Here is a 57,671-nt window from a genome sequence, read left to right as displayed (position 1 = left end):
TGTCCGCGGGCGACATGGCCGCGCACCAGGGGCTGATGAACATCGCGCTGGCCATGTCGGCGCAGCAGGTCAACTACAACCTGCCCGGTGTCCATCAGCACCTCAAGCTCAACGGCAAGGTGCTGGCCGGCATGTACCAGGGCACGATCAAAACCTGGAACGACCCGCAGATCGCCGGCATCAACCCCGGCCTGCAACTGCCCGACACCCCGGTGGTTCCGCTGCACCGCTCCGACGGGTCCGGCAGCACGTTTCAGTTCACCCAGTACCTGTCCAAGCAGGACCCCGACGGCTGGGGCAAATCGTCCGGCTTCGGCACCACCGTCGCCTTCCCGGCCGTGCCCGCCGCGCTGGGCGAAAACGGCGACGGCGCCATGGTGACCGGCTGCGCCGCCAACCCCGGTTGCGTGGCCTACACCAGCATCGGCTCGCTCGACGAGGCCGACCAGCACGGGCTCGGCGAGGCCAAGCTGGGCAACGCCTCCGGCAAATACCTGCTGCCCAACGCCAAGAGCATTCAAGCCGCGGCCGCCGCCTTCGCCACGAAAACCCCGGCGAACCAGGCGATCTCGCTGATCAACGGCCCGGCCCCCGACGGGTATCCGATCGTCAACTACGAGTACGCGATCGTCAGCGAAAACCAGCGCGACGGTGCCACCGCCCAGACGCTGCAGGCGTTCCTGCACTGGGCGATCACCGAGGGCAACGGCCCGTCGTTTCTGGACAAGGTTCACTTCCAGCCGCTACCGGACGAGGTGGTGACGTTGTCGGACGCCCAGATCGCCAAGATCAGCGGATGAGCACAGGAAACGCAAAGGGACGCAAGGGCCTAAAGGAAAGAGAAAGGAACAGACCGTGAAAGTTCGTATGAGTAGGTTGCTGGCGGCGGCCGCGACCGCGCCATTGGTTTTGGCGGCGGCCGCGTGTGGTTCGACCTCGCAGAACGGTGCGCCGAGCCAGGGTGGCGGCGGGCCGGTCGCGACGACGCCGGCTTCATCGCCGGTGACGTTGTCGGAAACGGGCAGCACGCTGCTGTACCCGCTGTTCAACCTGTGGGGCCCCGCCTATCACGACAAGTACTCGAACGTCACGATCACCACCCAGGGCACCGGCTCCGGGACCGGGATCTCCCAGGCCGCGGCGGGGGCGGTCGCCATCGGTGCCTCCGACGCCTACCTGTCCGAGGGCGACATGGCCGCGCACAAGGGGTTGATGAACATCGCGCTGGCCATTTCGGCGCAGCAGGTCAACTACAACCTGCCCGGCGTCACCGAACACATCAAGCTGAACGGCAAGGTGCTGGCCGGCATGTACAACGGCACCGTCAAAACCTGGAACGACCCGCAGATCGCCGGGCTGAACCCCGGCGTGAATCTGCCTGCCACGCCGGTGGTTCCGCTGCACCGCTCCGACGGGTCCGGTGACACCTTCCTGTTTACCCAGTACCTGTCCAAGCAGGACCCCGACGGCTGGGGCAAATCGCCCGGCTTCGGCACCACCGTCGCGTTCCCGACGGTGCCCGGCGCGCTCGGCGAGAACGGCAACGGCGGCATGGTGACCGGCTGCGCGGACACCCCGGGCTGCGTGGCCTACATCGGCATCAGCTTCCTCGACCAGGCCCAGGGCAAGGGGCTCGGCGAGGCGCAACTGGCCAACGCCTCCGACAAGTACCTGCTGCCCGACGCCAAGAGCATCCAGGCCGCGGCCGCCGGCTTCGCCTCGAAAACCCCAGCGAACCAGGCGGTCTCGCTGATCAACGGCCCGGCCCCCGACGGGTACCCGATCGTCAACTACGAGTACGCCATCGTCAACAGCGGTCAGAAGGACGGCGCCACCGCCCAGACCCTGCAGGCCTTCCTGCACTGGGCGATCACCGACGGCAACAACGCCTCGTTCCTGGACAAGGTTCACTTCCAGCCGCTGCCGACCGAGGTGGCGAAGTTGTCGGACGCTCAGATCGCCAAGATCAGCGGCCAGTAGGAGCTTGGTGACCGACTTCACGATGGGCGGCGCGCGGGCGCGGATCCGCGGCGCGCGCCGCCCGGGCCTGACCATCCGTTCCCTGGGTGCGGTGGGCGCGGTGGTTCCGCTGCTCGCGCTGGTGTTCGTGCTTGCGACCCTGCTCCTCGAGGCGCTGCCCGCGATCAGGGTCAACGGGCTGCACTTTTTCACCGCCACCGACTGGAACCCCGGCAACACCTACGGCGACGCCGTCGTCACCCGCGGCGTCCGGCATCCGGTCGGCGCCTACTACGGGGCGTTGCCGCTGATCGTGGGGACCCTGGCGACCTCGGCGATCGCCCTGGTCATCGGGGTGCCGGTGTCGATCGGGGCGGCGCTGGTGATCGTGGAGCGGTTGCCGAAGCGTCTCGCGTCGGCCATCGGGATGGTGCTCGAATTGCTCGCCGGCATCCCCAGCGTCATCGTCGGCCTGTGGGGCGCAATGACGTTCGGGCCGTTCATCGCCCACTACGTGGCTCCGGTGATCGCCCGCAACGCCCCCGACGTGCCGGTGCTGAGCTACTTGCGTGGCAATACCGGTAACGGCGAGGGCTTGTTGGTGTCCGGCCTGGTGCTGGCGGTGATGGTCATTCCCATCATCGCCAGCACCACCCGTGACCTGATCCGGCAAGTGCCGGTGCTGCCCCGCGAGGGCGCCGTCGCGCTGGGGATGACCGACTGGGAGTGCGCGCGGCGGGTCACCCTGCCGTGGGTGTCGAGCGGCATCGTCGGCGCGGTGGTGCTCGGGCTGGGCCGCGCGCTGGGAGAGACGATGGCCGTCGCCATGGTGTCGGGCGCGGTGTTGGGCGCGATACCCACCAACATCTACGCGACGATGACCACCATCGCGGCAACCGTTGTGTCGCAGCTGGATTCGGCGATGACCGACTTCACCGACTTCGCGGTGAAAACCCTCGCCGAGGTGTCGCTGGTGTTGATGGTGATCACGTTGCTGACAAACGTCGCGGCCCGCGCGATGGTGCGCCGGGTGTCGGGCACGGCGCTGCCGGTGGGACGGGGTGTCTGACGTGGTCGGTACCCGACGCAAGATCGTCAACGCGCTGTTCTGGATCGCCTGCGTGTGCTGCCTGGCGGTGGTGGTCGTGCCGACGCTGTGGATGCTGATCGAAGTCGTCGCGCGCGCCCTGCCGGTCTTCAAATGGAGCGTCCTGACCGAGAACACCCGCGGCAACGGCGGCGGCCTGCGCAACGCCATCATCGGCACCGTGGTCGTCGGCGTCGGCGTCATGCTGGTCGGGGGCACCGTCAGCGTGTTGACCGGGATCTATCTCTCCGAATTCGCCGGCGGCAGAACACGTTCCATCCTGCGCGGCGCCTACGAGATCTTGTCCGGCATCCCGTCGATCGTGCTCGGCTACGTCGGCTACCTGGCGCTGGTGGTGAAGTTTCACTGGGGGTTCTCCCTGGCGGCCGGGGTGCTGACGCTCTCGGCGATGAGCATCCCGTACATCGCCAAGGCCACCGAGTCCGCGCTTTCCCAGGTGCCCACGTCCTACCGGGAGGGGGCCGAAGCGCTCGGGTTGCCGCTCGGTTGGACCCTGCGCAAGATCGTGCTCAAGTCGGCGATCCCCGGCATCGTCACCGGGCTGCTGGTGGCGCTCGCGCTGGCGGTCGGCGAGACGGCGCCGATGCTGTACACGGCGGGCTGGTCGAACTCGGCCCCGACCGGGAAGCTCACCGACTCACCGGTCGGTTACCTGACCTATCCGATCTGGACGTTCTACAACCTGCCGTCGAAGACGGCCCGCGACCTGTCCTACGACGCCGCGTTCCTGCTGATCGTGTTCGTGTTCCTGCTGATCATCCTCGGGCGGTTGATCACCTGGTTCGCGCGGCGGCACTCCGAATCCGGGTAGCCCGCCGTTCAGGCGGTCGGCAGCCGCACCACCTGAACGAAGAACTCGTCGATCTGGCGGACCGCCTTCATGAACTGGTCCAGGTCAACGGGTTTGGTGACGTAGGCGTTGGCGTGCAGCTTGTAGCTCTTGAGGATGTCCTCCTCGGCCGAGGAGGTGGTGAGCACGACGACCGGGATCTGGGCCAGGTCGGGGTCGGACTTGATCTTCTCCAGCAGCTGGCGGCCGTCGTATTTGGGCAGGTTCAGGTCGAGCAGGATCAGGTCGGGCCGGGGCTCGTCGGCGAACTCGCCGCGCCGGTAGAGGTAGTTGAGGCCCTCCTCCCCGTCGTGCGCGACGTGCAGCCTGTTCTTGAGTTTGTTGTGCTCGAACGCTTCTCGCGTGATGAGCTCGTCGCCCGGGTCGTCTTCGACCAGCAGGATGTCGATCGCTCTGCCTTCGACTGTCACTGATGCGCTCCTTCCAAAGCGACTGAGTCTTCTTCCTCGACGGGCCCGGGGGTGGGCAACGTGAATTCGAATCGCGTCCCCTCCGTGTAGGACGTGTCGATCCGCACGGTCCCGCCGTGATGCTCGACGATCTTCTTGACCAACGCGAGCCCCACGCCGGTTCCTGCGTACACCTCCCGGCCGTGCAGCCGCTGGAAGATGACGAAGACCTTGTCGGAGAATTCCTCCGGGATGCCGATGCCGTTGTCCGACACGCTGAGCAACCATTCGCCGTCGTGGGTGCCCTCGCCGGGTGAGCATTCGATGACTACGCGGGGCGGGCGATCCTTGTGCCGGAACTTGATCGCGTTGCCAAGGAGGTTCTGCCACAGCATCGTCAGCAGCGTCGGGTCCCCCAGGATCTCCGGAAGCGGCTCCGCGGGCCGCACGATCTGGGCGTCGGTTTCTTCGATCGCGATGGCCAGGTTGGCCAGAGCGGAGTCGAGCGTCGCGTCGAGTTGCACCTCGGTCTCGGTGGTGCCCAGCCGGCCGACCCGCGAGAAGGTGAGCAGGTCGTTGATCAGCGCCTGCATGCGCTTGGCGCCGTCGACCGCGAAGCCGATGTATTCGACGCCACGCTCGTCGAGCTTGTCGCCGTACCGCTTCTCCAGCAGCTGGCAGAAGGAGGCCACCTTGCGCAGCGGTTCCTGCAGATCGTGGGACGCGACGTAGGCGAACTGCTCGAGTTCGGTGTTGGAACGGCGCAATTCGGCGGCCTGCTCGTCGAGCAGGGTTTGCGCCGAACGGGACACGTCGAGCTCCTCGACCATGCGTTTGCGCATGTTCTCGACGTCGATGGCCATGTTGCGAATGTCCTTGGGCCGCTTGGGCGCCGAGATGACTTCGTCGAAGTTGCCCTGGGTGATCCGGCGGCAGGCCGCGGCCAGATTCGCGATCGGCCGGGTGATCGCGGCGCGACTCAGCAACCCGATCAGCAGGGCCGTCCCCAACACGATCAGCACCATCGCGCCCAGCACCCAGTCGCGCCAGCCGTTGATGTCGTTGAGCTCACCGACGGCGCTTGTCGCCGCGTCCGCCAGGTGCGTGTTCTGCGTATCGAAAAGCACTCGTAGCCGGTCGAATTTGGCTTTGCCGAGGTCGGCCATCGAGGTGCTGACGACGGTGGGAACCTTGGGGGTGACCGCCGCGATGACGGGTTCGGCATAGCTGCTCCGCCAGTCCGCGGCGGCCGATTCGATGGCCTCCAGATCGGCCATCAGCTCCGCGCGCCCGCCCACCAGCCGCCGAATCTCCTCGGCGGCCGCCCGTTCGGCGCGTTGCCCGTCGTAATACGGCGCGAGGAACTGCCGGTCGGCGGAGATCAGGTAACCGCGCACGCCCGTTTCCTGGTCCCGCAGGGCCGCCTGCAGGTGCGTCGCCGCGACGCGCGCCGGCTGGATGTCCTCACCCACCTGGCGCGACACCTGGTCGGTGCGATCCAGCAACACCCCGCCGACCACCGCGCCGAGGAGCACCGTCGCGCCCATGATCCACAGGACGAGGGCCAGCCACCCCCGCACGGTGAGCTGCGCGAGCCGAAGCGGACGCGGTGCCGTCACGTCGTGGTCCTCTCGATTCGGAGCACGGCGATGTCGTCGGTGAGACCCCCGCGCGGCTCGGCGAGTTCCTGGGCGCCGTCGATGAGGGCGTCGACGAACGCCGGGCCGGGTTGGTTGACGTGCGAGCGGGCCAGCTCGAGCAGGCCATCCTCGCCGAGCCGCTCGGTGCCCTGCCCCGAATAGCCTTCGTAGAGACCGTCGGTCAGCAACAGCAGGCCGTGACCCGAGGGCAGCGCAAGCTCGTGGCGCGGCCAGTCGCCGGCATGCAGGCCCAGCGCCGGGCCGCCCGGCGGCTCCACCCACTCCACCGCGCCACCGCCCTGCAGCAACATCCCCGGATGCCCGGCGCGGATGACGCTGACCCGCGGGCTGTCCGGCGAGATCTCGAGGCTGAGCACGGTCGCGAAGATGCCGGTGCCGGTTCGTTCCGAATACAGCACCCGCTCCAGCTGCCGCATCAGGTCGACGCCGTGCACGCCCGCGAAGGTGAGCGTCCGAAACGCGATCCGCAGCGCCGCGCCCAGGGCCGCCTCGTGCGGGCCGTGCCCGGCGACGTCGCCGATCAGGACGTGCACGATCCGGTCGGGCGTCTGGACGACGTCGTAGAAGTCGCCGCAGAGCAAGGCGTCTTCGCGGCTCGGCCGGTACCGCGCGACGATGTCGACGCCCGGGTTGTCCAGCAGCAGCGGGGAGGGCAGCAGTCCGCGTTCCAGCAGCGCGTTCTCCCGAGCCCGCAGCTGGGTCGCGTGCAGGTCGGCGGCGATGAGCTCGGCGCGCTTGCGCTCGATCGCGTACAGCAGCGCGCGGCGCAGCATCTCGGGCTCGACCCGGCCCTTGACCAGGTAGTCCTGGGCGCCGGCGGCGACCGCCGACGCCCCGAAGTACTCGTCGTTCAGCCCGGTCAGCACCACGATCGGGACGGTGGCGTCCAGCTTGGCGACGCGGTCCAACGCGTCGATCCCGCTGGCGTCGGGCAGGTGCAGGTCCAGCAGCACGCAATCGGGGCGAGCGGATTCCAGCTCGCGTTCCGCGTCGGCCATCGACTTGGCCCACACCACCCGGACGTCGGTGGCCGCGTCGGTGATCAGGTCCTCCACGAGCAACGCGTCGGCGCGGTCGTCCTCGACCAAGAGCAACGACAAGGACTGCCAACTCGCCGTCGGTGTGACCGGAGCACGCGCCGGTATCAATTCCCGGCCATCTGTGGACGGGTGTGGGAAGTCACGTTCTGCACTGCAGACCCCCTGGCCGCGATAAGACCATTGCTCGGTGGCGGTGGTCGGACGGGATAGCCGGTGCCTGTTTACCGACCGTCGGCTTGGACTTCACGCGCCGTGGAGATCCTATGCGGTACGGCCGGCGATTTCCCAACACCCCCGCGAAACGGTCAGCGCAGCAGCGCTCGCGACATCACCACGCGCTGAATCTGATTGGTGCCCTCATAGATCTGGGTGATCTTGGCGTCACGCATCATCCGCTCGACGGGGAAATCGATGGTGTAGCCGGCGCCGCCGAAGAGCTGCACCGCGTCCGTGGTGACCTCCATCGCGACGTCGGACGCCAGGCACTTCGACGCCGCGGAGATGAAGCCGAGGTGGGATTCGCCGCGCTCGGCGCGGGCGGCGGCGTGGTACACCATCAGCCGGGCGGACTCCACCTTCATCGCCATGTCGGCGAGCATGAACTGCACACCCTGGTTGTCGCTGACCGGACGGCCGAACTGCTTGCGGTCCTTGGTGTAGGCGATGGCGGCGTCCAGCGCGCCCTGGGCGATGCCGACCGCCTGCGCCCCGATGGTGGGCCGGGTGTGGTCCAGCGTCGCCAGCGCCGTCTTGAAACCGGTGCCCGGCTCGCCGATGATCCGATCGCCCGGGATGCGGCAGTTCTCGAGGTACAGCTCGGTGGTCGGCGAACCCTTGATGCCGAGTTTGCGCTCCTTAGGCCCGACGCTGAATCCCTCGTCGTCCTTGTGCACCATGAACGACGAAATACCGTTGGCGCCCTTGTCCGGATCGGTCACCGCCATCACCGTGTACCAGCTGGACTTGCCGCCGTTGGTGATCCAGCATTTGGCGCCGTTGAGGATCCAGTCGTCCCCGTCGGCCTTGGCCCGGGTGCGCATCGACCCCGCGTCGCTGCCGGCCTCGCGCTCGGACAGGGCATAGGACGCCATCGCCGAGCCGTCCGCGATCGACGGCAGCACCTGCTTCTTCAGTTCGTCGGAGCCGCGCAGGATCAGCCCCATCGTGCCCAGCTTGTTGACCGCGGGAATCAGCGACGCCGACGCGTCGACGCGGGCGACCTCCTCGATGACGATGCATGCGGCCACCGAGTCGGCGCCCTGCCCGCCGTACTCCTCGGGCACGTGCACGGCGTTGAACCCCGAGGCGTTCAGGGCCTCCAGCGCCTCTTGCGGGAAGCGGGCATTCTCGTCGACGTCGGCGGCGTGCGGGGCGATCTCCTTCTCCGCCAGCGCGCGGATCGCCGCCCGCAATTCCGTGTGCTCCTCGGGCAACTGGAACAGATCAAAGGTGGGGTTTCCGGCCCATCCAGCCATCTCGAGCCTCCTACGCTCTCCTGTGGCGCCCTGCCGAACTGCCCGACTCCTGCGCGGGCGCGGCGCGCCTCGTCGCCAAGCTACTAGTCGGTAACTTTACCCTGGCGCTGCTGTAGCGCCTCATCCTTGGCCCGCACGGTCTCGGCCAGCTGCTTCTGGAAGTCGACGATCCGCGCCCGCAGCGCCGGGTCCGACGACCCGAGGATGCGCACGGCGAGCAGGCCGGCGTTGCGGGCGCCGCCGATGGAGACCGTGGCCACCGGGACACCGGCGGGCATCTGCACGATCGACAGCAACGAGTCGAGGCCGTCGAGGCGCGCGAGCGGCACCGGCACCCCGATCACCGGCAGCGGCGTCGCGGACGCGACCATGCCCGGCAGGTGCGCCGCTCCCCCGGCCCCGGCGATGATCACCTCGATGCCGCGCCCGGCCGCGTCGCGGGCGTAGTCGAACATCACCTGCGGGGTGCGGTGCGCCGAGACGACGCGGACCTCGGCCGGCACGTCGAACTCGGCCAGCGCGGCCGCGGCGTCCTGCATCACCGACCAGTCGCTGTCGCTGCCCATGATCACGCCGACCCGAGCCTGCTGAGGCTGCTCAGCCATGTTGCGCCGCTCCTCCCGCCTTTTCCGATCGCACCGCTCTGTTCATCGTCACCGGCGCATGTGGATCCCATCCGTCCGTCCACTCCCCATGTGACAACCAGTGTGCCGCCAGGTCGGCGCGTTCCCGCAGCTTCGCCACGTTTTCCCGCGCCGGGCCCAAGCCGACGAAGTTGATGTGGCCGACCTTGCGGCCGGGGCGTTCCTGTTTGCCGTACAGGTGCACGCGGGCGTCGGGCATCCGCGCGAACAGGTGGTGCAGCCGCTCGTCGACGCTCATCTGCGGGGGTGTCGCGGCGCCCAGGACGTTGGCCATCACGGTCACCGGCGCGACGGCGTCGGTGTCGCCGAGCGGGTAGTCCAGCACCGCGCGCAGATGCTGTTCGAACTGGCTGGTGCGCGACCCGTCCATGGTCCAGTGCCCCGAGTTGTGCGGCCGCATCGCCAGCTCGTTGACCAGCAGCGCCCCGTCGCCCGTCTCGAACAGCTCGACCGCGAGCACGCCGACCACCCCGAGCTCGCCGGCCAGCCGCAACGCCAGCCCCTGCGCGTGGGCGGAGACGTCGTCGGGCAGGTCCGGCGCGGGGGCGATCACCTGCACGCAGATCCCGTCGCGCTGCACCGTCTCGACGACCGGCCACGCCGCCCCCTGGCCGAACGGCGACCGCGCCACCAGTGCGGACAGCTCGCGGCGCAGGTTCACCTGCTCCTCGGCCATCACCGGCACGCCCGAGACGAGGAAGTCGGCCGCGATCTCGCGGGCGTGCAGCGGGTCGCGGGCCATCCGCACGCCGCGCCCGTCGTAACCCCCGCGGATCGCCTTCACCACCACGGGTCCGGCGATGCCCCGCGCGAACTCGTCGAGTTCGTCGACGCTGCGGATCTCGGCATAGCGGGGCACCGGGACGCCGAGGGCCTCCAACCGCCGCCGCATCACGAGCTTGTCCTGGGCGTGCACCAGCGCCTGCGGCGGCGGCGCCACGTTGACGCCGTCGGCGACCAGCTTGTTCAGCAGCTCGGTCGGCACATGCTCGTGGTCGAACGTCAGCACGTCCGCGCCCGCGGCGACCCGGCGCAGGTCTGCGAGATCGGTGTGGGAGCCGATCACCACGTCGGGCGCGACCAGCGCAGCCGATTCGCCGGCGTCGGTGGCCAGCACCCGCAGCGTCTGCCCCAGGGCGATCGCCGCCTGGTGGGTCATCCGGGCGAGCTGACCGCCACCGACCATCGCGACGACGGGGGTGACCCGGGGAACGGCGCGGGCGGCTGCGGGGGGCGTTTCGAGGGGGGCGGCGCCCGGCGGGCGTGTACTCGGCACGGCCATCATGGTGTCACGGCTCCGCACGCCGCGGCCAAAGCCGTGTTGACCGGGGCCGACACTGAATTGTTATGTACGATTTTGCGTCGAATTTGTGTCCGTCCGTACACTGACGTGTTGTGTCCTTCGCTGAAGCCACGATCGCGCGTCTGCCAAGGGTTTTGCAGCCCTATTTGCTACGCCACCACGAACTGATCAAATTCGCCATTGTCGGCGGAACGACGTTCGTCATCGACTCGGCGATTTTCTATACCCTCAAGCTGACAATTCTTGAGCCCAAACCGGTCACCGCGAAGGTGATCGCCGGCATCGTGGCGGTCATCGCGTCCTACGTGCTGAACCGGGAATGGAGCTTCCGCAACCGCGGCGGGCGCGAGCGCCACCACGAGGCCCTGCTGTTCTTCGCGTTCAGCGGCGTGGGGGTGCTGCTGTCCATGGCGCCGCTGTGGTTCTCCAGCTACGTGCTGCAACTGCGCGTGCCGACGGTGTCGCTGGCGGTGGAAAACCTGGCCGACTTCATCTCGGCCTACATCATCGGAAACCTGCTGCAGATGGCGTTCCGCTTCTGGGCGTTTCGCCGCTGGGTATTTCCGGACCAGTTTGCCCGCACCCCCGACAAGGCCCTGGAATCGGCGCTCACCGCGGGCGGTATTGCCGAGATCTTCGAAGACGAGATCGAGGGCGGAAACGTCACCCTGCTGCGCGCCTGGCGCAATCGGGCCGGGCGGCTGGGTCAGCTCGGCGATTCCTCGGAACCCAGGGTGTCGAAGACTTCGTGATACAGCAGCGCGTGCACCTCGCGTAGCCGCGGAATGTCGTAGAACTCCAACGGATCCTGTGACGCCGACTCGATGATCAGCGTCCCGGTGCGGAACATCCGTTCGGTGATGCGGTCGCGGAATTCCACGCTGTTGATGCGGGCCAGCGGGATGTCGATTCCGGTGCGCGTCAACACCCCGTGCCGGAACATCACCCGGCGGTTCGTCACCACGAAATGGGTGGTCAGCCAGCTTCCGAACGGCCACAGCGTCAGCCACCCGACGATCACCAGCCAGATCCCCCAGATGACGCCGTGGATGATGTTCTTGGCGAGCTGCTCCCAGTGCGTCGAGTTGAGGTAGCCGGAGCCGAACGCCGCCAGCCCGGTCGCCAGGATGAGAACCAGCACCGGCCAGATCAACCGCTTCCAGTGCGGGTGACGGTGCACGATGACGTGCTCGCCGGCGGCCAGCACATTGTCCGGATAGCCCATGCCCGCCGACCTTAGCCGCGCGCCGCGACAGCCCAGGCGTAACTACCGCAGATGGTGGCGACCCGCTGCGCCCGGCTACGCCGCGCTTGCGATCGCCACTACCGCAAATGCACCACATCGCCCGCCGCGACGACGGCGGTCTGCCCGCCGCTTTCCAGGCACAGCCGGCCCTGGTCGTCGATGGCGGTGGCGGTCCCATCGATCTGCTTGCCGCCGGGCAGGTGCGCGCGCACCCGGTTGCCGAGGGTCAGGCTGCGCGCCCGGTAGTCGGCGGCCAACGCCCAGTCGGCGCCGCGCGCGGCGCGCCAGGCCACGATCCGCCGCCCCAGCTCCCGCAGCAGGGCGGACACCAGCTGGGTGCGGTCGGGTTCGGCGACGCCGAGATCGAGCAGCGACGTCGCGCCGGGGCCGTCGATCTCGTCGGCGGACTGAGTCACGTTGAGCCCCAAGCCGATAACCACCACGGGCTTTGCCACCTCGGCGAGAATTCCGGCCAGCTTGCCCGGCGAATCCGCCGGCCCGGCCAGCACGTCGTTGGGCCACTTGAGCCCCACCCGGGCCCCGGACCCTTCCAGCAGCGGAGCGACGGTGTCGACCACCGCCACCCCGGTGGCCAGCGGCAACCACCCCCACCCGGTGCTCGGGACGTCGACGACACTGACACCGACCGACATCGTGATCTGGGCGCGCGGGGTGGCGGACCAGCCGCGGCCGTGCCGCCCCCGGCCGGCGGTCTGGTGCTCGGCGATCAGCACCGCACCCGCGACGTCGGCGCCCGACGCCGCCCGCGCCAGCAGGTCGGCGTTGGTGGACCCGGTCTGCTCGACGACGTCGAGCTGACGCCAGCCCAGCCCGGTGCCGATCAACTCGGCGCGCAGCGCGGCGGCGTCCAGTGGTGCTCGAAGTTGATCTCGGTCTGTCACCGGACCCAGCCTAGAACTCAGGGCCGACGGGCGCGCATGTCCAGCACGGCCAGGTGGCTGAACAGCATGCTGGTTCCGATCGGGTTGCCCCCGCCGGGATACGCGGTGCCGCTGGGCGCGGCCATCGTGTTGCCCGCCGCGTACAGGCCTGGAATCGGGTGGCCCGACGTGTCGAGCACCCGCGCCGCGGCGTCGGTGCGCAGGCCGCCCTTGGTGCCCAGGTCCGAGATGCCGAACGCCGCGGCGTGATAGGGCGGGGTGTCGATGGGCACCAGCGGCGACGCGCCCGCCGAGAACGCGCGATCGAATGCCTCGTCGCCGCGGCCGAAGTCCTCGTCGACGCCGGAGGCGGCAAAATCGTTGAACCGCTTGACCGTTGCCGCCAGCCGCTCCCCCGGCACCCCGATCTTGGTGGCCAGTTCCTCGAGGGTGTCCGCGGAATGCCACAGGCCGGCGGCCACGTACTTCTCGGTCTCGACGATCGACACGTTGGCCGCCTTGACCGGCGGCACCTCGCCCTCGGAGTCGTCGTAGATCATCCAGTACGGCAACGTGATCGAGCCGTCGGCCAGCTGCGCGATGATCTCGCGGCCGGCCCGGTCGTAGGCCCGGGACTCGTTGACGAACCGGTCGCCGTCCTGGTTGACGAAGATGCCGCCGGTGAACCACAGCGCGAAGGCGGACCGGCCGTCGGGATGGGTCATGCCCGGCGACCACCACGCCTGGTCCAGCAGGTCGGTGTCCGCGCCCGCGGCGATGCCGGCCTGCAACGCCAGGCCGCGACTTCCCGGTCCGCCCATGGTGTCTCGCGCCACGCCCGGCACCCCGTACGCGCGGCGCAGCTCGTCGTTGGCTTCGAAGCCCCCGGCGGCCAGCAGCACGCCCCGGCGGGCGCGGATGGCGCCGCGCTGCCCGCCGGTCTCGACGATCGCGCCGGTGACCCTGCCGTCGGACACCACGAGTTCGACCAGGGCGGTGTCGCGCCGCAGCGACGCGCTCGGGTACTGGCCGATGGCCTTGAGGAAGCGGGCGATCAGCGCGCGGCCCCCGACGTAGTAGTCGGACGGCGGTTCGGCGCCGAGACGGTCGGTGTCCAGCGGCCCGCGGATCGCGTCGCGGAATTCGGGGGCGGCGGCCACCGCCAGCGGCTTGGCCGCGATGTGGCGCTGGCCGTCGAGGCGCGCCTTGGGCGCCTTGCCGTAGTAGTCGGGCCACGGCAACGGCACGAACTTCAGGTTCGGGTCGGCCTCCAGGTACTCGATCAGCGGCGCGCCGCCGCGAACGTAGGTTTCCTGCAGTTCGCGCGGGGTGCGATCGCCGACCACCGCGTGGTAGTAGGTGAGCGCGTCCTCGATGGTGTCGTCGGTGCCGGCGCGGAGCAGCACCGGATTGCACGGGAACCAGACGCCGCCCCCGCCGGAATACGCCGTGGTGCCACCGAATTTGGACGTCGCCTCGACCAGGAGCACGTCGAGGCCTTCGCGCGCCGCGGTGTACGCGCCGGTGACGCCGCCACCGCCCGATCCCGCGACCAGTACGTCGCACTCGGCCGTCCAGTCCGCGGTTCCCAACAGGCGGGCGTCCATCAGCGGAGACTACCTCGCCGCGCTCACAGGTAGCGCCGCCGGCCGTGCGACGCGAATTCCGCGTCGAGCGAGCGCTTTTCGTCGGCGCTCATCCGGTGGTACGCGGGCGCTCCCCGCCCGGCCCACCGATACACCGGTTCGTCGGTGTGCCAGCGCTGGCGTTGCAGCACGCGCTTGAGCACCTTGTTGGAGCCGGCGACGGGCAGGCTCGCCGACAGCCGCAGGAACCGGGGACGCTCGGGTCGTCCGCCGGGTCCGGTCGCGGATCCCCGCCCGGTTCCAGGCGACCCGTCGCGTCGTAACGGATCACGGTGCCCGACGCCCACCGCGCACCGACCGGGCATTCGGCCAGCAGTGCCGCGCAGCGCACCACGGTGTCGGCGTCGGCCGCCGACTCGTGGAGCCGGTCGAAGTGGGAAATGATCCGCAGCACGGAGGCGGAATCGGATCCCAGTTCCGACATGCGCACCGGGTCGGCGTTCATCAGCGGAGGTTACCGTCAAAGCCCTTCACAGGGACGGGCTACCAGCCACGCTAAGCTCGACACCCATGACGAGCGTTACCGACCACACTGCGGAGCCCGCTGCGGAACACACGATCGACATCCACACCACCGCGGGCAAGCTGGCCGAACTGCACAAGCGTCGCGAGGAGTCGCTGCACCCGGTGGGTGAAGAGGCCGTCGAGAAGGTGCACGCCAAGGGCAAGCTGACCGCCCGCGAGCGCATCCTCGCCCTGCTCGACGAGGACTCGTTCGTCGAGCTCGACGCGCTGGCCCGGCACCGCAGCAAGAATTTCGGCCTGGAGAACAACCGCCCGCTCGGCGACGGCGTGATCACCGGCTACGGCACCATCGACGGCCGCGACGTGTGCATCTTCAGCCAGGACGCCACGGTGTTCGGCGGCAGCCTCGGCGAGGTGTACGGCGAGAAGATCGTCAAGGTCCAGGAGCTGGCGATCAAGACCGGCCGCCCGCTGATCGGCATCAACGACGGCGCTGGGGCGCGCATCCAGGAGGGCGTCGTCTCGCTCGGCCTCTACAGCCGCATCTTCCGCAACAACATCCTGGCGTCCGGCGTCATCCCGCAGATCTCCCTGATCATGGGGGCCGCCGCCGGTGGGCACGTCTACTCCCCCGCGCTGACCGACTTCGTGGTCATGGTCGACCAGACCAGCCAGATGTTCATCACCGGGCCCGACGTCATCAAGACCGTCACCGGCGAGGACGTCACCATGGAGGAGCTGGGCGGCGCCCACACCCACATGGCCAAGTCGGGCACGCTGCACTACGTCGCCTCCGGTGAGCAGGACGCCTTCGACTGGATCCGCGACCTGCTGAGCTACCTGCCGCCCAACAACGCGACCGACCCGCCCCGCTACGCCGAGCCGCACCCGCCGGGCGCCATCGAGGACAACCTCACCGAGGAGGACCTCGAGCTGGACACGCTGATCCCGGACTCGCCCAACCAGCCCTACGACATGCACGAGGTCATCACCCGCATCCTCGACGACGACGAATTCCTGGAAGTCCAGGGGGGTTACGCGCAGAACATCGTCGTCGGGTTCGGCCGCATCGACGGCCGGCCGGTCGGGATCGTGGCCAACCAGCCGACGCAGTTCGCCGGCTGCCTGGACATCAACGCCTCGGAGAAGGCGGCCCGGTTCGTGCGGACCTGCGACTGCTTCAACATCCCGATCATCATGCTGGTCGACGTGCCGGGCTTCCTGCCGGGCACCGGCCAGGAATACAACGGCATCATCCGGCGCGGCGCCAAGCTGCTCTACGCCTACGGCGAGGCCACCGTCCCCAAGATCACCGTCATCACCCGCAAGGCCTACGGCGGCGCCTACTGCGTCATGGGCTCAAAGGACATGGGCTGCGACGTCAACATCGCCTGGCCGTCGGCGCAGATCGCCGTGATGGGGGCCTCCGGAGCCGTCGGGTTCGTCTACCGCAAGCAGCTTTCCGAGGCGGCCAAGGAGGGTAAGGACGTCGACGCGCTGCGGCTGGAATTGCAGCAGGAGTACGAGGACACCCTGGTCAACCCGTACGTCGCGGCCGAGCGCGGTTACGTCGACGCGGTGATCCCGCCGTCGCACACCCGCGGCTACATCGGCACGGCGCTGCGTCTGCTGGAACGCAAGATCGCCCACCTGCCCCCCAAGAAGCACGGGAACATTCCGCTGTGAGTCGAGCGAGCGGAGCGAACGCAGTGAGCGACGGGAACGAGACGAACAATTCGGCTCCCGTGAGTCAGAACGACGAAAACGGCTCTGCGGCAACCGAAGCCGCGCCCGAGGCGCACGAGCCGCACATCCAGATCCTCAAGGGCGAACCCACCCTCGAGGAGGTGGCCGCGCTGGTCGCGGTGCTGGGCTGCGCCGGCGGCGGGCCGGAGCCCGAGCAGCCCGAGGAGACCCGCTGGGGCCTCCCGGTCGACCGGCTGCGGTTCGCGATGTCGAACTACCAGCGGCTGACCATGCAGCAAATGACGCACATGAGGCGTTGACCCGCCTGGTGCTGGCGTCGGCCTCGGCCGGCCGGCTCAAGGTGTTGCGGCAGGCGGGCGTCGATCCGCTGGTGGTGGTGTCCGGCGTCGACGAGGACGCGGTCGCGGCCGCGCTGGGGCCCGACGCCTCGCCGAGTGACGTCGTGTGCGGCCTGGCCCGGGCCAAGGCCGAACAGGTCGCCGGCGAGCTGGACGGCGGCGTCGCGGCCGATTGCGTTGTCATTGGCTGTGATTCGATGCTTTTCCTCGACGGCCGGCTGTGCGGCAAGCCCGGGTCGGCCGACGCCGCTGCGAGCCAGTGGCGCCTCATGGGCGGGCGGTCCGGCGGGCTGCACACCGGGCACTGTCTGCTGCGGCTGTCCGACGGCGCAATCACCCATCGTGAGGTCGAATCCGCTTGCACCACAGTTCATTTCGCTGATCCGACGGATGCCGATCTGAGCGCCTACGTGGCCGGCGGCGAACCGTGGCACGTGGCGGGCGGCTTCACCCTCGACGGCCTGGGCGGCTGGTTCGTCGACAAGATCGAAGGCGACCCGTCGAACGTGATCGGCGTGAGCCTGCCGCTGCTGCGGACCCTGCTGGGGCGGGCCGGGCTGTCGGTGGCCGCGCTGTGGGCGGCGAACTGACCCCGAGCGTCGACTCGTTGGGCCGATGGGGGCGAATCGGCGACAACACGTCGACGTTGGTGACGAAATCCCGGGATGAGTAGGCTCGGCAACGTGGCATTACCCCCCGATCCAAGCCCGACACTGTCGAACTACGCCCACCCCGAGCGACTGGTCACCGCCGACTGGCTCTCCGCCCACCTGGGCACCCCCGGCCTGGTGATCGTCGAGTCCGACGAGGACGTATTGCTCTACGACGTGGGCCACATCCCCGGCGCGGTGAAAGTCGACTGGCACACCGACCTCAACGACCCCCGGGTCCGCGACTACATCGACGGCGCGCAGTTCGCGGAGTTGATGGACCGCAAGGGCATCGCCCGCGACGACACCGTGGTGATCTACGGCGACAAGAGCAACTGGTGGGCCGCCTATGCGCTGTGGGTGTTCACGCTTTTCGGTCACCCGGATGTGCGCCTGCTCAACGGCGGCCGCGACCTGTGGCTGGCCGAACGCCGGGAGACCACGCTGGACGTCCCCACCAAGACGTCCACCGGCTACCCCGTCGTCACGCGCAACGACGAGCCCATCCGCGCGTTCAAGGACGACGTGCTGGAGATTCTCGGCAGCCAGCCGTTGATCGACGTGCGCTCGCCGGACGAGTACACCGGCAAGCGCACCCACATGCCCGAGTACCCCGAGGAGGGCGTGCTGCGCGGCGGCCACATCCCGACCGCCCGGTCGATCCCGTGGGCCAAGGCGGTCGACGAGAGCGGCCGATTCCGCAGCCGCGACGAGCTCGAGGAGCTCTACGGCTTCCTCGAGCCGGACGACAAGACCGTCGTGTACTGCCGCATCGGCGAACGGTCCAGCCACACCTGGTTCGTCCTGACGCACCTGCTGGGCAAGCCCGGCGTGCGCAATTACGACGGATCGTGGACCGAATGGGGCAACACCGTGCGCACCCCGATCGTCGCGGGCCAGGAACCGGGACCAGCACCGGGGCCCGCACCGGGGCGCGTCTCCGTCTGATGGGTGCGCCATGAGCATGCCCGCGCCGCTGGCCGAGGTGGTCTCCGACTTCGCCGAGGTCGAGGGCCAGGACAAGCTGAAGCTGCTGCTGGAATTCGCCGACGAGCTGCCGGACCTGCCGCCCGAGCTGGAAGAGCGGGCCATGGAGCCGGTGCCCGAGTGCCAGACCCCGCTGTTCTTGCACGTCGACGCCAGCGACCCGAACCGGGTGCGGTTGCACTTCAGCGCGCCCGCCGAATCGCCGACCACCCGGGGTTTCGCGTCGATCCTGGCGACCGGTCTGGACGAGCAGCCCGCCGCCGACATCCTGGCGGTGCCCGAGGATTTTTACGACGACCTCGGGTTGGCCGCGCTGATCAGTCCGCTACGGCTGCGCGGCCTCTCGGCGATGCTCGCCCGCATCAAGCGCAGGCTGCGCGAGCCGACCGGGTAAACCCGGACCGCCTCGTCGGCCCAACGGCGCGGCGCTTAGACTTCCCGAGAACTCGTTGTAAGAAATTCTCTTAGAGAAGCCCGCAGAAATACGTCTGCGACCGATGCCATACAGGAGGCGCTGTGGCCAGTCACGCCAGCTCGAGGATCTCCAAAGTCCTCGTCGCCAACCGCGGCGAGATCGCTGTCCGGGTGATCCGCGCGGCCCGCGACGCGGGCCTGTCCAGCGTGGCGGTGTACGCCGAACCCGACGCCGACGCGCCCCACGTGCGTCTGGCCGACGAGGCGTTCGCGCTGGGCGGTCAAACGTCCGCGGAGTCCTACCTGGACTTCGGCAAGCTCCTCGACGCGGCGGCCAAGTCCGGCGCCAACGCCGTCCACCCCGGCTACGGATTCCTGTCGGAGAACGGCGATTTCGCCCAGGCGGTCATCGACGCGGGCCTGATCTGGATCGGCCCCAGCCCGCAGTCCATCCGCGATCTCGGCGACAAGGTCACCGCCCGCCACATCGCCGCCCGCGCCCAGGCCCCGCTGGTGCCCGGCACCCCCGACCCGGTCAAGGACGCCGACGAGGTGGTGGCCTTCGCCAAGGAATACGGCGTGCCGATCGCGATCAAGGCGGCCTTCGGCGGCGGCGGCCGCGGCATGAAGGTGGCCCGCACCATCGAAGAGATTCCCCACCTGTTCGAGTCGGCCACCCGTGAGGCCGTCGCGGCGTTCGGCCGCGGCGAGTGCTTCGTCGAGCGCTACCTGGACAAGCCGCGCCACGTGGAGGCGCAGGTGATCGCCGACCAGCACGGCAACGTCATCGTCGCCGGCACCCGTGACTGCTCGCTGCAGCGCCGGTTCCAGAAGCTGGTGGAAGAGGCGCCCGCGCCGTTCCTGACCGACGCGCAGCGCAAGGAGATCCACGAGTCCGCCAAGCGGATCTGCAAGGAGGCCCACTACTACGGCGCCGGGACCGTCGAATACCTGGTCGGCCAGGACGGCCTGATCTCCTTCCTGGAGGTCAACACGCGCCTGCAGGTCGAGCACCCGGTCACCGAGGAGACCGCCGGCATCGACCTGGTCCTGCAGCAGTTCAAGATCGCCAACGGCGAGAAGCTGGACCTCACCGAGGACCCCACCCCGCGCGGGCACGCCATCGAGTTCCGGATCAACGGCGAGGACGCCGGACGGGGCTTTTTGCCCGCGCCGGGACCGGTCACCCGCTACGACATCCCCACCGGGCCCGGCGTCCGGCTGGATTCGGGCGTCGAGGCCGGCTCGGTGATCGGCGGCCAGTTCGACTCCATGCTGTCCAAGCTGATCGTCTACGGCGCCACCCGCGAGGAGGCGCTGGCCCGCTCCCGCCGCGCGCTGGACGAATTCCACGTCGAGGGGCTGGCCACGGTCATCCCGTTCCACCGCGCCGTGGTGAGCGACCCGGCGTTCATCGGTGACGGCGAGAGCTTCTCGGTCCACACGCGCTGGATCGAGACCGAGTGGAACAACACGATCGAACCGTTCACCGGCGGCGAGCCCCTGGACGAGGAGGCGGACGCCCGGCCCCGCCAGAAGGTCGTCGTGGAGGTCGGCGGCCGCCGGCTCGAGGTGTCGCTGCCCGGCGATCTGGCGCTGTCCAACGGCGGCTCCGGCGGCGGCGAGGCCGGTGTCATCCGCAAGAAGCCCAAGCCACGCAAGCGGGGGGCGCACGCCGGTGCGGCCGCCTCCGGCGACGCGGTCACCGCGCCCATGCAGGGCACCGTGGTCAAGGTCGCGGTCGAGGAAGGCCAGGAGGTTGCCACCGGCGACCTGGTGGTCGTCCTCGAGGCGATGAAGATGGAGAACCCGGTCACCGCGCACAAGGACGGGGTCATCACCGGGCTCGCCGTCGAGGCCGGCGCCGCCATCACGCAGGGCACGGTGCTCGCCGAGATCAAGTAGCGGCCCTGAGAGAGTTCACAGGGAACGTTGTCGCCCCTGGCTACCGCGAGTAGGGTATCGGGCAAGGTTGAGTTCACAGCCTCCCGGGATACGTCGATGGCGTGGGGGTAGGCGAAATTCCCTGCTTCTCCGAACTTTTTGCAGTCGGTTAACGTATTCCTGACTATTCCCGTAGCAGTAATCCTGCTCAACAGGATGGAGTCAGCAATGCCTGTGGCCCAATCTTGGCAACAAAGCCGCACGGCGCAGTTCACTGCGCGGTGGGGCCCGGTCGGCACCCTGATCACGGTCGACGGCGAGCTCGACGCGGCCAACGCCGATCAGCTCGCCGCCTACGTCCAAAAGAGCCTCAACCGCTCCCGACGGGTGGTCCTCGACCTGCGCGGCCTGAAATTCGTTGGCACCGCAGGCTTTTCGGCGCTGCACCGGATCAACGTGCTGTGCTCGGCCGCCCAGGTCTCGTGGGCCATGGCGCCGAGCCCGGCGGTGGCCAGGTTGCTGCGCGTCTGCGACCCGGACGGCCAGCTCCCGGTGACGACGCCCAAGGCCGAGCCGCTCCTGGAGCCGCTGTGGGTCGACGACGACGAAAACCCCCGGCCGCTACTGCAACTGGTCCCGCAGCCGCGTTAGCGATTTCGCCAGCAGGCGCGACACGTGCATCTGTGAGATGCCGACCCGCTCGGCGATCTGCGTTTGCGTCATCGACTCGAAGAACCGCAGCACCAACACCGTGCGTTCCCGCTCGGGCAGCGCCTCGAGCAGCGGGCGTAGCGATTCCTGGTCCTCGATGCGGTCCAGGCCGGTGTCCACATCGCCGAGGGTGTCGGCGATCGCGCGGGCTTCCTCCTCCTCGCCCCCGCCGCCGCTGTCGATCGACAAGGTGTTGTAGGAGCTGCCGGCGACCAGGCCCTCGACCACCTCTTCGCGGTCCATCTCGAGCTCCGCGGCGAGTTCGGTCGCGGTGGGCGCGCGGCCCAGCCGTTGGGACAGATCGGCGGTCGCGGTGCCGAGCCGCAGGTGTAGTTCCTTGAGCCGCCGCGGCACCTTGACCGACCAGCTGTTGTCGCGGAAGTGGCGGCGGACCTCGCCCATGATCGTGGGCACCGCGAACGAAACGAAGTCGGAGCCGGCGTCGACGTCAAAACGCACCACCGCGTTGACCAACCCCACGCGCGCCACCTGGACGAGGTCGTCGCGCGGTTCCCCGCGGCCCTCGAAGCGGCGCGCGATGTGGTCGGCCAGCGGCAGGCAGCGCTCGACGATCTTGTCCCGCTGGCGCTGAACTTCCATGGAGTCGGGCGCGACGGAGGCCAACTCACGGAACATGTCCGGAACATCGGCGTACTCGTTCGGACGCGAGACCGAACCGCCGGCAGCTCGCGGTGTCACCTGCTGGAGGCCGCCCGTCGCGCCGTCAGTGTGATGCCGAAAACACTGCCGGTTTCATTGGGTTCGCGACCGTCGTGAAAAGTCTGGACGTCGTCGGCCAAGGACGTCAGCACATGCCAACTGAAGCTGCCGGGCGCCACCACGTCGTGGGTGTCGCATGCCGCGGAGGCCTCCACCACCAATTGGTCGTCCTGCGGATCGACCACGACGCTCAGCGTCGCGTCGGGAGTGGCCGAGCGAATCAACCGGGTGCACACCTCATCGACCGCGAGCCGCAGGTCCGCCACCGCATCGAAATCCAGGTCCTCGAAGGTGCCGATCGCGCCGACCAGGGTGCGCAGCATCGCGAGGTTCTCCAGGCGCGCTGCGACGTGAAGTTCGACAGCGCGATGGCCGCGCGGACGCTTGTTGGCGTGCGATCCAGCATCGTGCATATGGTCTCCCGGCATGGTTTGACTGACACTACTACTGCTCCTCAGCCCGCCCTGGACCGTGCGTTCGAGCCGGTTAGTCATGATCGCCGCCGGGTATTCGGCCCGCTGTGGACGGGCCTGACACGACCGATGCAGACCGGACGCGCCGGCTTAGGCGCGTCGCGGTAATCGCCGGGGTCACGCTGATCGTTTTGTTGGTGCTCGCAGTAGGCATTTATGTCGGTGTGTTCGTGATTTTGTCCCCCATGATGGGGTGAGGTCTTTTCCGTCCAAGCAAACGCAACCGTTCCGGCACTCATCATGGTGCACACCTGATACCCACTCGCCGCCGCCCGTAATCTCGGATCCGGGTTTCCGGCAAAAACTCACAACGGGTGACGTCGTGGCAGGTCACCCCGGAAAAAGCGGAGAGCGGACGGTGTTTCGGTGGCGGCGCCCTAGCTGGCGGGCCATTGCCTGAGCACCTCGGGGTGCTCGGAGTACCACCGATCGGCGATCCTGCGTATCCGGCGGTGTTCCACCGCCAGCCAGACGAGACCCAGCGCCGCGGCGATGACGGCCGTGACGCCGGCGGTCATGCCCTCGTGGTGGTGTCCGGTCGCGAAGGCCGCGAGGCTTCCGCAGGTGCCGATCACGCCCGCGACCACCAACAGATATCCCGGCCAGTGCAGGACGTCGATCAGCGACTCGCCGGCGAGCGGCCGCGTGGTCCTGAGATGGTCGACGGGGTCGTGATAGGTGTCTCCCATGGCTGCTCCTCACCGCACCATCAACGTTAGATCGCGGGGAAGCAAACCTAAAGGGCCAGTACCGGACCGGCGATCGGGGCAACGCCCATGGCGACCATCAGCGCCATGACGGTCAGCAAGAACCAGCCGGCGCCCTGCCATCCCCACCAGGTTCCGCGGGCCTTCCACACGAGGTAGGTGCGCACGAACGCCCAGATCCCGGCGGCCAGCGCGATCATCGGACCGCCGAACGCCAGCAGGGTGCGCTGCGGCGGGCCGCAGGCCACGGTGTCGACGCCCCCGGTCGGACACGTGCTCACCCACACCGCGGCGATCAGCAGGAAGCCGACGGCGGCGGCCGTCGCCGCGACGGCGAACCGGACCGCGGCGAGCACCTCGCGGTCTTCCTGCCCCAGGCGATCACCGCCTGGTCGCTCGCCTGCTTTCTGCATCGTCCTCACCTCCCCGGATTCGGCCCCGGCGTGCCCCGCCCCCGGCCCCGCCTAAGTTCATCGCTCGCCGCACCGTTTTGGTTACGCGCCGCGACGCCGGCTCGCCACCGACGGCTCTAAGAAGTACCCCCTGACAAACCGGGGCAAACGGGCTCGGTCTCAGGTCAGGCCGGTCACCGCGGCGCGCATGGCCCGCATCGCCGCGTCGATCTCGGCGCGCGTGACGGTCAGCGCAGGACGGAACCGGACGCCGTCGCGGCCCGAGGGCAGCACGATCACCGCGCGCCGCCACAGCCGGCGGATCAGCTCGTCGCGGTCGGCGGCGCTCGGCAGGCTGAACGCGCACATCAGGCCGCGGCCGCGGGGATCGAGGACGACGCCGGGGAACTCGCCGGCGAGCTGCTCGAGGCAGCCCAGCAGGTAGGCGCCCTGCGCGGCGGCGTGGTCGAAGAGTTCGTCGGCCTCGATCACCTCCAGGATGCGGCGGGCGCGCACCATGTCGGCCAGGTTGCCGCCCCACGTCGAGTTCAGCCGGGACGGCACCGCGAACACGTTGTCGGCGACCTCGTCGACCCGCCGGCCCGCCATGATGCCGCACACCTGGGTCTTCTTCCCGAACGCGACCACGTCGGGTTGCACGCCGAATTGCCGGTAGGCCCAAGCGGTTCCGGTCAGGCCGCAGCCGGTCTGCACCTCGTCGAAGATCAGCAGGGCGTCGTGCCGGTCGCACAGTTCGCGCATGGCGGCGAAGAACTCGGGCCGGAAGTGGCGGTCCCCGCCTTCCCCCTGGATGGGTTCGGCCACGAAGCAGGCGATGTCGTGCGGGTGGGCTTCGAAGGCGGCGCGGGCCTGGGCCAGCGACGCGGCCTCGAGCGCGGCCACGTCGGCGCCCGGCCGGAGGTAGGGGGCGTCGATGCGCGGCCAGTCGAACGTGGGGAAGCGATCCACGGTGACCGGGTTGGTGTTGGTCAGCGACAGCGTGTAGCCGCTGCGGCCGTGGAAGGCGCCGCGCAGGTGCAGCACCCGGGTGCCCAGCGCGCGGTCGACACCGCGCGCTTCGTTGAGCCGGCTCTTCCAGTCGAACGCCACCTTGAGCGCGTTCTCCACCGCGAGCGCCCCGCCGTCGACGAAGAACAGGTGCGGCAACGCCGGGTCGCCCAGCACCCGGGCGAACGTCTCGACGAAGCGGGCCATCGCCACCGAGTACACGTCGGAATTGCTGGGCTTGTTCAGGGCGGCCGCGACGAGCTCCGCCCGGAATTCGTCGTCGGCGGCCAGCGCCGGGTGGTTCATGCCCAGCGCCGAGGAGGCGAAGAACGAGAACATGTCGAGGTAGCGCCGGCCGTCGCGGGCGTCGCAGAGGTAGGAGCCCTGCGAGCGGTCCAGATCGAGGACGAAGTCGAAGCCGTCGACCAGCATGCTGCGCGCCAGCACCGCGTGGACGGCGTCGGCATCCACACGGCGACCGGCGGGCGCGAAACGTTCCATGGCGGCCGTCATGACGCCCATGGTACGGGCATGATGGCGCATTTTTACACTATTGTTGCGCCGTGACAGGATAATTTATGGAATATGCTGCCGATCTGTGTAAAAAGTATTGAGAATGATGGTGCTGCGGGTCTTGACGTTCGCCGCCGTCCGGATTCGCTGCAGCAGGTCCTCGAGCGCCCGGGCGGATGCGACGCGCACCAGCAGGACGTAGCTTTCTTCGCCGGCCACCGAGTGACACGATTCGATCTCCTCGATGTGCTCGAGGCGGGCGGGCGCATCATCGGGTTGAGAGGGATCCAGAGGAGTGATGGCCACGAACGCCGACAGCAGGTGCCCGACGGCCTCCGGGTCGATGCGCGCCGAGTATCCGGCGATGACGCCGCGGGCCTCGAGCCTGCGCACCCTCGACTGGACCGCCGAGACCGACAGCCGGGCGCTGGCCGCCAACTCCGCCAGCGTCGCGCGTCCGTCGGCGACCAGCTCGCGCACCAGAATCCGGTCGACGTCGTCGAGCGTCTCACTCATGGCCGGAGACTATCGCAGGAACGGCGCGCCGTGAGCCGCGCGAAATGGCTGCCGACGTGGCAGCTTCGCGCGCTTTTCGCCGCGGGCCTCTCGGCGATGTACGCCGCCGAGGTGCCCGCCTACGGCACCCTGGTCGCGGTGAGCGAGCGGGTCAACGCCGATGTCGCGGCGCGCCACCCCGACGCCGAACGGTTCGGTTCGCTGCGGCGCGTCACGGCCGAGCGGCACGGCGCCATCCGGGTGGGCAGCCCGGCCGAACTGGCCGCGGTCGCCGACCTTTTCGCCGCGTTCGGCATGCTGCCGGTCGGCTACTACGACCTGCGCTGCGCGGCCTCACCCGTCCCCGTGGTGTCGACCGCCTTCCGGCCCGTCGATGCAAACGAGCTGTCGCTCAATCCTTTTCGGGTGTTCACCTCGATGCTGGCCACCCACGACGCGCGGTTCTTCGACCGTGACCTGCGCCGCCGCGTCGAGGCCTTCCTGGCGCGCCGCCAACTGTTCGATCCCGCGCTGCTCGCCCGCGCGCGTGAGGTCACCGCCGAGGACGGCTGCACCGCCGACCGGGCGCGGGAGTTCGTCGCGGCGGCGGTGGCGGCGTTCGCCCTGTCGGCCGAGCCCATCGACAAGTCCTGGTACGACGAGTTGTCACGGGTGTCCGCGGTGGCCGCCGACATCGCCGGCGCCGGCTCCACCCACCTCAACCACCTGACGCCCCGCGTCCTCGACATCGACGATCTGTACCGGCGGATGACCGGGCGCGGCATCGCCATGATCGACGCCATCCAAGGGCCGCCGCGCACCGACGGGCCGGCGGTGTTGTTGCGCCAGACCTCTTTTCGCGCCCTGGCCGAACCCCGCCGGTTCCGCGGCGAGGACGGTCGGATCACCGAGGGGACGCTGCGGGTGCGCTTCGGCGAAGTGGAGGCCCGCGGTGTCGCGCTGACACCGAAGGGCCGCGCGCGCTACGACGCCGCGATGAGCGCCGCCGACCCGGCCGCGGTGTGGGCGGATCACTTTCCGCCCACCGACGAGCGGATGGCCGCCGAGGGGCTGGGCTATTACCGCGGCGGCGACCCGTCGGCGCCGATCGTCTACGAGGACTTCCTGCCCGCCTCGGCGGCGGGCATCTTCCGGTCCAACCTGGACTCCGACGCCGAAACCGCGGACGCACCAGACGAATCCGGCTACGACGCGCAGTGGCTGGCCGGGGCGATCGGCCGCGACGTCGCCGACCCGTACGCCCTCTACGAAAAGGCATGCTCATGACCACCGAACAGTTGCGCGCCCGCGTCCGCACGGCCTTCGAGGCGATCGGCGTCACCGCGAGCCTCGGCGAGCCGGACGCCCACGGGTTGCCCGCCAGCACGCCGATCACCGGCGAGGTGCTGTTCACCGTCGCGCTCACCACAGCAGAGCGGGCCGATGCGACGATCGCCCAAGCGGCCCAAGCCTTTTCGGTGTGGCGAACCACGCCCGCCCCCGTCCGCGGCGCGCTGGTGGCGCGCCTGGGCGAGCTGCTCACGGCGCACAAGGACGAGCTGGCCACCCTGGTGACCGTCGAGGTCGGCAAGATCACCTCCGAGGCGGCCGGCGAAGTGCAGGAGATGATCGACGTCTGCCAGTTCGCCGTCGGCCTGTCGCGCCAGCTCTACGGGCGCACCATCGCGTCGGAACGCCCCGGGCACCGGCTGCTGGAGACCTGGCACCCGCTGGGCGTGGTGGGGGTGATCACCGCGTTCAACTTCCCGGTCGCCGTGTGGGCGTGGAACGCCGCGCTGGCCCTGGTGTGCGGGGACCCGGTGGTGTGGAAGCCCTCGGAGCTGACGCCGTTGACGGCGCTGGCCACCCAGGCGCTGATCGCCCGGGCCGCGGCCGACGTCGGCGCCCCGCCCGCGGTGAGCTCCCTGATACTGGGCGACCGCGACCTCGGCGGGCTGCTGGTGGACGACCCCCGGGTCGCGCTGGTGTCCGCGACCGGTTCGGTCCGGATGGGCCGCGAGGTCGGCCCCCGCGTCGCCGCGCGGTTCGGCCGGGTGCTGCTGGAACTGGGCGGCAACAACGCCGCCATCGTGACGCCGTCGGCCGACCTGGACCTCGCGGTGCGGGCCATCGTGTTCGCCGCCGCCGGCACCGCCGGCCAACGCTGCACCAGCCTGCGCCGGCTCATCGTCCACCACTCGGTGGCCGACGAGGTGGTGGACCGCGTCGTGTCCGCCTTCCGGCAACTGCCCATCGGCGACCCGTGCGCACCCGGCACCCTGATCGGGCCGCTCATCCACGAGACCGCCTACCGCGACATGGTGGGGGCGCTGGAATCCGCGCGCGCCGACGGCGGCGAGGTCATCGACGGCGACCGCCGGCACCCGCAGGGCCGCGAGCAGCCGAATTCCTACTACGTCGCGCCGGCCGTGGTGCGCATGCCCGGGCAGACCGCCATCGTGGCGAGCGAGACGTTCGCGCCCATCCTCTACGTGCTGACCTACCACGAGCTGGCCGACGCGATAGCCCTCAACAACGCCGTGCCGCAGGGGCTTTCGTCGTCCATCTTCACCACGGACCTGCGCGAGGCCGAACAGTTCCTGGCCGAATCCGACTGCGGAATCGCCAATGTCAACATCGGCACGTCCGGCGCGGAGATCGGCGGCGCGTTCGGTGGCGAGAAGGAAACCGGCGGCGGGCGGGAATCGGGCACGGACTCGTGGAAGGCCTACATGCGCCAAAGTACCAATACCGTCAATTATTCCGGCGAGTTGCCGCTGGCCCAGGGAGTGGAGTTCGGCTGAGGCGTTGAATCCATTGTGGCCGTCGTCTCATGTCGTATGAGTACTATCTGACACATGCCGACAGCCCGAAGGCGTCTATCCCCCGAGGATCGGCGCGCTGAGCTGCTCGCTTTAGGGGCAGAGGTTTTTGGGAAGCGACCTTACGACGAGGTCCGCATCGACGAGATCGCGGAACGCGCCGGGGTGTCGCGGGCCCTGATGTACCACTATTTCCCCGACAAGCGAGCGTTTTTCGCGGCGGTGGTCAAGGACGAGGCCGACCGCCTGTACGAGAACACCAACATGGACGACGTCACCGGTCTGACCATGTATGAGGAGATCCGGGTCGGCGTGCTGGCCTACATGGCCTACCACGAGCAGAACCCGGAGGCCGCGTGGGCGGCGTACGTCGGGCTGGGGCGGTCCGACCCGGTTCTGCTGGGCGTCGAGGACGACGCCAAGAACCGCCAGATGGAACACATCATGTCCCGGATCAACCGGCTGATCGCCGAACTCCCCGCGGCCAGCATGGAACCCGAGGTCGAGCGCCATCTGCGGGTGATCCTGAACGGCTGGCTGGCGATGACCTTCGAGATCTGCCGGCAGCGGATCATCGACCCCACCACCGACGCCGACAAACTCGCCGACGCCTGCGCGCACGCGCTGCTGGACGCGATCGCGCGGGTGCCCGAGATCCCGGAGGAGCTCGGCGAGGCGATGAACACCTCGCGCACCTGAGCGCCGCGGCATCATGTCGGTCCCCGTTGGCACCATGGACGGGTGAGCACTCGCGCTGATTCCGGGCCGCCCGGCCCCGCCGACCCCCTGGGCCGGTTCAGCGCCGTCACCCGCGAGTGGTTCACCAGCACCTTCGACGCGCCGACCACCGCGCAGGCCGAGGCCTGGGAGGCCATCGCCGACGGCCACAACACCCTGGTGATCGCCCCCACCGGGTCCGGCAAGACGCTGGCGGCCTTCCTGTGGGCGCTGGACAGCCTCGCCGGCTCGGCCGACCGCCCGCGGGGCACCCGGGTACTCTACGTGTCCCCGCTCAAGGCGCTGGCCGTCGACGTCGAGCGCAACCTGCGCACCCCCCTGGCCGGGCTCACCCGCATCGCCGAACGCCGGGGCCTGCCGCCGCCGGACATCAGCGTCGGGGTGCGTTCCGGCGACACCCCGCCGGCCGCCCGCCGCCACCTCATCAACCGGCCCCCCGACGTGCTGATCACCACTCCGGAGTCGCTGTTTTTGATGCTCACCTCCGCGGCACGCGAAACCCTGGCCGGGGTGCAGACGGTGATCGTCGACGAGATCCACGCCATCGCCGCGGGCAAGCGCGGCGCGCACCTGGCGGTGTCGCTGGAGCGCCTCGACTCGCTGCGGGAGGGCGCGCCCGCCCAGCGGATCGGGTTGTCGGCGACGGTGCGCCCACCCGAGGAACTCGCCCGGTTCCTGTCCGGCGGGCAGCCGACGACCATCGTCGCGCCGGCGTCGGCCAAGACGGTCGAGCTCACCGTGGCCGTGCCGGTGCCCGACATGGCCAACCTGGCGAACACTCCCCCGCAAGCGGGAGGTACCCCCTCCATCTGGCCCGACGTGGAGAACCGTCTGGTCGACCTGATCGAGGCGCACAACTCGACCATCGTGTTCGCCAATTCGCGGCGGCTGGCCGAACGACTCACCGCCCGCCTCAACGAGATCCACGCCGAACGCAGCGGCCTCGAGCTGTCCACGGAGGCCAACCCCAAGGTGGCGGGCGGCGCCCCGGCGCACATCATGGGCTCGGGCCAGACCTACGGCGCCGACCCGATCCTGGCGCGCGCCCACCACGGGTCGGTGAGCAAGGAACAACGCGCCCTGGTCGAAGAGGACCTCAAGCGCGGGCTGCTCAAGGCGGTGGTGGCCACCTCCAGCCTGGAGCTCGGCATCGACATGGGCGCGGTCGACCTGGTGATCCAGGTGGAGGCGCCGCCGTCGGTGGCCAGCGGCCTGCAACGCATCGGCCGGGCCGGGCACCAGGTCGGTGAGGTCTCCCAGGGCGTGCTGTTCCCCAAGCACCGCACCGACCTGATCGGCTGCGCGGTCAGCGTGCAGCGCATGCTGACCGGCCAGATCGAAACGATGCGGGTGCCCGCCAACCCGCTCGACATCCTGGCGCAGCAGACCGTGGCGGCCGCCGCGCTCGAGCCGCTGGACGCCGACAAGTGGTTCGACACGGTGCGCCGCGCCGCGCCGTTCGCGACGCTGCCGCGCAGCGTGTACGAGGCCACCCTGGACCTGTTGAGCGGCAAGTACCCCTCCACCGATTTCGCCGAGCTGCGTCCGCGGCTGGTCTACGACCGCGACACCGGCACGTTGACCGCGCGCCCCGGCGCTCAGCGGCTGGCCGTGACCTCCGGCGGGGCCATCCCCGACCGCGGACTTTTCACCGTGTATCTGGCCTCCGAGGCCGAAAAGCCTTCGCGGGTCGGCGAACTCGAAGAGGAAATGGTCTACGAGTCGCGGCCCGGCGATGTCATCTCGCTGGGCGCCACCAGCTGGCGGATCACCGAGATCACCCACGACCGGGTGCTGGTGATCCCGGCGCCCGGCCAACCGGCCCGGTTGCCGTTCTGGCGCGGTGACGGCGTGGGCCGCCCGGCCGAGCTGGGCGCCGCGCTCGGCGCGTTCACCGGTGAGCTGGCCGGCCTCACCCGCGAGGAATTCGAAACCCGCTGCGCCGGGCTGGGTTTCGACGCCTACGCCACCGACAACCTGGCGCGCCTGCTCGACGAGCAGCGCACCGCCGCCGGGGTGGTGCCCACCGACACCACCCTGCTGGTCGAGCGGTTCCGCGACGAGCTCGGAGACTGGCGGGTGATCCTGCACTCGCCCTACGGGCTGCCCGTGAACGGGCCGTTGGCGCTGGCGGTGGGCCGGCGGCTGCGGGAACGCTACGGCATCGACGAGAAGCCCACCGCCTCCGACGACGGCGTCGTGGTGCGCCTGCCCGACACCTTGGCCGATTTCGCGTCGGACACGGGGATGGAAACACCGCCCGGCGCGGACCTTTTCGTCTTCGACGCCGACGAGATCGACCCGATCGTCACCGACGAGGTGGGCGGTTCGGCGCTGTTCGCGTCGCGGTTCCGCGAGTGCGCGGCCCGCGCGCTTTTGTTGCCGCGCCGGCACCCCGGCCGCCGCTCGCCGCTGTGGCAGCAGCGCCAGCGCGCCGCCCAGTTGCTCGAGGTGGCCCGCAGATACCCCGACTTCCCCGTCGTGCTGGAGACCATCCGCGAATGCCTGCAGGACGTCTACGACGTCCCCGCCCTGGTGACGCTGATGACCGGCATCGCCCAGCGGCGGGTGCGGGTTGTCGAGGTCGAGACCGCGCGCCCCTCCCCGTTCGCGGCGTCGCTGCTGTTCGGCTACGTCGGCGCGTTCATGTACGAAGGCGACAGCCCGCTGGCGGAGCGCCGGGCCGCGGCGCTCTCGCTGGACAGCACGCTGCTGGCCGAGCTGCTGGGCCGGGTGGAGCTGCGCGAGCTCCTCGATCCCGAGGTCATCGACGCCACCGCCCGCCAGCTGCAGCACCTCTCGGCCGAACGGGCCGCGCGCGACGCCGAGGGCGTCGCGGACCTGCTGCGGCTGTTGGGCCCGCTGACCGAGGAGGAGGTGGCCGCCCGCAGTGACATCGCCGACGGCAAAAACGTCGGCGGCTGGCTGGAGGGCCTGCGCGCGGCGCGGCGCGCGCTGACGGTGTCGTTCGCCGGGCGCAGCTGGTGGGTGGCCATCGAGGACATCGGGCGCCTGCGCGACGGCATCGGCATCCCGGTTCCGCTGGGTGTGCCGGCCGCCTTCACCGAGGAGGTCACCGACCCGCTGGGCGAACTGCTGGGCCGCTACGCGCGCACCCACACCCCGTTCACCACGGCCGAGGCCGCCGCCCGATTCGGCCTGGGGCTGCGGGTGACGGCGGATGTCCTGGGCCGGCTGGCCGGTGACGGCCGGCTGGTGCGCGGCGACTTCGTCGCCGCGCCCGAGACGTCGGGGGCGGCCGGTGTGGTCGGGGCCGAGCAGTGGTGCGACGCCGACGTCTTGCGCATCCTGCGGCGACGGTCGCTGGCGGCGCTGCGGGCCCAGGTCGAGCCGGTCAGCACCGCCGCGTACGGCCGCTTCCTGCCGGCCTGGCATCACGTGGGGGCGGCCGAATCCTCGCGCAGCCCAGGCTATTCCGGCCTGGACGGCCTGATGTCGGTGATCGACCAGCTGGCCGGTGTGCGGATGCCGGCGTCGGCGATCGAGCCGCTGGTGCTGGCCCCCCGGGTCCGCGACTACTCCCCCGCGATGCTCGACGAACTGCTCGCCACCGGCGAGGTCACCTGGTCGGGCGCCGGGTCGATCTCGAGCAGCGACGGCTGGATCGCGTTGCACGCCGGCGAATCCGCGCCCCTGACACTGGCCGGGCCCGCCGACATCGACCTGGGCGACGCCCACCGCGCCATCCTGGACACCCTGGCCGGGGGCGGCGCCTACTTCTTCCGCCAACTCGCGCACGGCGCGGTCTCCGACGCCGAGCTCAAAACCGCACTGTGGGAACTGATCTGGGCCGGCTGGATCACCGGCGACACGTTCGCCCCGGTGCGCGCCGTCCTCGGGGGCGCCGGCGCCCGGAAACGTTCCGCACCCGCGCACCGGTCGCAGCGCCCGCCGCGGCTGAGCCGGTACACCGTCGCGCACGCGCAGTCCCGGCCCGCCGACCCCACCGTGGGCGGCCGATGGTCGATCCTGCCGGCCCCCGAGCCCGATTCCACGCTGCGCGCCCACTACCAAGCGGAACTGTTGCTGGGCCGCCACGGCGTGCTCACCCGCGGCGCGGTGGCCACCGAGGGCGTCCCGGGCGGGTTCGCCACCCTGTACAAGGTGCTGAGCACCTTCGAGGACGCGGGCCGGTGCCAGCGCGGCTACTTCATCGAGTCGCTGGGCGGGGCGCAGTTCGCCGTCGCATCGACGGTCGACCGGCTGCGCAACTTCAGCGAGGGGGTCGATCCGGAACGGCCGGAATACCGGGCGGTGGTGCTGGCCGCGGCGGACCCCGCCAACCCGTATGGCGCGGCGCTGCCCTGGCCCGCCTCCGCCGGCGAGGGCGCGCGGCCGGGCCGCAAGGCCGGCGCGCTCGTCGTGCTGGTCGACGGCGAGCTCGCCTGGTTCCTGGAGCGCGGCGGACGCTCGCTGCTGACCTTCACCGACGATCCCGCGGCCCACCTCGCGGCGGCGACGGCCCTGGCCGACCTGGTCGCCTCCCGCCGCGTCGCGGGGATGCTGGTGGAGCGCATCGACGGGGTGCCGGCACTGGCGCCCCGCGCGGACGGGTCCGCGCCGCTGAGCGCGCTCACCGACGCCGGATTCCACACGACGCCACGCGGAATGCGGCTGCGCTGAGATGCCCGAGGGTGACACCATCTGGCACACCGCCGCCGTGCTGCGTCAGCACCTGCTCGGGGGCACCCTGACCCGCTGCGACGTTCGGGTGCCGCGGTTCGCCACCGTCGACCTCACCGGCCAGGTGGTCGACGAGGTCGTCAGCCGCGGGAAGCATCTGTTTATCCGGGTGGGGCGCGCCAGCATTCACTCGCATCTGAAGATGGAGGGCAGCTGGCGGGTCGGCAGCCGGGTGCGGGTGGACCACCGGGCGCGCATCGTCTTGGCGACGGGCACCGCCCGGGCCGTCGGCGTCGACCTGGGGGTGCTCGAGATCCTGGATCGCGACCGCGACGGCGACGCCGTCGCGTACCTGGGACCCGATCTGCTGGGCGAGGATTGGGACCCGGCGCGTGCCGCCGCCAACCTGACCGCCGACCCGCACCGCCCGATCGCCGAGGCGCTGCTGGACCAGCGGGTGCTGGCCGGGATCGGCAACGTCTATTGCAACGAACTGTGTTTTATCAGCGGGCATCTGCCCACCGCGCCGGTGAGCGCCATCGCAGATCCGCGGCGGCTGGTCTCTCGCGCACGAGAAATGCTGTGGCTCAACCGTTTTCGTTGGAACCGGTGCACCACCGGTGACACCCGCAGCGGGCGCCAGCTCTGGGTCTACGGGCGCGCCGGGCAGCAGTGCCGTCGCTGCGCCACCCCCATCGACGCCGACGACACGAAAGCACGGGTGGCCTACTGGTGCCCGTCGTGCCAGCGCTAATCCCGCGCGTGCGCGAGGAAAAACTCGGCAATGGCTTCCGACCCGTCAAGCGCGTGCGTGGTGGGCCCGATGACGGCCGCGGGCAGATATTGCTTGCCGCCCGGCCAGGTGTGCCCGCCCTTGTCGACCTTGCAGAAGACCACCTCGCTGGACGCCGAACACGCCGCCGAGACAAACCGGTGGACGACGGTGCCGTCCCGGACATCGGGCAGCACCTCCATCGACGGGTCGCCGGTGCAACCGTCCGCCGCGCGCCACTTCGCGACCATGGCATCCGCCGAGATGGAGTGGCTGAGCCCGCCGCGGCCGCGCACCGCGCCACCCTTGAACGGCACCAGCGGGTCGGCGGTGCCGTGGGCTTCCCACACCGACACCGGCCGCGACGGGTTGCAGGCCACGCCCACGCCCAGGGTGCCGGCCACCGGCGCCGCCGCGGCGAAGACGTCCGCCCGATCGCAGGCCAGCCGGTTGGACATGAAGCCCCCGTTAGACATCCCGGTGACGAAAACGTGGCCGGGCGCGATGTTGTAGTCGTGTTGCAGCTTGCCCACCAGCCCGACCAGGAAGGCCACGTCGTCGATGTGGCGGCGATCCGCGGGCGACGCGCCGCGCCCGTCGGCCCAGCTCTTGTCGTAGCCGTCGGGGTAGACGACCAACAGGTCGTGGGCGTCAGCAACGGAGTCGAACCCCGTCAGCGCGCGCTGCGCGATCCCGGTTCCGCCGCCCCCGTGCAAACTGAGCACCAGGCCGATGGGGTCGCCCGCCGGCACGTGCAACATGTAGGTTCGGTCCATGCCGTTGGATCGGAACGTACCGGAAACCTCGCGGGCGCTCGCCGCCGACACGTGCCGGACCCCGCAGCCGACCACGCATATCGCCACCAGCGCGAGCCACAGCCACCGCGCGTACGGCATGTTGTCAGGTCGCCGACGGCGCAGCGACGGACAGAGGCCGGTTACGCGCCGCCGAAGACAGAGCAAACGTTGGTATGGCACGGACGGCATTATCGGCGATACCCCGTCGGGTGACGCGGCGCCGTGCGAACATTCCGACTGGCCCCGCCTTCAGCAAGCTACGGCTCTTCTGTTCCACGGGAGTATCACAAATGACGAGCACCCAGATGCGCAAGCCCGGCCGCGCGCGGTCGCTTCTGGCTATCGGCGTTGCGCCGGTGGCCGGGCTACTCGGCGCCCTGTCGACACCGGCGAGCGCGCATGCCACCTCCGCCGATGAGGCGTTCCTCGCCGCGCTGAAAGCCAAGGGGATCAACTTCGAGTCACCCGAGGCCGTGGTCAACTCCGGTCACACCGTGTGCCACCAACTCGATTCGGGCCAAACGCCGGAACAGGTCGCCAACAACGTGCTGTCCAGCAGTTCGCTGGACGGCTATCACGCCGGTTACTTCGTCGGCGTCAGCATCAAGGCGTACTGCCCCAAGTACGCGGCAGCATCCGGGTCCTGAAATTTACAGCCGGTTGACAGACTGGTGACGAATTCACGGCTAAAGTTGGAACATCCGAAACTAATGTGACGAGCACAAGGCCAAAATGATTCCGAAACTTTTGGTCGGTGTTGCGGGTGTTGCCATCGTTCTTGGCGCTTCCGGCTGGACCGCAGCATCGGCCAGCACCGACCCTAATCCCTTCAGTCATCTCAGCTGCGCCTGCAAGGAGTCAGATCCGCCAGGCAGCCCGGCCCTGCGGGACAAAATCAATCAGGGCATCCAGCACGGTCTTTCCGCCTCAGCCCCCGTGACGCAGTGACCGGCCTCGCGGCCTAGAGCCAATCGCGACGTTTGAACATTACGTACAGCACCACCATCAGGACGGCTATCACGCTGGTGCTGGCCGCGAATCCGGCCGCCGTACCGAAGCCCGGGTAGGGAACGTTCTGCCCGTAAAAGCCGGTGATCGCCGTGGGCACGGCGATGATGGCCGCCCATCCCGTCAGCTTCTTCATGACGGTGTTCAACCGCGCGTCCTGCAGCGACAGGTTGGTCTCGAAAATCGTGGTGACCATGTCGCGCAGCGACTCCGTCCATTCGGACACCCGCAGCACGTGGTCGTAGAGGTCGGCGTACAGCGGATCGAGCTGCCGGTCGGTGCCGTCCGAAATGCGGTGGTGCTGAATCGAATTGACCACCTCGCGCATCGGTAGCGCCACCCGCCGCAGGTTCACCAGGTCTCGGCGCAACCCGAAGGTGCGGCGCTGAAAATCGCCTTTGCGGGAGGTGCCGTCGAAGAGTTCGTCCTCGATGGCTTCGATGCCGTCGTCGAGGGCCTCCACGGCGGCGAAGTGGCTGTCGACCACCACGTCGAGCAGGCCGTGCACCAGGGCGCCGACACCGGAGGCCTGGCCGCCGAGCTCCTGCCATCGCCGGGTCACCTGCGCCATGTCGAAGTCGGGCGTCAGGCGCACGGTGATCAGCCCCTGCGGCAGCACGAAGGCCGAGATGCGCTGCATCGTCAGTGCGCGCGCGGGGACGGCGTTCGCCGCGGGGTCAGCGATGTCGGCGGCGTAGACGGTGAAGAAGGTGTGGGTTTCGTATCCGGTGGCTTTGACCCGTTCGGCCGCAGCCACGGCGTCTTCGACCGCCCAGTGGTTCAGCCCGAGTTCGCCGGCGAGGCCGCCGAGGGTGTCGTGGTCGGGGTTGCACAGGTCGGCCCACACCAGGGTGTCGGGCTCGGACAGGTAGTCCGAGATCTTGCCGAACTCGAAGTCGTCCTGCGCCTTGCCGCCGCGCCATACGCGGCCCTGGATCTGCGGAGCGTTGTGCACCACGCGATCTTCTCAACCCGCCGACGGCGGCCGGTGCATCACCGTGCCTGAAAGCTCCGCGCCGTACTCGATGTCGTCGTAGTCGCGGCCCTTACGTCGGCGACCGCCGCTCGAACCGCGGCCCGGGCGCACCGGCGCCATGGGGAGCATGGTCGGTTGCGCGCCCGGGGGAAGCGGCGACACCGCCGAGGCGAGCTGCACCGCCGCCTGCGACGACGCCAGCATTCCCACCGTCGCGGGAGGCATGGTCAGGTTGCCCAGCGAAATTCCGACACCCAGCGTCGCCCGCGGCGCCAAGGACGACCCCGCGGCGCCGACCGCGCTGACGAGCCGCGTCTCCGCCGACGCCAGCGCCGCGGCGCCGTCCGCCAATCCCGGACCGATGCCCTCACCCAGCGACGTGAACGCATGGGCGGTGGCGAATTGCGCCAACGCACCGAGAATGTTGACCGGAAATCCGCTGGCGGCGATGGTTTGGCTCGCCCATTGATTGGCAAATCCAAACCAGCCGGCTTGGGGGTCGAACCCGGTGGACGCTGCCAACTGCGAGGCCATCGGAGAGGTAGCGGTAGTCGCGGGCACCATCGTCGCCTGGGGCGTCACCCCGGACGGACTGGCCACCGGGGGCGGCGCCGAGAACTGGGGCAGCTTGAGGGCGCCCGCCGAGGTCGCGGCATACCGATACATGGCGGCCGAGTTGTTCACCCACATGGTGTGATATTCGGCCTCGGTTTCGGCGATGGCCGGATAGTTGACCCCGAAGAAGTTCGTGGCCAGCAACATCGCCAGGCGCGCCCGGTTGGCGGCGACCAGCGACGGATGCACCACCGTCCAGTGGGTCCATTCGAATGCCGCGGCGACGACCTCCACCGACGCGGCGGTCTGCTGGCACTGCTGCGCGGTGAGACGCAACCAGGCGAGATACGGTTCCAGCGCCTCGGCCATCGCCAGCGACGACGGACCGTGCCACGTCGTGGACAACCACGACAACTCAGCGGTGTAGCTGCTTGCCGATTGCTCCAGCTCGGCGCTCAATTCCTGCCAGAAGCCGGCGGCTTCGATCAATGACCAAGCGCCGGGTCCGGAGTGGATCAGCGCCGAGATAATCTCGGGCGGCAGTATCCCAAAATCCATGAACCTTTACCTTGGGGAAGAAGTGGGTGGGGCGAACGCCGCGCGTCGGCGCTGGCGCTGGTCGCCGTTGACCGACCCGGTGGATGCGATCGGCGCTCGCAGTCGTGCGGCGCCGACGTCAATGTCAGTGTCATCCGGCCGACGGGTTACGAGGCATCACTTTGCCTTTGACCTCGCGGCCCACGGCAACGTCCTCGTACTTTTGCTGTTTGCGTTTTCGCCAGCCGGTGCCCGCCGAGGCCGTCGGCGGCGGCACCATCATCGGCATCATGGGGAATCCTGATTCCGCCGCGGGCAGCGGGGACGCCGCGGAGGCGAGCTGCACCCCGGTCGGTGTGCCCGGCAACAGTCCCACGACGGCGGGGGGCGCGGTCAACTTGCCCAGCGAGACGCCAACCCCCAGCGCCCCGGTCGGCGCGGAAGCCCCCGCGCCGATTCCCTTGATCGCGTTGGCCAGGCTCGCCGTGGTCGCTCCGAGGCCCTCGGACAGGCCCGAGCCGATGTCGCCGCCGACGGACGCGACCCCTTGGGCGGTCGCCATCTGCGCCCACACCGCCAATAGGTTGACGGGGAAACCGGACGACATGAACTGGTTGGCCCAGGTGTTCGCCCACCCGAACCAGCCGCTGTTGGGGTCGAAGCCGGCGGTGTTGAGCCCCGAGAATATCGATCCCAGCGACGAACCCGAAGAGTCAGTCGAGGCTTTCATCACCGCGGCCTGCTGGTTGGCCGTCCCGGCCGGATTGGTGTCGGGAAGCGGCGAAGTGAACGGCGACAGTTGCGTGGTCGCCTGCGACGTCGTCGCCTGATAGCGGGTCATCGCGGCGGCGTTGTTCGCCCACATGGTCTGGTACTCGTTTTCGGCCTCGGCGATCGCCGCGGTGTTGGTCCCGAACCGGTTGGTCATGAGCAGTTGCCGCAGGCGCGTGCGGTTGGCGGTGACGACCGAGGGATGCACGACGGTGGCGCGAGTGGCGCTGAAGGCCGAGGCGGCGGCTTCCGCCGAGGTGGCCATTTGCGCGGACTGTTGCGCCGTCTCGCGCAACCACAGGAGGTAGGGCTGGACGGACTGCAGCATCGCCATCGCGGACGGACCGTCCCAGGAATCGATGAGCGAGGACAACGTGGAGGCATAGGTGGAGACGGAATTCTCCAGCTCGACGGCCAGGCGCTGCCAGGCGCCGGCGGCCTCGATCAGCGAGCCCGCTCCGGGCCCGGTGTGGATGAGCGTCGAGGTGACCTCGGGGGGTGCTAGTAGATCCATCACATCTCACAATGCCCACGCTGAGAACGCCTCAGCAAATTTCCGTTAACCAGGCCGCGAAAAAGCCCCAAACTCTTCTACATCGATGCCTGCTACTTGCGGTCGGTTACCTCCCAGTTCGACCGCACGCCGCTAGGACACCCTATACCCCCAGCTACGCGCTCCTCTCCCCATTTATTGACCGGCGAACCTCGCCCCGCCGTTCAAGGGGCCGTTCAAGGGGCCGTTCAAGGGCGCGGCCCCTCTTTCAGACGGTGACCGAGGCGCCGCGGTTCACCGTGACGATCCGGTCGCCCAGCCCGCGACGCCGCATTTCCCGGGTGAAGTCGGCCAGGGGCGACGCAAACACCGCGTAGTCGTCGAAGTGCACCGGGATGGCCTTCGGCAGGCTCAGCAGCGCGACGAGTTCGGCCCCCTGGCGGCCGTCCATGGTTACGGTCAGCCCGAACGGAAGCCGCCGGCCGGCCGGCAGCCGGGTGCCGCCGAGGTGCAGCATCCCCACGTCGATCGGATCGAACCGCGCCGGAACCTCTTTCAGCTCCTCGACCAGCAGGGTGTCCCCGGAGATGTAGAGCCGGCGCCGGGGCGAGCCGTCGGCGGCGACCTCGAGCATGGTGCCCATCACCGGCGGCAGCAGGCGCCGGCTCCACCCCGGCGCGTGGCGCCCGGGCAGCGACGTGAGGGTCAGCGTGGTCTCGCCCTTGGTGATCGTGTGCTGTTGCCAGGTCCGCAGGCCGCGTGCGTGCGCGAAGCCGCGGCGGTGCAGGCGCTGGGCGGCGTGCGGGGTGGTGACGATGGGAAGGGCGTGGTCGAGACCCCGCTGCGACACCCGGTCCCAGTGGTCGCCGTGCATGTGGGAGAGCACGATCGCGTCGACGGGCGGGAGTTCGTCGATGCTCAACGCCGGCTCCTTCAGGCGCTTGGACACCAGGCCGTGGCCGAGGTAGGCGCGTTGCCCGCGGTGCAGGAAATTCGGGTCGGTCAGCAGCGTCAGCCCGCCGACGGAAATCAGCGTGGTGGCGTTGCCGACGAACGTGACGGTGATGTCCATACGCGCGGGCTACCCGATCCCGGGCGGCCCATGCCGCGGGCTGTCCGCTCAGTCGATGTGCGTCGGGGGGTCGGCGAACGCGAAATCCGGCGGGCGCTGGTCGGGGCCCATCACGTCGCAGTTCTGCTCGGGCACGAGGTAGGAACTGGCTCCGTGGGGAATCAGGCGGGTGACGGCGACGCAACGTTGCCAGGTGCCGTCGGGCTGGACGGGCCCGTCGCACTTGCTGAGAACGCCTCCCCCGTACTGGCAGCCGGCGACGGCCGGCGGTGCAAAGGCGATCAGCCCGGCGGCCATGAGCAGGGCCGCCACTCCTGAACCGATGCCGCGCTTCATGGTTGCCTCCCGACGACCCAACCAGCAAACATGACGCTACCGCGTGGTGGGTGTTTTGCGCAGGAATCAGGGCAGGGTGGCAATCAGACGCTACGGCTCCACCCGGCGGCTGACGAACTCGCGGCGCTCGCCGGTGCGCGGGTCGGTGAACTCGATGCGCTGTGCCAGCAATCGCAGCGGCGTGCTGAAGTCGTCGGCCGCAACGTCAATCACGTTGGGGTACAACGGGTCCCCCTCGATCGGTATCCCGAGCGAGGCCATGTGCACGCGCAGCTGGTGGGTGCGTCCGGTGCGTGGGGTCAGCCGGTAGAGGCCGTCCGCGGACAGCAACTCCACCAGGGTCTCGGCGTTCGGCGCACCCGGCTCGCTGACCGCCTGCAGCCGGCCCCGGCGCTTGACGATGCGGCTTTCCACCACACGGGGCAGCCGCAACGCCGGGTCGACGGCGGCCCGGGCCAGATACGTCTTGCGCACCAACCCCCGCGAGAACAGCGTCTGGAACGCGCCGCGCACCTCGCGGCGCGCGGTGAACACCAGCACTCCGGCGGTCAGCCGGTCCAGCCGGTGCGCGGGGCTCAGCTCGGGTAGCCCCAGCTCGCGGCGCAACCGCACCAGCGCGGTCTGCGCGACGTGCCGCCCCCGCGGCATCGTGGCCAGAAAGGGCGGCTTGTCGACGACCACGATGTCGTCGTCGCGATGCAGCACCGGGATCCCGAACGGCACCGGCACCTCGTCGGGCAGCTCGCGGTAGAGGTAGACGCTCGCCCCGGCCGGCAGCACGGTGGCGGCATCGACCACCGCGCCGTCGGCGCCCACCACCTCCCCGGCCAGCACCTTCGCGCGGGCCCGCGCGCCGAACCGCGCGCCCAGCTCGGCCAGCACCGGTCCGCCCCGCAGCCTCACCCGCGCCGGGCCGAGCCCGTCGCGCACGGGAAGCGGGGCGGGTCTCAAGTGAGGGGGACCGGCTCGAGGATCTCGGCGCGCGCCTCGGGCGCGCTGGCCCGCAACTCGTCCGCCGACACGTCGTCGGGCTGGGCCTGGGACAGCACCTCGGCCTCCACCCGGGCGGCGTAGTTGGCGACCTCACGGTCGATGTCCGCCGCGGACCAACCCAGCACCGGCGCAACCACATCCGCGACCTCTCGCGCGCAGTCGACTCCGCGGTGGGAGTATTCGATGGAGATGCGCATCCGGCGGGCCAGGATGTCCTCCAGGTGCAGGGCCCCCTCGGCGGTCACGGCATACAGCGCCTCGACCCGCAGATAGCCCGGCGCCTCCTTGATCGGGTTGAGCAGGTCGGGGTTTTCGTCCGCCAGCGCCAGCACGTCACCGATCAGCGACCCGTAACGGTCCAGCAGGTGGCGCACCCGGTAGGGGTGCAACCCCTGCAGCTCGGCGACGTGCTCGGCCTGGTTGATCAGCGCGAAGTAACCGTCGGCACCCAGCAGGCTGACCTTCTCGGTGATCGACGGCGCAACCCGGGCCGGAATGAATTGCGCCGCAGCATCAATCGCGTCCGCGGCCATCACCCGGTAGGTGGTGTACTTGCCGCCGGCGATGGCCACCAGCCCCGGGGCGGGCACCGCCACGGCGTGCTCGCGGGACAGCTTCGAGGTTTCCTCGCTCTCCCCCGCCAGCAGCGGCCGCAGCCCCGCGTACACGCCGTCGATGTCGGCGTGGGTCAGCGGGATGGCCAGCACCGTGTTGACGGTCTGCAGGATGTAGTCGATGTCGACCTTGGTGGCCGCGGGGTGGGCCAGGTCGAGATTCCAGTCGGTGTCGGTGGTTCCGATGATCCAGTGGCTGCCCCACGGGATGACGAACATCACCGACTTCTCGGTGCGCAGGATGATCGCGACGTCGCTGACGATGCGGTCGCGCGGCACCACGACGTGCACACCCTTGGAGGCCCGCACCTGAAATCGCCCGCGCTGCTTGGACAATGCCTGGATCTCGTCGGTCCACACCCCGGTCGCGTTGACCACGACGTGGCCGCGGACCTCGGTGATCGAGCCGTCCTCGGAGTCGCGGACCCGCACCCCGGTCACCCGATCGCCCTCGCGCAGCAGGGCGACGACCTGGGTGGATGTGCGGACCACCGCGCCGTAGTGCGCGGCGGTGCGCCCGACGGTCATGGTGTGCCGGGCGTCGTCGACAACCGTGTCGTAGTAACGGATTCCGCCGATCAGCGAGCTGCGCTTGAGGCCCGGGCTCAGCCGCAATGCGCCCGCGCGGGTCAAATGCTTTTGCGCCGGAACGGATTTCGCCCCACCCATCCGGTCGTAGAGAAAGATGCCGGCGGCGATATAGGGACGCTCCCACACGCGATTGGTCAGCGGGAACAGGAACGGCATCGGCTTGACCAGGTGCGGTGCCAGCGTGGTCAGCGACAGCTCGCGCTCGTAGAGCGCCTCACGCACCAGACCGAACTCCAGCTGCTCGAGGTAGCGCAGGCCGCCGTGGAACATCTTCGACGAGCGGCTCGAGGTGCCCGACGCGAAATCGCGCGCTTCCACCAGCGCCACCTTGAGCCCCCGGGTCGCGGCGTCCAGCGCGCAACCCGAACCGACCACGCCGCCGCCGATCACCACCACGTCGAACTGCTCGGCGCCCAGCCGTTCCCAGGCCGCGCGCCGATGCTCCGGACCCAGCACGGACACCGGCGAGCTTCGCTGGGTGGACGCGTGGATCGGATCAGCCACGACCTGGACTCCTCACTGAAGAAACTCCCGTCGGTTACTCGCCAGTAGGGACGTGCTGCACCAAGGCTAACGGTTCAACGCCCGACGCGTCGGTCCACCGGTCGCCACTAGTCCAGGTCGTCGTGCGCCATCAGCCGCCGCGCCGCCTCGGTGATCGAGCCGGACAGCGACGGGTACACGGCGAGCGTCTGCGCCAGCTCGTTGACCGTGATGCGGTTCTGCACGGCCACGGCGATCGGCAGGATCAGCTCGGAGGCGATCGGCGCCACCACCACCCCGCCGATGACCACACCGGTGGACTTGCGGCAGAACACCTTGACGAAACCCTGCCGCAGCCCGGACATCTTCGCGCGCGCGTTGGTGCGCAGCGGCAGCATGATCGTGCGCGCCGACACCGAACCGTCGTCGATCATCGTTTGGGGCACACCGACGGCCGCGATCTCGGGCCTGGTGAACACCGTCGCCGCCACCGTGCGCAACCGGATGGGGCTGACGCCCTCGCCCAGCGCGTGATACATCGCGATGCGGCCCTGCATGGCGGCGACCGAGGCCAGCGGCAGCAGGCCGGTGCAGTCCCCGGCGGCGTAGATGCCGGTGACCGAGGTCCGCGAAACCCGGTCCACGGTCAGGTAGCCGCCGCGGCCCAGCTCGATGCCGACCCGCTCGAGGCCCAGCCCGTCGGTGTTGGGCACCGAACCGATGGTCATCAGCGCGTGGCTGCCTTCCACGGTGCGCCCGTCGGCCAGCGTAACCAGCACGCCGTCCTCGGTGCGGGTGACCGACGCGGCGCGGGCGTTCTTCACCAACTTCACGCCACGCTCGGAGAACGCCGCCTCCAGAACCCGCGCGGCGTCGGCGTCCTCGTAGGGCAGCACCCGGTCGCGGCTGGCGACCACCGTCACCGGCACACCCAATTCGGTGTAGGCGTGCACGAACTCCGCGCCGGTGACCCCCGACCCGACCACGATGAGGTGCTCGGGCAGCGCTTTCAGGTCGTAGAGCTGGCGCCAGGTCAGGATGCGCTCGCCGTCGGGCTGGGCCGACGGCAGCACCCGCGGGCTGGCGCCGGTGGCGATCAGCACCACGTCGGCCTCGTACTCGCTGGTGGCGCCGTCAACGGCGGTCGCCTTGATGTTGTGGCGGGCCAGCCCGGGTGTGGGGTCGACGAGCTCGCCGCGGCCGGCCACCACGTGCACCCCGACGCCGAGCAGCTGGTCGGTGATGTCGGCCGACTGGTCGGTGGCGAGTTGCTTGACGCGGGCGTGGATCTGCGGCAGCGAGATCTTGGCGTCGTCGATGTCGATCTCGAAACCCAGCCGCGGCGCCCGGCGCAGCTCGGTGCGCAGCCAGGTCGACGCGATGAACGTCTTGGACGGCACGCAGTCATCCAGGACGGCGGCCCCGCCGATGCCCTCGGAGTCGATCACCGTCACGTGGGTGGTGTCGGGGTGTGAGGTGGCGGCGACCAGCGCGGCTTCGTAACCGGCCGGGCCGCCACCGAGGATCACGATGCGGGTCACCACAGCCCTAACCTAACGAAGCCGGCCGCACCCCGCCCAACGCTCGGGGGCAGACCGGGCCAGCTCGGACGTCTAAGCTTTCCCCGTGCCGCTCTACGCCGCGTACGGGTCGAACATGGACCCCGAGCAGATGCTGAAGCGCGCACCCCATTCGCCGATGGCGGGAACGGGCTGGCTGCACGGGTGGCGATTGACGTTCGGCGGCGAGGACATCGGCTGGGAGGGCGCGCTGGCCACCGTCGTCGAGGACCCGGGCTCCAAGGTGTTCGTCGTCCTCTACGACATGACACCGGCCGACGAGGTCAACCTGGACCGCTGGGAGGGCTCGGAGTTCGGCGTCCACCAGAAGATCCGGTGCCGGGTCGAGCGCATCTCGTCGGACACCACCACCGACCCGGTCCTGGCCTGGCTGTACGTGCTGGACGCGTGGGAGGGCGGATTGCCGTCGGCCCGATATCTCGGAGTCATGGCGGATGCCGCCGAAATCGCCGGGGCGCCAAGCGATTACGTGCACAGCCTGCGCACTCGCCCGGCGCGCAACATCGGCCCGGGGACCAGCGCCTAAGTGTCGATCCTGTCCACACCACCGGTCGCGGACGCGCTGGCGCGTGCGTTCGCCGCCGCGGTCAACCCCGCCCCCAAGGCCGCCGTGCGCTTCCCCGAGATTCCGGGCCGCACCAGCGAAGTCACCATCCCCACCCGGCACGGCCCCACCCGCGCGACCGTCTATCACCCGCCGGCGGAAACGACCGACCCGCCGGTCTATGTCAACGTGCACGGCGGCGGGTTCGTGGTCGGGCACCCCGAACAGGACGATCCCTGGTGCCGGTACCTTGCCGCCAACGCGGGCGTGCTGGTGATCAACCCCGACTACGTCCTGGCGCCGCGGCACCGGTTTCCCGCCGCGGTACACCAGATCTACGACGTGGTGCGCTGGGCCGCCGGCCCGCAGCACGACTGGGACGGCGCGCGGCTGTGCGTCGGCGGCCAAAGCGCGGGCGGCAACCTGTCCGCCGCGGCGGCCCGGCTCGCGAGGGAGGACGGCGGCCCGCACATCGCGCTGCAGGTGCTGCACTACGCGCCCCTCGACCTGGTCACGCCCACCCGCGACAAGCCGTCCACGCTCGGCCGTCGGGCGATCATGAAGCCGTGGATGGGTGAGGTCTTCGACACGGCCTACATACCCGAGCGGGCGCAGCGGCGCGATCGCCTGGCCTCGCCCGCCTGGGGCGACAACGCCGACGACATCGCCGGCATCGCGCCCGCACTGGTCGTGACGGCCGAGCACGATCGGCTCCGCGGCGAAGCCCGCAGGTACGCGGAGAAGCTGGACGCCGCCGGCGCGTTGGCGGAGTACTACGAGGTGGCCGACGTCGACCACGGATACAACATCATGAGCCAGGCCGGCGACGTCACGCGCCGAACGTACGCGCACATCGCCCAACACGTCGCGCGCGCCACGAACCGCGGCGCCGCCCGCTAAGACCGCCCGAGCACCGCCGACTGCTCGACGATGTTGGCCAGCACCCGCACCCCGATCGCCAGGGCCCGCTCGTCGAGATTGAACGTCGGCTGGTGCAGATCCAGCTGCGGGCCCACGCCCGGCCACACCCCCAACCGCGCCATCGCGCCGGGGATCTCCTCCAAGTACCAGGAGAAGTCCTCGCCGCCGCCGGACTGGCGGGTGTCGGCGAGCGCGTCGGGGCCGATGGCTTCGATCGCGTGGGTGAGGATGCGCGTCGAGACGTCCTCGTTGACCACCGGCGGGACGCCGCGCCGGTATTGCAGCGTGTGCTCGATGGCCAGCGGCGCGAGCAGGCCGGACACGGTCTCGCGGATGATCTCCTCGAGCCCCACCCAGGTCTGCCGGCTCGCGGTGCGCACGGTGCCGGCCAGCACGCCGGTCTGCGGGATCGCGTTGGCCGCCACCCCCGCGTTGACCGCGCCCCACACCAGCACGGTGCCGTTGCGCGGGTCGATGCGCCGCGACAACACCCCCGGCAGCCCGGTGATCAGCGTGCCCAGCCCGTACACCAGGTCGGCGGTCAGATGCGGGCGCGAGGTGTGCCCGCCGGGCGAGTACAGCGTGATCTCGATCTGGTCGGCCGCCGAGGTGATGGGGCCGTGCCGGACCGCGATCTTGCCGACCTCCAGCCGGGGGTCGCAGTGCAGCGCGAAGATCCGCGACACCCCGCTGATGGCGCCGGCCGCGATGGCGTCGATCGCCCCGCCGGGCATCAGTTCCTCGGCGGCCTGGAAGAGCAACCGCACCCCGACCGGCAGTTCGGGCACCGACGCCAGCACCAGGGCGGTGCCCAGCAGGATGGCGGTGTGCGCGTCATGCCCGCAAGCGTGCGCGACGTTGGGCATGGTCGACGCGTAGGGGGCGCCGGTGCGTTCGGCCATCGGCAGCGCGTCCATGTCGGCCCGCAGCGCGATCCGGGGCTCGTGCTCGGGGCCGATGTCGCAGACCAGCCCGGTGCCGCCGGGCAACACCTTCGGGTTGAGCCCCGCTTCGGCCAGCCGCTCGGCGACGAACTGGGTGGTGGCGTACTCCTGGCGGCCCAACTCGGGGTAGCGGTGGATGTGCCGGCGCCATTCGACCAGGTCTGCGTGATGTGCGGCCAGCCAGGATTCGGCGGCGTCGGCGAGGTTCATGCGCGCTCCCCGCCGCGTCTGCGTTCGTGCGCCGCCATCACCCGGTCGCGTTCGGCGGGCGTCTGGGCCAGGTGGACCACGGTGCGCGCCAGCATGATCGCGCCCTCGATCACGGCGCGGTCGGCGCTGGCGTTGGTGGCGGCCTCGGCGAAGCCGCGCTGGTGAACCATGGCCCCGTTCGAGTCGAGCCCGATCACCGGGTGGATCCCCGGCAGCGCCTGGGTCACGTTGCCCATGTCGGTGCTGCCCATGGGCAGCGCCGCCTCGTACTCGCGGGCAACCGGCTCGCGGCCGAGCCGGCGCATCTCGTCGCGGAAGGCGTCGGCGAGCCACGGGTCGGGGGTGAGTTCGTCGTAGGCGGGTGCCGGGTTGTCGATGTCGTATTCGCAGCCGGCGGCCAGCGCGCCCGCGGCGAAGCAGGCGTACATCCTGCCCTCCAACTCCCTGAGCGACGCGGCTTCGACCGCGCGCATCGCGTACTGCAGCGCCGCGCGCCCGGGGATGACGTTGACCGCCTGCCCGCCGTCGGTGACGATCCCGTGCACCAGCTGCCCGGGCGCCAGCTGCTGGCGCAGCAGCCCGACGGCCACCTGCGCGACGGTCACGGCGTCGGCGGCGTTGATCCCCAGGTGCGGCGCGACGGCCGCGTGGGATTCCTTGCCGCGGTACGTGACGGTCGCCTCGGACAGGGCCAGCGAGCGGGCGGCGGCGACGTCGGTCGGCCCGGGATGGAGCATCACCGCGGCGGCGATGTCGTCGAACACCCCGGCCCGCAACAACAGTGCCTTGCCGCCGCCGGCCTCCTCGGCGGGAGTCCCCAGCAGCGCCACCCGCAAGCCGAGCTCGTCGGCCACCTCGGCCAGGGCCAGCGCGGTGCCCACCGCCGACGCCGCGATGATGTTGTGGCCGCAGGCGTGCCCGATCTCGGGCAGCGCGTCGTATTCGGCGCACACCCCGACGGTCAGCGGCCCGCTGCCGTAGTCGGCGCGAAAGGCGGTGTCCAGACCGCCGGCGGCCGCGGTGATCTCGAAGCCACGCTCGGCGACCAGCGCCTGCGCTTTGGCGCAGCTGCGGTGCTCGGCGAACGCCAGCTCGGGCTCCGCGTGAATGGCGTGCGACAACTCGACGAGCTCGCCACCGCGCCGCCGCACGACAGCTTCGACGCTGTCCAGTGGGCTGTCTAACGGGGCGGTGGGCACTCTCGCAGTATGTCACTCACCGGCCTACGGCCCGGAGGCCCTGAGGGCTACACCAGCCCGGCGATGAATCCCGCCGCCTGGCCCGGGTAGGGCGGGGCGGAGTAGTCGTGGTGCGCATCCCGATCGCGACCCCCGACGACGCAGACGGGATCACCCTCGCTGCACAAGTCGATGGTGCGGCCGGCGAACGCGCCCGTCGACGACAGGGGTGTGTCGAAGCGGTTGCCGGGATTGCCGAACACCGCCACGGCCCTGATCTTGTTGGCCAGGGCGGGATCCAGCGCGGGCGCCGATCCGAAGTTGCCGATGCGCTGGCCGACGGGCGGCACCCCGGCGAGCATCGAGATCGCCGCGGCGCCCTGCGAGAAGCCGCCGAGCACCAGCCGCGTGGACGGGCACTGGTCGACCATCTCCGCGATGTGGTCGCGTGCGTCGTTGGCGGCGTCGGCGGTAGTCAGGAAGTTGTAGCTGGCCGGATAATTCACCGCATAGGAATCGACGGTGCGCGAACCCAGGGCGGGCTGCAGGGCGGCAAACAGCGCGTCGCCGACCACTCCCAGGCCGGGCGGCTCGGCGGTGCCCCGGGCGAAGATCAGTTGCACGTCCGGACAGTCCGCCTTGGCCGACGGCGCCGGTCCGAATGTGATCGAAACCACTGACAGCGCAACGGCAACCGCAGTTCCCATGACCGGGCCAACCACCGGCCACTTACGAAGACTCATACGCCAGATCTTGACACATACCGGCGACACGGTCGCCGGGCTAGGCTCCCGCTGTGACCCAAACCTCGTCCGACCCAGGCGACCTCGCGCGCCGGGCCGCCGCGGTCATCGCCGAGCGCACCGGAATCGCCGAGCATGACGTCGCCATCGTCCTCGGCTCGGGATGGTCGCCCGCGGTCGCGGCGCTCGGCAGTGGGGCGATCGGGAAGACCGCCGTGCTGCCCCAGGCCGACCTACCCGGTTTCCGGCCGCCCACCGCGATCGGGCACACCGGCGAGCTGTTGTCGATGCGCATCGGCGAACACCGGGTGCTCGTGCTCGTCGGCCGGATCCACGCCTACGAGGGCCACGACCTGTGCCACATCGTTCATCCGGTGCGGGCGGCGTGCGCGGCCGGGGTGCGCGCGGTCGTGCTCACCAATGCGGCGGGCGGACTGCGCCCGGACATGACGGTCGGCGAACCGGTGTTGATCAGCGACCACCTGAACCTGACCGCGCGTTCCCCGCTGGTCGGTCCGCAATTCGTGGACCTGACCGACGCCTACTCCCCCCGGCTGCGCGAATTCGCCCGCCAGGCCGACCCGACGCTGACCGAAGGCGTCTACGCCGGCCTGCCCGGCCCGCATTATGAGACCCCCGCGGAAATCCGGATGCTGCGGACGCTGGGCGCCGACCTGGTCGGCATGTCGACGGTGCACGAGACCATCGCGGCGCGGGCGGCCGGCGCCGAGGTGCTCGGGCTGTCGCTGGTGACCAACCTGGCCGCCGGCATCGGCGGCGAGCCGCTGAGCCACGTCGAGGTGCTCTCGGCCGGTGCCGCGTCCGCCAGCCGGATGGGCGCCCTGCTGGCCCTGATCCTCGAGCGGCTGCCCCGGTTTTAGGGCCATGACGCCCGAGGAGTGGATCGCCCATGACCCCGACCCACGGACGGCCGCCGAACTCGCCGCGTGCGACGCGGCAGAACTCGCCACGCGCTTCGCCCACCCCCTGACGTTCGGCACCGCGGGCCTGCGCGGCCCGGTGCGCGGCGGGCCCGACGCCATGAACGTCGCGGTGGTGTCGCGGGCCACCTGGGCGGTGGCACAGGTGCTCAAGCGGCGCGGACCGGCAGGCGCGCAGGTGGTCGTGGGGCGCGACGCCCGGCACGGCTCAGCGGTATTCGCCACGGTGACCGCCGAAGTGCTTGCCGATCAAGGGTTTTCGGTGCTGCTGCTCGGCCCGGTGCCCACTCCGGTGGTGGCGTTCGCGGTGCGGCACACCGGCGCGCTCGCCGGGATCCAGATCACGGCGTCGCACAACCCGCCGGCCGACAACGGCTACAAGGTGTACGTCGACGGCGGCATCCAGCTCGTCTCCCCCACCGACCGCGAGATCGAAGCCGCGATGGCCGGCGCACCGCCGGCCGACCAGATCGGCAGGGCCCCCGTCGAACCCGCGCAGCTCGATCTGGTCGAACGCTACATCGAGCGCGCGTCCGGGCTGCGCCGCGGCGCCGGTTCGGCACGGGTCGCGCTGACGGCGCTGCACGGGGTGGGCGGTGCGGTGGCCGTGGAGACGCTGCACCGCGCCGGGTTCACCCAAGTGCACACCGTCGCAGCGCAATTCGCGCCGGACCCGAACTTCCCCACCGTCGCGTTCCCCAACCCCGAGGAGCCCGGCGCCGCCGACGCGCTGCTGGCCCTGGCCGCGGACACCGGCGCCGACGTGGCGATCGCGCTGGACCCCGACGCCGACCGGTGCGCCGTCGGCATCCCCGACAGGTCGGGCTGGCGGATGCTGTCCGGTGACGAAACAGGTTGGCTGCTAGGCGATTACATTCTTTCCCAGCCACACCAGGCCGAGACACCGGTGGTGGCCAGCACGGTGGTGTCCTCGCGGATGTTGTCGGCCATCGCCGCGCGCCGCGGCGCCGTCCACGTCGAAACCCTCACCGGCTTCAAATGGCTGGCGCGCGCCGATGCCGGGGTTCCCGGCGGCACCCTGGTGTACGCCTACGAAGAGGCGATCGGGCACTGCGTCGACCCGGCCGCCGTGCGCGACAAGGACGGCATCAGCGCCGCGGTGCTGGTGTGCGATCTGGTGGCCACGCTGCTGCACCAGGGCCGTTCGGTTGCCGATCTCCTCGACGAGTTGGCCCGGCGGTACGGGGTGCACGACGTCGCCGCGGTGTCGCGCCGGGTCGCCGACCCCGCCGAGGCGGCCGAGCTGATGCGCAGGCTGCGGACCGCCCCGCCGGCGACGCTGGCCGGGTTCCCCGCCGAGCTCACCGACATCACCGATGCGCTGATCTTCGCCGGCGGCGACAACGACACGTCGGTCAGGGTTGTGGTGCGGCCCTCCGGGACCGAGCCGAAACTGAAGTGCTACTTGGAGATTCGCTGTGCGCCTAGCGAGGATCTGGATTCTTCGCGGCGGCGCGCCGGCGCCCTGCGCGCCGAGCTGGTCGCTGCGATGCAGGACTGGTGAACAGGTTCGGCCCGAATTGGCGGTCGCCCGCGTCGCCGAGGCCCGGCACGATATAGGCCGACTTGTTGAGACCCTTGTCGACCGCGGCGGTGAACACCCGCGCGCTCGGCGCCGCTTTCCCCACGGCGGCAAGGCCTTCCGGCGCGGCCACCACGCACAGCACGGTGATCTCGGTGGCGCCCCGGCGTTGCAGCAGCCCGATGGTGTGCGCCATCGACCCGCCGGTGGCCAGCATGGGGTCGAGGACCAGCACCGGGCGGCGCGCAAGTTTGGCGGGCAGCGCCTCGAGATACGGGACCGGCAGGAGGGTTTCCTCGTCGCGGGCGACGCCGACCAAGCCCACCTCCGCCTCGGGTATCGCGGCCTGGGCGGCCTCGACCATGCCCAACCCGGCGCGCAGCACCGGAACCAGCAGCGGCGCGTTGACCAGTCGTGTCCCGGTCGTCGCGGCCACCGGCGTGCGGATCCTGATCGACTTGCGCGGTGCCTCCCGGCTGGCTTCGTAGACCAGCATCAGCGTGAGTTCGCGCAGCGCGGCTCGAAACCCGGCGTTGTCGGTGCGTTCGTCGCGCAGCACGGTCAGCCGGGCCGCGGCCAGCGGGTGGTCGAGCACGCACACGTCCATCCCATGAAGGGTATATAACGATCGGGCAAAGCCCTTCTGACACGCTTGCGCTCGTCCCGGCCAGGGCGTACGCGCGTTCGTATACTCCCCGGGTGTCACGCGAAAATCGAAGTCCGAGAAGGCTGCTCGGCAGGGCGCATCGCCTCCTGCTGACGCTCGGCGCGGTGGCATCGGTGGGACTGGCGGCAAGCCCGCTGACCCCGCGCATAGGCCTTGCGGCAGCGGCCATTCCGCAGCCGGCGCACATCGTGATCGTGGTGGAGGAAAACCGTTCCGAGAACGGCATCATCGGCAACAAGTCGGCGCCCTTCATCACCTCCCTGGCCGCCAACGGCGCGAACATGACGCAGTCGTACGCCGAAACACACCCCAGCGAACCGAATTACCTGGCGCTGTTCGCCGGCAACACCTTCGGGGTGACCAAGGACCTGTGCCCGATCAACGCCGGCGCGGCACCCAACCTCGGATCCGAATTGCTGGCCGCGGGCCACACCTTCGTCGGCTTCGCCGAAGGCCTGCCCGCGGTCGGCTCGCCCGTGTGCACCGCGGGCAAGTACGCGCGCAAGCACGTCCCGTGGGCCAACTTCACCAACGTGCCGGCGGCGAACTCGCTGCCGTTCTCCGCGTTCCCGATGGGCAACTACGCCAGCCTGCCGACCGTGTCGTTCGTCATCCCCAACAACGACAACAACATGCACGACGGCTCGATCGCGCAGGCCGACACCTGGCTCAACCGCCAGCTGTCCGGTTACGCCAACTGGGCGGTGGCCAACAACAGCCTGCTGATCGTGACGTTCGACGAGGACGATAACGGCAGCCGCAACCAGATCCCCACGGTGTTCTACGGCGCCCACGTCCGCCCCGGGAACTACGGCGAGCAGATCAACCACTACAACGTGCTTTCCACGGTGGAGCAGATGTACGGGCTACCCAAGACGGGATATGCCGCCAGCGCGCCGCCCATCACCGACATCTGGGGCTAACCCGCCGTGCTGATGGCGGCGACCCGCTTCACCCGGCTCCGCCGCGCTCGCGATCGCCTGTGCTGATGGCGGCGGCTTCGCCGGCCGTCGCTATTCTGTGCCGCATGGCTGCTGACCTCGTGCCCATTCGCCTGAGCTTGTCCGCCGGTGATCGCTACACCGTGTGGGCGCCCCGCTGGCGTGACTCCGGCGACGAGTGGGAGGCGTTCCTGGGCAAGGACGAAGACCTGTTCGTCTTCTCCTCCGTCGCCGACCTGGTGGCGTTCGTGCGGTCCGACACCGACAACGACCTGACCGACCACCCGGCGTGGAAGGACCTGACGTCGGCGCACGCGCATGACTTCGAGCCCGCCGAGGACAAGCAGTTCGATCTGGTCGCCGTCGAGGAGTTGGTCGCGGAGAAGCCCACCGAGGAATCGGTGGCCGCGCTGGCGGGCACGCTGGCCATCGTGTCGTCCATCGGATCGGTGTGCGAGTTGGCGGCGGTGTCGAAGTTCTTCAACGGCAACCCCAGCCTGGGCACCGTGTCGGGCGGGCTCGAGTACTTCACCGGCAAGGCCGGCGCCAAACGCTGGCATGCGATCGCCGAGGTCATCGGGCGCAGCTGGGACGACGTGCTGGGCGCGATCGACGACATCGCCACCACCCCCGAGGTCGACGACGCGCTGTCGGCCAAGGCCGCCGACGAACTGGCCGAGGAGCGGGAAGAGGACGAAACCGAAGACGCCGTCGAGGAGAACGCCCTCGAGGAATCCGCCGCCGACGAGGCCGACGACGACACCGCGGAAGAAGACGCCGACGCCGAGGACGACGACACCGACGATCGGGCGGCCGGCGACACCGCGGTGCTGGGCGGCGACAAGGACTTCTGGCTGCAGGTGGGCATCGATCCGATCCGGATCATGACGAGCTCGGGCACCTTCTTCACGCTGCGCTGCTACCTCGACGACGAGCCGATCTTCCTGGGCCGCAACGGGCGCATCAGCGTGTTCCCGTCCGAGCGCGCGCTGGCCCGCTACCTGGCCGACGAGCACGACCACGACCTGTCGGACCTGAGCACCTACGACGACATCCGCACCGCCGCCACCGACGGCTCGCTGGCGGTCGAGGTCACCGACGACAACATCTATGTGCTCAGCGGTCTGGCCGACGACCTCGCCGACGGGCCGGACGCCGTGGACCGCGAGCAACTGGAACTGGCCGTCGAGGTGCTCCGCGACATCGGCGACTACTCCGAGGATCCCGCGGTGGACAAGGCGCTCGAAACCACCCGGCCGCTGGGCAAATTGGTGGCCGCCGTGCTCGAGCCCGGCTCGGTCACCAAGCCGTCGCCGCCCTACGCCGCGGCGGTGCGGGAGTGGGAGAAGCTGGAGCAGTTCGTCGAGGGCCGGCTCCGTCGCGAATAGCCGCGAGCTACCGAACGTTTGACGGGTCCCCGAGTCTCCTCTTTACTGGCGGCAGCATCAGGAGACGGGAAGGTTGAGTGACGTGTCGCTTCCCGGAATCGGCCCGCTGCCGCTCTACGGGTTCCAACGCCCGGGCATGTTGCTGTTCGGTTTGGTGCCCCTGGCCCTGCTGGCCATCTACGTCATGGTCCAGGCTCGTCGCAACCGACGGCTGCACCGCTACACCGACGCCCCCGTGGCGCAGTCGCCGTGGCGGCACCTGCCGATCGCCGCGTCGCTGCTCTGCCTGGCGTTGTTGACCATCGCGCTGGCCACCCCCACCCACGACATGCGCATCCCGCGCAACCGCGCCGTCATCATGCTCGTCATCGACATGTCGCAGTCCATGCGGGCGACCGACGTCGAACCCAACCGGCTCAAGGCAGCCGAACAGGCGGCCAGCCAGTTCGCCAGCCAGCTGACGCCGGGCATCAACCTCGGGCTGGTCGGCTTCGCCGGCACACCCTATTTGCTGGTGCCGCCCACCCCGCAGCACCAGGCGACCATCGACGCGCTGAAGAAGCTGGACTTCGCCGACAGCACGGCCACCGGCCAAGCCATCTTCACCGCCCTGCACGCGATCGGCGCCACGGCGGTCACCGGCGGCGACAATCCGCCGCCGGCCCGTATCGTGCTGCTCTCCGACGGCCGCGAGAACAAGCCTTCCAACCCCAGCGATCCGCACGACGGCGTCTACACCGCGGCGCGCCTGGCCAAGGACGAGGGCGTGCCCATCTCGACGATCTCATTCGGCACCAAGGGCGGCGAGATCGAGATGGACGGGCAGCGCGTCGCGGTCCCGGTGTCGACCGACCAGATGAAGACGATCGCCCGGCTTTCGGGCGGGCAGCCCTACACCGCCACCAACATCGGCGAGCTCAACAAGAGCTACAACGCGATCGAGAACGAGATCGGCTACCGCACGGTGCCGGGGCCGGGCAGCTCAGGCTGGCTGCGCCTCGGGGTGCTGACGGCCCTCATCGCGACGGGGCTGGCGCTGCTGATCAACCGGCGCCTGCCCACCTAGCGCCCGCCCGGGGTGTCAGGCGGGCAGCCTGCGGTTCAGCAGCAGGCCGGCCAACACGGCGCCGGCCATCACGACGGCGCCGAGCAGCATCCACGCCAGGCTCGCGTCGCCCTTGACGGTTTCGTAGCCGATTTGGCGCTGCAGCGTCGTGTACACGTTCCTCAGCGAGTCCAGGCTGTCGGCGTGGAACGCCTGACCGTCGGTGATCTCGCAGATCTTCTGCAGGGTCTGATCGTCCACCGGAACGGGAATGGTGGCGCCCTCGTAATCGACGGTGCCGTACGGGGTGCCGAACGAGATCGTCGATATCTGCACGCCTTGGCCCTTGGCGGCCCGGGCCGCGGTGAACGCCCCCTGCGGGGCGTTGGGGTCCAGCGGCACGTTCTCGGCGCCGTCGGACTCCAGCACGATCCGCGCCGGCGGCGGGCCTTCGCCACCGCCCATCACCGAACCGACCGTCGCGATCGCCTGCAACGCGGTGAAAATGCCTTCTCCCGTAGCGGTTTTCGGGGCCGGCTGCAGGCTGTCGATGCCCGACTTCACCGCGCCGCGGTTGGTCGTCGGGGGGACCAGCAGCGTGGCGTTCGCCGCGAATTCCACCAGCCCCAGGTTGATCGCGGGCGTCAGCTGATCGGCGAACTGCTTGCCGGCCTCCTTCGCCGCGGCCAGGCGGTTGGGCGGAACGTCGTTGGAGGCCATCGATTCCGAGACGTCGATGACGAGCATCACGACCGCGCGGTTGAGCGGGATCCGGACGTCAGACGTCGGCCCGGCCATCGCCGTGGTCAGCAGGACCAGCGACGCGGCCAGCAGGATGGTCGGCAGGTGCCGCCACCGGCTCGGGTGCGGCGGGGCGACGCGCTCGAGGACCTCCATGTTGGCGAACCGCAGCACCCGGCGACGGCGCGCGAATTGCTGCACGACGTAGAGGCCGATCACCAGCAGCACCGCCAGCAGCGCCAGGAAGAACCAGGGGTTCTGGAATCCAGTCAGCGACACCGGGCCCAGCAGCGGCACCTTCATGTCGAGCCACACTATGCGTGAAATCTGGGCGCCGCATCGCGCCCCGGCTCACCCTGCGGCGAGATCGCGGCGCTGGGTGAACTTGATGTCGAGGCTGCGCAGGTGGGTCTGCAG

54 protein-coding genes and 2 pseudogenes (2 of these 56 only partly in view) are annotated in these 57,671 nt (G+C 69.9%); 25 read left to right on the top strand and 31 right to left on the bottom strand.

The genetic code is table 11. From position 1 onward, the window contains the following. The 4 genes from pstS (JF781_RS14505) to pstA form a co-directional block, all read left to right on the top strand. On the top strand, positions 1–800 hold the 3' portion of the coding sequence (gene pstS, locus JF781_RS14505; RefSeq protein WP_225329553.1) for a phosphate ABC transporter substrate-binding protein PstS. The gene continues 334 nt to the left of window position 1, outside the view; 800 of the gene's 1,134 nt are visible here — the last part of the coding sequence; its start codon lies beyond the left edge, outside the window; the stop codon is at positions 798–800. Positions 801–867: 67 nt separating this feature from the next. After that, complete coding sequence (pstS, locus tag JF781_RS14500) at positions 868–1,980, top strand: phosphate ABC transporter substrate-binding protein PstS (RefSeq protein WP_255641878.1); 1,113 nt, start codon at positions 868–870, stop codon at positions 1,978–1,980. 22 nt (positions 1,981–2,002) lie between these two features. After that, positions 2,003–3,028, top strand: a complete 1,026-nt coding sequence (gene pstC / locus JF781_RS14495; RefSeq protein WP_225329587.1) for a phosphate ABC transporter permease subunit PstC — start codon at positions 2,003–2,005, stop codon at positions 3,026–3,028. Position 3,029: 1 nt separating this feature from the next. Then, positions 3,030–3,878: a phosphate ABC transporter permease PstA gene (gene pstA / locus JF781_RS14490; protein ID WP_225329555.1), complete on the top strand. Its 849-nt coding sequence runs from the start codon at positions 3,030–3,032 to the stop codon at positions 3,876–3,878. A gap of 8 nt (positions 3,879–3,886) precedes the next feature. Here pstA and JF781_RS14485 read toward each other — a convergent pair whose 3' ends face one another. The 6 genes and pseudogenes from JF781_RS14485 to JF781_RS14460 form a co-directional block, all read right to left on the bottom strand. Further along, the gene (locus JF781_RS14485) at positions 3,887–4,327 is read right to left on the bottom strand and encodes a response regulator (protein ID WP_225329556.1); all 441 of its coding nucleotides are present in this window, start codon (positions 4,325–4,327) and stop codon (positions 3,887–3,889) included. Continuing rightward, positions 4,324–5,925 (bottom strand): CHASE3 domain-containing protein, encoded by a 1,602-nt coding sequence (locus JF781_RS14480; RefSeq protein ID WP_225329557.1) that lies wholly within the window; start codon positions 5,923–5,925, stop codon positions 4,324–4,326. Before JF781_RS14480 ends, JF781_RS14485 begins: the two co-directional genes overlap by 4 nt. Then, a complete protein-coding gene (locus tag JF781_RS14475; RefSeq protein ID WP_225329558.1) occupies positions 5,922–7,067 on the bottom strand; it encodes a PP2C family protein-serine/threonine phosphatase in 1,146 nt (381 codons plus the stop codon). The genes JF781_RS14480 and JF781_RS14475 overlap by 4 nt, the downstream gene beginning before the upstream one ends. A gap of 245 nt (positions 7,068–7,312) precedes the next feature. After that, on the bottom strand, positions 7,313–8,482 hold the full coding sequence (locus JF781_RS14470; protein ID WP_225329559.1) for an acyl-CoA dehydrogenase: 1,170 nt from the start codon (positions 8,480–8,482) through the stop codon (positions 7,313–7,315). 83 nt (positions 8,483–8,565) lie between these two features. Then, positions 8,566–9,087: a 5-(carboxyamino)imidazole ribonucleotide mutase gene (gene purE / locus JF781_RS14465; protein ID WP_225329560.1), complete on the bottom strand. Its 522-nt coding sequence runs from the start codon at positions 9,085–9,087 to the stop codon at positions 8,566–8,568. After that, a pseudogene (locus JF781_RS14460) lies at positions 9,051–10,411 on the bottom strand (5-(carboxyamino)imidazole ribonucleotide synthase). Before JF781_RS14460 ends, purE begins: the two are co-directional and overlap by 37 nt. Before the next feature lie 110 nt (positions 10,412–10,521). On the opposite strand from JF781_RS14460, the gene JF781_RS14455 reads away from it, so the two are divergent. After that, on the top strand, positions 10,522–11,181 hold the full coding sequence (locus JF781_RS14455; protein WP_008259906.1) for a GtrA family protein: 660 nt from the start codon (positions 10,522–10,524) through the stop codon (positions 11,179–11,181). Here JF781_RS14455 and JF781_RS14450 read toward each other — a convergent pair. The 4 genes and pseudogenes from JF781_RS14450 to JF781_RS14435 all read right to left on the bottom strand — a co-directional run. Continuing rightward, positions 11,136–11,654, bottom strand: coding sequence for a PH domain-containing protein (locus tag JF781_RS14450; RefSeq protein WP_225329561.1), 519 nt, complete (start codon positions 11,652–11,654; stop codon positions 11,136–11,138). The genes JF781_RS14455 and JF781_RS14450 overlap by 46 nt on opposite strands. Positions 11,655–11,752: 98 nt before the next feature. Beyond that, entirely contained in the window at positions 11,753–12,577 is an 825-nt protein-coding gene (locus JF781_RS14445; RefSeq protein WP_225329562.1) for a biotin--[acetyl-CoA-carboxylase] ligase, read from the bottom strand. A 17-nt stretch (positions 12,578–12,594) separates the two neighbouring features. Then, the gene (locus tag JF781_RS14440; protein ID WP_225329563.1) at positions 12,595–14,163 is read right to left on the bottom strand and encodes an FAD-binding protein; all 1,569 of its coding nucleotides are present in this window, start codon (positions 14,161–14,163) and stop codon (positions 12,595–12,597) included. 23 nt (positions 14,164–14,186) lie between these two features. Next, positions 14,187–14,396, bottom strand: a pseudogene (locus tag JF781_RS14435) (acyl-CoA synthetase); the annotation flags it as partial. Between the two features lie 316 nt (positions 14,397–14,712). Between JF781_RS14435 and JF781_RS14430 the strand changes: the two are divergent. From JF781_RS14430 to JF781_RS14400, 7 genes are all read left to right on the top strand, one after another. Beyond that, positions 14,713–16,353, top strand: coding sequence for an acyl-CoA carboxylase subunit beta (locus tag JF781_RS14430; protein WP_225329564.1), 1,641 nt, complete (start codon positions 14,713–14,715; stop codon positions 16,351–16,353). 23 nt (positions 16,354–16,376) lie between these two features. Continuing rightward, positions 16,377–16,673, top strand: a complete 297-nt coding sequence (locus tag JF781_RS14425; RefSeq protein ID WP_225329565.1) for an acyl-CoA carboxylase subunit epsilon — start codon at positions 16,377–16,379, stop codon at positions 16,671–16,673. Then, on the top strand, positions 16,670–17,302 hold the full coding sequence (locus tag JF781_RS14420; protein ID WP_225329566.1) for a nucleoside triphosphate pyrophosphatase: 633 nt from the start codon (positions 16,670–16,672) through the stop codon (positions 17,300–17,302). Before JF781_RS14425 ends, JF781_RS14420 begins: the two co-directional genes overlap by 4 nt. A 93-nt stretch (positions 17,303–17,395) precedes the next feature. After that, a complete protein-coding gene (locus JF781_RS14415; RefSeq protein WP_225329567.1) occupies positions 17,396–18,310 on the top strand; it encodes a sulfurtransferase in 915 nt (304 codons plus the stop codon). A gap of 10 nt (positions 18,311–18,320) precedes the next feature. Then, positions 18,321–18,743: a SufE family protein gene (locus JF781_RS14410; RefSeq protein WP_225329568.1), complete on the top strand. Its 423-nt coding sequence runs from the start codon at positions 18,321–18,323 to the stop codon at positions 18,741–18,743. A 122-nt stretch (positions 18,744–18,865) separates the two neighbouring features. Then, a complete protein-coding gene (locus JF781_RS14405) occupies positions 18,866–20,668 on the top strand; it encodes an acetyl/propionyl/methylcrotonyl-CoA carboxylase subunit alpha (RefSeq protein ID WP_225329569.1) in 1,803 nt (600 codons plus the stop codon). Positions 20,669–20,863: 195 nt separating this feature from the next. After that, a complete protein-coding gene (locus tag JF781_RS14400; RefSeq protein WP_225329570.1) occupies positions 20,864–21,298 on the top strand; it encodes an STAS domain-containing protein in 435 nt (144 codons plus the stop codon). On the opposite strand, the gene JF781_RS14395 is transcribed toward JF781_RS14400, so the two are convergent. The 6 genes from JF781_RS14395 to JF781_RS14370 all read right to left on the bottom strand — a co-directional run bounded on the left by JF781_RS14395 (position 21,269) and on the right by JF781_RS14370 (position 25,687). Next, complete coding sequence (locus JF781_RS14395) at positions 21,269–22,057, bottom strand: RNA polymerase sigma factor SigF (protein WP_067166076.1); 789 nt, start codon at positions 22,055–22,057, stop codon at positions 21,269–21,271. The two genes, JF781_RS14400 and JF781_RS14395, sit on opposite strands and share 30 nt — an antisense overlap. Further along, positions 22,054–22,491: an ATP-binding protein gene (locus tag JF781_RS14390; RefSeq protein ID WP_225329571.1), complete on the bottom strand. Its 438-nt coding sequence runs from the start codon at positions 22,489–22,491 to the stop codon at positions 22,054–22,056. Before JF781_RS14390 ends, JF781_RS14395 begins: the two co-directional genes overlap by 4 nt. A gap of 437 nt (positions 22,492–22,928) precedes the next feature. Further along, complete coding sequence (usfY, locus tag JF781_RS14385) at positions 22,929–23,240, bottom strand: protein UsfY (protein WP_225329572.1); 312 nt, start codon at positions 23,238–23,240, stop codon at positions 22,929–22,931. A 47-nt stretch (positions 23,241–23,287) separates the two neighbouring features. Continuing rightward, positions 23,288–23,671, bottom strand: a complete 384-nt coding sequence (locus JF781_RS14380; protein WP_225329573.1) for a hypothetical protein — start codon at positions 23,669–23,671, stop codon at positions 23,288–23,290. 159 nt (positions 23,672–23,830) lie between these two features. Further along, positions 23,831–25,171: an L-lysine 6-transaminase gene (lat, locus tag JF781_RS14375; RefSeq protein ID WP_225329574.1), complete on the bottom strand. Its 1,341-nt coding sequence runs from the start codon at positions 25,169–25,171 to the stop codon at positions 23,831–23,833. Between the two features lie 63 nt (positions 25,172–25,234). Further along, complete coding sequence (locus JF781_RS14370) at positions 25,235–25,687, bottom strand: Lrp/AsnC family transcriptional regulator (RefSeq protein ID WP_225329575.1); 453 nt, start codon at positions 25,685–25,687, stop codon at positions 25,235–25,237. 30 nt (positions 25,688–25,717) lie between these two features. Between JF781_RS14370 and JF781_RS14365 the strand changes: the two genes are divergently transcribed. The 5 genes from JF781_RS14365 (at position 25,718) to nei2 (ending at position 34,624) form a co-directional block, all read left to right on the top strand. Beyond that, a complete protein-coding gene (locus JF781_RS14365) occupies positions 25,718–26,953 on the top strand; it encodes a 2-oxoadipate dioxygenase/decarboxylase family protein (protein WP_225329576.1) in 1,236 nt (411 codons plus the stop codon). After that, positions 26,950–28,470: an aldehyde dehydrogenase family protein gene (locus tag JF781_RS14360; protein ID WP_225329577.1), complete on the top strand. Its 1,521-nt coding sequence runs from the start codon at positions 26,950–26,952 to the stop codon at positions 28,468–28,470. Before JF781_RS14365 ends, JF781_RS14360 begins: the two co-directional genes overlap by 4 nt. Before the next feature lie 54 nt (positions 28,471–28,524). Then, the gene (locus JF781_RS14355) at positions 28,525–29,187 is read left to right on the top strand and encodes a TetR/AcrR family transcriptional regulator (protein ID WP_225329578.1); all 663 of its coding nucleotides are present in this window, start codon (positions 28,525–28,527) and stop codon (positions 29,185–29,187) included. A gap of 87 nt (positions 29,188–29,274) precedes the next feature. Continuing rightward, positions 29,275–33,870, top strand: a complete 4,596-nt coding sequence (locus tag JF781_RS14350; protein ID WP_225329589.1) for an ATP-dependent helicase — start codon at positions 29,275–29,277, stop codon at positions 33,868–33,870. Position 33,871: 1 nt separating this feature from the next. Next, entirely contained in the window at positions 33,872–34,624 is a 753-nt protein-coding gene (gene nei2 / locus JF781_RS14345; RefSeq protein ID WP_225329579.1) for an endonuclease VIII Nei2, read from the top strand. On the opposite strand, the gene JF781_RS14340 is transcribed toward nei2, so the two are convergent. After that, the gene (locus JF781_RS14340) at positions 34,621–35,538 is read right to left on the bottom strand and encodes a PHB depolymerase family esterase (protein WP_225329580.1); all 918 of its coding nucleotides are present in this window, start codon (positions 35,536–35,538) and stop codon (positions 34,621–34,623) included. The genes nei2 and JF781_RS14340 overlap by 4 nt on opposite strands. 191 nt (positions 35,539–35,729) lie before the next feature. Between JF781_RS14340 and JF781_RS14335 the strand changes: the two genes are divergently transcribed. After that, positions 35,730–36,086: a DUF732 domain-containing protein gene (locus JF781_RS14335; RefSeq protein WP_225329581.1), complete on the top strand. Its 357-nt coding sequence runs from the start codon at positions 35,730–35,732 to the stop codon at positions 36,084–36,086. 314 nt (positions 36,087–36,400) lie between these two features. Here the strand turns inward: JF781_RS14335 and JF781_RS14330 are convergent, their stop codons facing one another. The 8 genes from JF781_RS14330 to JF781_RS14295 form a co-directional block, all read right to left on the bottom strand. Next, positions 36,401–37,402 carry a magnesium transporter CorA family protein gene (locus JF781_RS14330; RefSeq protein WP_225329590.1) on the bottom strand — a complete coding sequence of 334 codons (1,002 nt, stop codon included), beginning with the start codon at positions 37,400–37,402 and terminating at the stop codon, positions 36,401–36,403. A 12-nt stretch (positions 37,403–37,414) separates the two neighbouring features. Then, the gene (locus JF781_RS14325; RefSeq protein WP_225329582.1) at positions 37,415–38,536 is read right to left on the bottom strand and encodes a PPE family protein; all 1,122 of its coding nucleotides are present in this window, start codon (positions 38,534–38,536) and stop codon (positions 37,415–37,417) included. A gap of 130 nt (positions 38,537–38,666) precedes the next feature. Beyond that, positions 38,667–39,800 (bottom strand): PPE family protein, encoded by a 1,134-nt coding sequence (locus tag JF781_RS14320; protein ID WP_225329583.1) that lies wholly within the window; start codon positions 39,798–39,800, stop codon positions 38,667–38,669. A gap of 247 nt (positions 39,801–40,047) precedes the next feature. Beyond that, positions 40,048–40,851, bottom strand: coding sequence for an MBL fold metallo-hydrolase (locus tag JF781_RS14315; RefSeq protein ID WP_225329584.1), 804 nt, complete (start codon positions 40,849–40,851; stop codon positions 40,048–40,050). A 48-nt stretch (positions 40,852–40,899) separates the two neighbouring features. Then, positions 40,900–41,187 carry a hypothetical protein gene (locus JF781_RS14310; RefSeq protein WP_225329585.1) on the bottom strand — a complete coding sequence of 96 codons (288 nt, stop codon included), beginning with the start codon at positions 41,185–41,187 and terminating at the stop codon, positions 40,900–40,902. Between the two features lie 90 nt (positions 41,188–41,277). Beyond that, positions 41,278–42,138 (bottom strand): pseudouridine synthase, encoded by an 861-nt coding sequence (locus JF781_RS14305; RefSeq protein WP_225341273.1) that lies wholly within the window; start codon positions 42,136–42,138, stop codon positions 41,278–41,280. Continuing rightward, positions 42,135–43,889, bottom strand: a complete 1,755-nt coding sequence (locus tag JF781_RS14300; protein WP_225329339.1) for a glycerol-3-phosphate dehydrogenase/oxidase — start codon at positions 43,887–43,889, stop codon at positions 42,135–42,137. The genes JF781_RS14305 and JF781_RS14300 overlap by 4 nt, the downstream gene beginning before the upstream one ends. A gap of 107 nt (positions 43,890–43,996) precedes the next feature. Continuing rightward, entirely contained in the window at positions 43,997–45,412 is a 1,416-nt protein-coding gene (locus JF781_RS14295) for an NAD(P)H-quinone dehydrogenase (protein ID WP_225329338.1), read from the bottom strand. A gap of 82 nt (positions 45,413–45,494) precedes the next feature. On the opposite strand from JF781_RS14295, the gene JF781_RS14290 reads away from it, so the two are divergent. Further along, the gene (locus JF781_RS14290; protein ID WP_020823439.1) at positions 45,495–45,974 is read left to right on the top strand and encodes a gamma-glutamylcyclotransferase; all 480 of its coding nucleotides are present in this window, start codon (positions 45,495–45,497) and stop codon (positions 45,972–45,974) included. Positions 45,975–46,058: 84 nt separating this feature from the next. After that, positions 46,059–46,892 (top strand): alpha/beta hydrolase, encoded by an 834-nt coding sequence (locus JF781_RS14285; RefSeq protein ID WP_225329344.1) that lies wholly within the window; start codon positions 46,059–46,061, stop codon positions 46,890–46,892. Here the strand turns inward: JF781_RS14285 and JF781_RS14280 are convergent. Genes JF781_RS14280 through JF781_RS14270 form a run of 3 tightly spaced genes read right to left on the bottom strand, consistent with a single transcriptional unit; the run spans position 46,889 to position 49,928 of the window. Beyond that, on the bottom strand, positions 46,889–48,067 hold the full coding sequence (locus tag JF781_RS14280; protein WP_225329337.1) for a M20 family metallopeptidase: 1,179 nt from the start codon (positions 48,065–48,067) through the stop codon (positions 46,889–46,891). The genes JF781_RS14285 and JF781_RS14280 overlap by 4 nt on opposite strands. Further along, on the bottom strand, positions 48,064–49,266 hold the full coding sequence (locus JF781_RS14275; protein ID WP_225329336.1) for a M20 family metallopeptidase: 1,203 nt from the start codon (positions 49,264–49,266) through the stop codon (positions 48,064–48,066). Before JF781_RS14275 ends, JF781_RS14280 begins: the two co-directional genes overlap by 4 nt. Before the next feature lie 47 nt (positions 49,267–49,313). Beyond that, positions 49,314–49,928 carry a cutinase family protein gene (locus JF781_RS14270; protein ID WP_225329343.1) on the bottom strand — a complete coding sequence of 205 codons (615 nt, stop codon included), beginning with the start codon at positions 49,926–49,928 and terminating at the stop codon, positions 49,314–49,316. 113 nt (positions 49,929–50,041) lie between these two features. Between JF781_RS14270 and JF781_RS14265 the strand changes: the two genes are divergently transcribed. Then, the gene (locus tag JF781_RS14265) at positions 50,042–50,869 is read left to right on the top strand and encodes a purine-nucleoside phosphorylase (protein ID WP_225329335.1); all 828 of its coding nucleotides are present in this window, start codon (positions 50,042–50,044) and stop codon (positions 50,867–50,869) included. 4 nt (positions 50,870–50,873) lie between these two features. Beyond that, complete coding sequence (locus JF781_RS14260; protein ID WP_225329334.1) at positions 50,874–52,454, top strand: phospho-sugar mutase; 1,581 nt, start codon at positions 50,874–50,876, stop codon at positions 52,452–52,454. Here the strand turns inward: JF781_RS14260 and upp are convergent. Further along, complete coding sequence (gene upp / locus JF781_RS14255) at positions 52,375–53,079, bottom strand: uracil phosphoribosyltransferase (protein WP_225329333.1); 705 nt, start codon at positions 53,077–53,079, stop codon at positions 52,375–52,377. The two genes, JF781_RS14260 and upp, sit on opposite strands and share 80 nt — an antisense overlap. 164 nt (positions 53,080–53,243) lie before the next feature. On the opposite strand from upp, the gene JF781_RS14250 reads away from it, so the two are divergent. The 3 genes from JF781_RS14250 (at position 53,244) to JF781_RS14240 (ending at position 56,534) form a co-directional block, all read left to right on the top strand. Then, positions 53,244–54,062: an alkaline phosphatase family protein gene (locus JF781_RS14250; RefSeq protein WP_308011582.1), complete on the top strand. Its 819-nt coding sequence runs from the start codon at positions 53,244–53,246 to the stop codon at positions 54,060–54,062. Between the two features lie 104 nt (positions 54,063–54,166). Next, on the top strand, positions 54,167–55,468 hold the full coding sequence (locus JF781_RS14245; RefSeq protein WP_225329331.1) for a primosomal protein: 1,302 nt from the start codon (positions 54,167–54,169) through the stop codon (positions 55,466–55,468). 82 nt (positions 55,469–55,550) lie between these two features. Further along, the gene (locus tag JF781_RS14240) at positions 55,551–56,534 is read left to right on the top strand and encodes a VWA domain-containing protein (RefSeq protein WP_225329330.1); all 984 of its coding nucleotides are present in this window, start codon (positions 55,551–55,553) and stop codon (positions 56,532–56,534) included. 15 nt (positions 56,535–56,549) lie between these two features. Here JF781_RS14240 and JF781_RS14235 read toward each other — a convergent pair whose 3' ends face one another. Both JF781_RS14235 and JF781_RS14230 read right to left on the bottom strand, forming a co-directional pair. Beyond that, on the bottom strand, positions 56,550–57,557 hold the full coding sequence (locus JF781_RS14235) for a VWA domain-containing protein (protein WP_225329329.1): 1,008 nt from the start codon (positions 57,555–57,557) through the stop codon (positions 56,550–56,552). Positions 57,558–57,605: 48 nt separating this feature from the next. Next, positions 57,606–57,671, bottom strand: partial view of a cupin gene (locus JF781_RS14230; RefSeq protein ID WP_225329328.1) — the 3' portion only. It continues 954 nt past the right edge of the window; the window shows 66 of its 1,020 coding nt (coding positions 955–1,020); the start codon falls outside the window, past its right edge; the stop codon is at positions 57,606–57,608.

It is taken from the genome of Mycobacterium sp. WUMAC-067 (genome assembly GCF_020217485.1).
In the GTDB taxonomy this organism is placed as follows: domain Bacteria; phylum Actinomycetota; class Actinomycetes; order Mycobacteriales; family Mycobacteriaceae; genus Mycobacterium.
Note: the sequence above shows the minus strand (reverse complement) of the source record. Positions and strands in the feature narration are given on the sequence as shown.

Coding starts and splice junctions, on each gene's coding strand:
- JF781_RS14340 (WP_225329580.1), bottom strand. CDS start 35,538: ATGCCGTACGCGCGGTGGCTGTGGCTCGCGCTGGTGGCGATATGCGTG.
- JF781_RS14355 (WP_225329578.1), top strand. CDS start 28,525: ATGCCGACAGCCCGAAGGCGTCTATCCCCCGAGGATCGGCGCGCTGAG.
- JF781_RS14245 (WP_225329331.1), top strand. CDS start 54,167: ATGGCTGCTGACCTCGTGCCCATTCGCCTGAGCTTGTCCGCCGGTGAT.
- usfY (WP_225329572.1), bottom strand. CDS start 23,240: ATGGGAGACACCTATCACGACCCCGTCGACCATCTCAGGACCACGCGG.
- JF781_RS14440 (WP_225329563.1), bottom strand. CDS start 14,163: ATGGACGCCCGCCTGTTGGGAACCGCGGACTGGACGGCCGAGTGCGAC.
- JF781_RS14370 (WP_225329575.1), bottom strand. CDS start 25,687: ATGAGTGAGACGCTCGACGACGTCGACCGGATTCTGGTGCGCGAGCTG.
- pstS (WP_255641878.1), top strand. CDS start 868: ATGAGTAGGTTGCTGGCGGCGGCCGCGACCGCGCCATTGGTTTTGGCG.
- JF781_RS14390 (WP_225329571.1), bottom strand. CDS start 22,491: ATGCACGATGCTGGATCGCACGCCAACAAGCGTCCGCGCGGCCATCGC.
- JF781_RS14280 (WP_225329337.1), bottom strand. CDS start 48,067: ATGAACCTCGCCGACGCCGCCGAATCCTGGCTGGCCGCACATCACGCA.
- JF781_RS14325 (WP_225329582.1), bottom strand. CDS start 38,536: ATGGATTTTGGGATACTGCCGCCCGAGATTATCTCGGCGCTGATCCAC.
- JF781_RS14410 (WP_225329568.1), top strand. CDS start 18,321: ATGAGCATGCCCGCGCCGCTGGCCGAGGTGGTCTCCGACTTCGCCGAG.
- nei2 (WP_225329579.1), top strand. CDS start 33,872: ATGCCCGAGGGTGACACCATCTGGCACACCGCCGCCGTGCTGCGTCAG.
- JF781_RS14320 (WP_225329583.1), bottom strand. CDS start 39,800: ATGGATCTACTAGCACCCCCCGAGGTCACCTCGACGCTCATCCACACC.
- JF781_RS14315 (WP_225329584.1), bottom strand. CDS start 40,851: ATGGACATCACCGTCACGTTCGTCGGCAACGCCACCACGCTGATTTCC.
- JF781_RS14310 (WP_225329585.1), bottom strand. CDS start 41,187: ATGAAGCGCGGCATCGGTTCAGGAGTGGCGGCCCTGCTCATGGCCGCC.
- JF781_RS14380 (WP_225329573.1), bottom strand. CDS start 23,671: ATGCAGAAAGCAGGCGAGCGACCAGGCGGTGATCGCCTGGGGCAGGAA.
- JF781_RS14400 (WP_225329570.1), top strand. CDS start 20,864: ATGGAGTCAGCAATGCCTGTGGCCCAATCTTGGCAACAAAGCCGCACG.
- purE (WP_225329560.1), bottom strand. CDS start 9,087: ATGGCTGAGCAGCCTCAGCAGGCTCGGGTCGGCGTGATCATGGGCAGC.
- JF781_RS14335 (WP_225329581.1), top strand. CDS start 35,730: ATGACGAGCACCCAGATGCGCAAGCCCGGCCGCGCGCGGTCGCTTCTG.
- JF781_RS14260 (WP_225329334.1), top strand. CDS start 50,874: ATGACGCCCGAGGAGTGGATCGCCCATGACCCCGACCCACGGACGGCC.
- upp (WP_225329333.1), bottom strand. CDS start 53,079: ATGGACGTGTGCGTGCTCGACCACCCGCTGGCCGCGGCCCGGCTGACC.
- JF781_RS14430 (WP_225329564.1), top strand. CDS start 14,713: ATGACGAGCGTTACCGACCACACTGCGGAGCCCGCTGCGGAACACACG.
- JF781_RS14235 (WP_225329329.1), bottom strand. CDS start 57,557: ATGAAGGTGCCGCTGCTGGGCCCGGTGTCGCTGACTGGATTCCAGAAC.
- JF781_RS14360 (WP_225329577.1), top strand. CDS start 26,950: ATGACCACCGAACAGTTGCGCGCCCGCGTCCGCACGGCCTTCGAGGCG.
- JF781_RS14450 (WP_225329561.1), bottom strand. CDS start 11,654: ATGGGCTATCCGGACAATGTGCTGGCCGCCGGCGAGCACGTCATCGTG.
- lat (WP_225329574.1), bottom strand. CDS start 25,171: ATGACGGCCGCCATGGAACGTTTCGCGCCCGCCGGTCGCCGTGTGGAT.
- pstC (WP_225329587.1), top strand. CDS start 2,003: ATGGGCGGCGCGCGGGCGCGGATCCGCGGCGCGCGCCGCCCGGGCCTG.
- JF781_RS14470 (WP_225329559.1), bottom strand. CDS start 8,482: ATGGCTGGATGGGCCGGAAACCCCACCTTTGATCTGTTCCAGTTGCCC.